Source organism: Silanimonas lenta DSM 16282, assembly GCF_000429065.1.
Taxonomy (GTDB): domain Bacteria; phylum Pseudomonadota; class Gammaproteobacteria; order Xanthomonadales; family Xanthomonadaceae; genus Silanimonas; species Silanimonas lenta.
The window spans coordinates 376,109-431,261 of record NZ_KE386844.1; the positions used below are offsets into that span (position 1 = coordinate 376,109).

A 55,153-nucleotide genomic window follows, 5' to 3' on the forward strand; every position below is an offset into this window, starting at 1 on the left:
GTGAACATCTCCACCTTCCTGGGGGCGCAGCGGGCGATCTCGATCGTCGATCTCGCCCTCACCAGCGTGAACTCGGCGCGGGCCGAGATGGGCGCGATCCAGAACCGCTTCCAGTCGGTGATCTCCAACCTGACCACGAGCTCGGAGAACCTTTCGGCCTCGCGCAGCCGCATCCGCGACGCCGACTATGCCCGTGAGACGGCCGAGCTGACCCGCACGCAGATCCTGCAGCAGGCGGGTACGGCCATGCTGGCCCAGGCCAACCAGATCCCGCAGAACGTGCTCACCCTCCTCCGCGGCTGAACGCAGGCGGCACTGGCGGCGGCAGCCGGCGCGGCGTACCTTCAGATCCGCCGGCTGCTGCCGTTATTCCTGCCGACGGAGGAGGTTTTCCATGGCATCCCTTTCCAGTCCCGGCATTGGCTCAGGCCTGAACGTGAGCCAGTTGGTGGCCCAGCTGGTGGCCGCCGAGCGCGCCCCCTCGGAGCGCCGGATCGCCCGCCAGGAAGCCGACGCCCGGGCCGATCTGTCGGCCTTCACCCAGGTGCGGAGCGTACTCTCGACCCTCCAGGGCGCCGCGGATGCCCTCGCCGGGGCGGGTGGCGCCGGGCGCCGCGCGGTCGTGCAGCAGGGCGCGGGCTTCACCGCCAGCGCCAGTGCCTCGGCAGCCCTCGGCCGTTACGCCGTCGAAGTCGTCTCCCTCGCGGCGGCGCAAAAGCAACAGAGTGCCGCTGTTTCCGCGACGGCCGATCTCGGCACGGGAACGCTCACCTTCACCGTCGATGGCGATTCCTACGAGGTGGTGCTTGGTCCCACCACCACCATCGCCCAGCTCCGCGATGCCATCAACACGGCCACCGCAGGTCGCGGGCTTTCCGCCACCGTGGTGCGTGGTGATGCCGGTGACGTGCTGGTCCTCAATTCGGCAGTCTCCGGCAGTGCCGGTGGCATCAGCGTGGCGGCAAGTGGAAGCATCGCCAGCTTCGCCTCGTCTTTTTCCGTTACCACGGCAGCGGCGGATGCGGTGGTGCGTGTCGATGGCGTGACCCGCACTTCCTCGTCCAATCAGCTCTCCGACCTCATTTCCGGGGTGACGCTGGAACTGACCAAGGCCGAGCCTGGTTCACCCTTCTTCCTTGATGTCACTGCGGATTCGACGGCGCTGCGCAGCTCGGTGCAGGCCTTCATCGGTGCCTACAACGCGGCCCTTTCGGTGCTGCGCAATGTCAGCGCCTTCAATCCCGAGACCCGGGTAGCCGCTCCCCTCGCCGGGGATGCCGCCATCCGCGGCATCCAGCAGTCGTTGCGTGGTGCTCTCGGTGATGCCGCGGCAGAACTCGGTGCGCTTGGCATTCGCAGCAGCAAGGACGGCAGCCTGAGTCTGGACGCAGCCAAGTTCGATGAGGCGCTTGCCGCCGATCCCTCTGCGGTCCGTCGCCTGTTCGACAAGACCGCGCCGCAGTCCCTGGGGGCGCGCCTTGCGGAGCGCCTCGGGGGAGCGGTGGCGCCGGGCGCCGGGCTCCTCGAGGGCCGGACCAGGGCCCTGAACGACCGGCTCAAGGCCCTGCAGGCCGACCGCGACCGCCTGGACGTGCGCATCCAGCGGATCGAGGAGGGCTATCGCCGGCAGTTCACCGCGCTCGATGGCCTGGTCGCGCAGCTGCAGTCCACCTCCACCTTTCTCGCGCAGGAGCTGGCCCGCCTGCCCGGTGCGTCCTCACGATGATGAATACCCGAAATCCTGCTGCCACCTACCGCTCGACGGCCGTCGAGACCAAAGTCCACGAGGCCGACCCGCACCGCCTCATCGAGCTCATGTTCGAAGGCGCCATTCAGCGCCTTCGGGCCGCCGAGGGGGGAATCGCCACCGGCGATCTCGCACGCAAGGCAAAGGCGGCGGCGGAGGCCGGTGCGATCATCGATTCGCTCTCTGGCTGCCTCGATTTCCAGCAGGGCGGCGAGATCGCCGAGCGGCTTGCGGCCCTCTATGACTACGCCTCGCGGCGGGTTGCCGCCGCCAATGCCGCGGACGATGCCGCCGGGTTTGCCGAGGTGGCCTCCCTGCTCGACGAGATCCATTCGGCATGGAAGGCGATCCGCCCGGCCTGAGTGCGGAGACGGGGGCATTCGCTTCGGCGATGGCCCTGCTCCGGGCTGCGGAGGAGGCCATTGGCCGTCTCGATCTTGCCTCGGCGGGCGAGTGTCTGCGCCGTTACGACGCCCTGCTTCGCTCGGCGCTGTCCCGGGTTCCGGCGGGGCTCTCCCGTTCGGAGGCCGAAGTGCTCCATCATTCCCAGACCACCCTGCTGGGCCGGTTGATGGAAGTGCAGCGGCGGGTGGAGCTCGAATCCAGTGTGGCGCGAAAGAGCGGGCAGGCCGCCCGCGCCTACCTCGGCAATGTCGATGGCTGAGCAGGGGGCCGTGCTGGCGCTGTTCGAAGGGCATGTTCATGCCGATGGCGAATGGCGTCTGGCTCTGAGCCCCGAGCCGCCGGATCCGGCGGCACTGGAGTTTGCCGAGCAGGCCCTGAGGGCCATCGCCATGGTCGAGGATCTGAAGCCGGATGCCATGGGTCTGGCGGCCGATCCGGCCCTGCGCCGCCTGGAGGCCAAGCTCGATCTCGCCCTCCTGCTGCTCACGCGCGCCGTTCTGCCCTCGGGTCCCGGCCAGCGTCGTCGGGCCCGGATCGGGGTTTCGGGGCTCTGGATCGAGGGGATTCCCGCCATGGCGGAGGCCGCGGCTCTGCACTGGCAGCCCTCGGAGGTGCTGCCGCTGGTAGTGCATCTGCCAGTCCGGTTCCTCGGACCGGAGGCCGGGGGAGGCTGCTGGGCTTTTCGGGGCCTGGCGCCGGGCCTTTCGGAGGCCCTCGAGCGACAGGTCTTCCGGCTGCACCGGCGGTCCCGGGCCTCGGGGCGGGAGTCCTGAGACGCCGGCCTTCCGTCGCCCCAGGCTGGCACGGCTCTTGCATCCCGCTTCGGCACCCCGAAAGGACGTGCCGCCATGAAGACCCGCCTCGCCGCCACCCAGACCCAGTCGCAGACCCTCAATGCCCAGGTGCTGCAGTCGATCCGCCTGCTCGGACTGACCGGGCTGGAGCTGGAGCAGGAACTGGCCGAGGCCCTGGCCCAGAACCCGATGCTGGAGCGCGAGGAAGACGAGCCTGCGGCAGGGGCGCCGGAGCCCGCGCCGCAGGACCGTGCCGCGCAGGAGGCGGCAGCCTTCGACGAGCTGCCCGAGTTCCCCCTGCATGCCAGCGCCGGCCGCGGCTTCGATCCCGACGAGGCCGAGGACCGCATGGCGCGGATCGCCGCCCCGCTCAGCAATGACCCGGCCCTGCGGGTGCTCGAGGGCCTGGCCATGGAGCTAAAGCCTCAGGACCTCGCCATCGCCGCCGCCTGGCTCGAGCGCACGGCCGATTCCGGCTACCTTGTGGGGGATCGCGAGGCCCTGGATGCCGAGATCAGCGCCGCCTTTGCCCTGCGTCCGGGCCGTGCCGAGGCCATCCGCCAGCGCCTGCTGCACGGCAGCCCGGCCGGGCTTGCCGCCATCGACCTGCGCGAATGCCTGATGGCGCAGCTGCACGACCTGCCGGCCGGCGAGCCCGGCGTGGCGCTGGCCCGCGACATGATCGACCGCAGCCTCGGGCTGCTCGCCGAACGCGACTGGCCGGCCCTCTCGCAGCGCCACGATGCCCCGCTGGAGGCCCTGCGCGCCGCGGCGCGGCTGATCCAGTCGCTCAACCCCCGGCCTGGCGAACCCCTGCTCGCCGAGGAACCGGTGCACGTGCTGCCCGACGTGGTGGCCTGGAAGGCCGACGGCCGCTGGCAGGTGGCGCTGAACCCGCAGGCCGCCCCGCGGGTGCGGGTGGCGAGCGAGTACGAAAGCGCGCTGGCCGAGGCCGGCGACCATCCGAGCGTGCAGCACCTGAAGGCCCTGATGAACGAGGCGCGCTGGCTGGCCCGCGGCATCGCCCAGCGCCACGACACCCTACTCAAGGTGGCGCGCGCCGTGGTGGCGCGCCAGCAGGCCTTCCTCGAACGCGGCGAGGAGGCCATGCTGCCGCTCACCCTCAAGGACATCGCCGCGGAGGTGGGCGTGCACGAGAGCACCGTCTCGCGCATCACCAGCGGCAAGTACCTGCAGACCCCGCGCGGCCTGTTCGAGCTGAAGCGCTTCTTCGGCGTGAAGCTGGAGGGCAGTGCCATCGCCGGGGTGGCGGTGAAGGCCCTGGTGAAGAAGCTGATCGGGGCCGAGCGCCCGGAGGCGCCGCTCTCCGACGAGGTGCTGGTGGCCCTGCTGGCCCGCCGCGGCGTGCAGGTGGCCCGGCGCACCGTCGCCAAGTATCGTGAGCAGCTGAACCTCCCGCCGGCGCGGCAGCGGGGCCAGGCGGCCCGCGCGGCCTGAGCCGGCTCCGCCCCACCAGAGTCCGTCCATGCGTCCTGTCCGCCTGCTGCTCGTCGACGATCACGAGGCCTTCCTCAAGGCCGCCGAGCGCCATCTGCGGCGCATCGGCCACGTCGAGCTGGTGGGCCGTGGCCACGACGGCCTCGAGGCCGTGTCCCTGGCCGATGCCCTGAAGCCGGACGTGGTGGTGCTCGACCTCGCCATGCCGGGGATGGGCGGCCTGCAGGCCACCCGCCTGATCAAGGCCCAGGACGAGCCGCCCTTCGTCGTGGTGGCCTCGCACTTCGACGATGCGGAGCACCGCGAGCATGCCCGGCGGGCCGGGGCCGATGCCTTCATCAGCAAGCTCAACTACATCGCCGAGCTGCTGCCCTTGCTGGACGAACGGGCGCGGCAGGCCCGGGGCGGCGCATGAGCGAGTCGCGCATCCTCGTCGTCGAATCGGACGACGCCCGCGCCGAGCGCCTGGTGGCGCTGCTCGATTTCCTCGATTTCACGCCGAAGCGGGTGGGCGCCGTCGACGAGCTGGACCTCGCCCGTGCCAGGCCGCGCGACTGGCTGGCGATCGTGGTCGGCGGGGTGGAGGACCTCGGCGACTTCCGCCGCTTCGGCGCCTGGCTCTCGCGCTTCCCGCTGCATCCGCCGCTGCTGGTGCTGCCGGCCCTGCATGGCCTGGCCGGCGAGCTCGGCGTGCACCCGGAGCAGGTCTGGCCGCTCGACTGGCCACTGCGCCACCCGCAGCTCGAGGGCCATCTGCGCCGCGCCAGCCTGCAGGCCATCCGCGGCGACGGTTCCGGCAGCGCCCAGGCCGGGCCGGAAGGCGCCAGCGAGGCCGTGCGGCGCCTGCGGCGGATGATCGAGCAGGTGGCGCCCTTCGACACCACGGTGCTGATCCTCGGCGAGAGCGGTACCGGCAAGGAGGTGGCGGCCCGCGCCCTGCATGCCGCCTCGGCGCGTTCCAAGGGGCCCTTCGTGGCGCTCAACTGCGGCGCGGTGCCGGGCGAGCTCCTGGAGAGCGAGCTGTTCGGCCACGAGAAGGGGGCCTTCACCGGCGCGCTCACTGCCCGCAAGGGCCGCTTCGAGATGGCCGAGGGCGGCACCCTGCTGCTCGACGAGATCGGCGACATGCCGCTGCCGATGCAGGTGAAACTGCTGCGCGTGCTGCAGGAGCGCTGCTTCGAGCGCGTGGGCGGCACCCAGACCATCCGCTGCAATGTGCGGGTGGTGGCCGCCACCCACCGCAACCTCGAGGAGCAGATCGCCCGCGGCGGCTTCCGCGAGGATCTCTACTACCGGCTCAACGTCTTTCCGATCGAGATGCCGGCCCTGCGCGAGCGCATCGAGGACCTGCCGGCCCTGGTCGAGTCGATCGCCTCCCGCCTCGCCAGCGATGGCCGTGGCGAGGTGCGCTTCGCCGCCGATGCCCTGGCGGCCCTGGCGGCCTATCCCTGGCCCGGCAACGTGCGCGAGCTGCACAACCTGGTGGAGCGCCTCGCCGTGCTGCATCCCGGGGCCACGGTGCGGGCCGCCGACCTGCCGCAGCGCTACCGCGTGGCCTGGGAGGCCGGCGCGGCGGGGCCGGGCGCCAGCCCGGCGCCGGCTGCGGCAGGGACGCCGGCCCCGGCGCCCGTGGCGGCCCCGCCGGCGCTGGACGAGGCCGCGGAGCGGGCCGCCGAGCGCGCGGCGCTGTTCGGCGCGCCGGCCCTGCCGGCGCTCGACGAGCTGCCCGAGGAGGGCCTCGATCTCAAGGAACACATCGCCGCCATCGAGGAGAAGCTGCTGCGCCAGGCGCTGGAGCGGGCCGGCGGCGTGGTGGCGCATGCCGCCACCCTGCTGCGGCTGCGCCGCACCACCCTGGTCGAGAAGCTGCGCAAGTACGGCATCGAGCGCGAGGCCGGCGAGGCCTGACGGCGCCCGGCGGGGCGGATTTCAGCCCTTGGGCTTGCGCAGCACCAGTAGCACCACGCCCACGCCGATGCCGGCGAAGGCGGCCCATTTCGGCACGGCCACGTTCTCCTTCTCCTTCACCGCCAGCTCGATCGGCCCGAGCTTCACGTCCTTGCTGTCCTTGGTGTAGCTGAAGCCGCCTTCGGCCAGGGCCCAGGTGCTGGCGATGATGAGGAGCACGGCGATGATGCGCAGGGCGAGCATGGGGGCCTCGTCGGGCGATGGGGGTGGCCGCAGGATGCGCATCCCCGGCCGGTATCGCAAGCGCCGCGGCCGGCCTCAGCCCGCCCGGCCGAAGATCTGCTCTGCGCGGTTGAACAGGATCCAGCTGGTGGCGATGTACTTGTCGCCGCCCACCGGCCGGTTGCCGCGGTGGGTGTGGGTGAAGGCGGTGGGGGCGATCAGCACGCTGCCGGTCTTCGGCACCACGCGGCGGCGCTGGTAGAGGAACTCGGTCTCGCCCTCGTCGAAGTCCTCGTTGAGGTAGACCGTCCACAGCAGGGTGCGGTGCAGGGTCTCGGCATTGGCATCGCGCGGGTAGAGCTCGCAGTGCCAGTAGGGGTAGCCGCCCTCGCCGGCGGTGTAGCGCTGCAGGTTGATGCTGCCGGGGCGCAGCAGCTGCTGCACCAGGGCCACGAGGCCGGCATCGTCCATGGCCGCGAGGTCCCCGGCGCCGAGCCGGCGCGGGGCGCCGCCATCGGCCGGGCGGAATTCCAGCATCAGCGGTGCCACGAGGGCATAGGGATAAGTGCGCAGGTAGGCCAGCAGGGCCTTGAGCACCGCGCCCATCAAAGGGCCGCTGACATCGCTCCATTCCGGCCGGCTGCTGATGTCGAGATCGCGGCTTTTCTTGAGCTCGGGGTACACCCCGCCGCCCACCCGCCCCTCGACATGGGCCGAGGCGTCGAAGCGCCGGCACACCGCCGCGCACCAGTCCGGGTCGAGCAGGCCCTCGTAGACCTCGATGAAGTCCGGCATCGCCTCGCTCTCCGCCCCGGCCATGGTTCAGCCCTCGCGCATGTAGCGTTCGAACACCGCCACTTCGTTCTTCGAGCCGAGCACCACCGGCACCCGCTGGTGCAGGCCGGCAGGCTGCACCTCGAGCATGCGCTGGTGGCCGGTGCTGGCCGCGCCGCCGGCCTGCTCGACGAGGAAGGCCATCGGGTTGGCCTCGTACATCAGGCGCAGGCGGCCACCCTTGTCGCGGCACTTCGCATCCACGGGATAGAGGAAGATGCCGCCGCGGCTCATGATGCGGTGCACATCGGCCACCATGCTGGCGATCCAGCGGGTGTTGAAGTCCTTGCCGCGCGGGCCGGTCCTGCCGGCGACGAGGTCGTCGACATAGCGCTTCACCGGGGCGTCCCAGTGCCGCGCGTTGCTGGCATTGATGGCGTATTCCTGGGTGTCCTCGGGGATGCGCACGCCGCGCTGGGTGAGGATGAAGCTGCCGGTCTCGCGGTCCAGGGTGAACACATGGGTGCCGTGGCCCACGGTCAGCACCAGCACGGTGCTGGGGCCGTAGACGGTGTAGCCGGCGGCCACCTGCGCCGTGCCCGGCTGCAGGAAGTGCGCGGTCTTCGGCTCGGTCACGCCGTCCGGGCAGCGCAGCACCGAGAAGATGGTGCCGACACTCACGTTCACGTCGATGTTCGAGCTGCCGTCGAGCGGATCGAACAGCAGCAGGAAGTTGCCCTTCGGATAGACATCGGGGATCGGATGCGGCTCGTCCATCTCCTCCGAGGCGATGCCGGCGAGATGGCCGCCCCAGGCATTGGCCTCCAGCAGGATCTCGTTGGAGAGCACGTCGAGCTTCTTCTGCGCCTCGCCCTGCACGTTCGAGGCGCCGGCATCGCCGAGCACGCCGCCGAGCGCGCCCTTACTGATGGCATAGCTGATGCCCTTGCAGGCCCGCGCCACCACTTCGATCAGCAGGCGCAGTTCGGCATTGATCTGCCCGGCGCGTTCGGCCTCGATCAGGAAGCGGGTGAGCGGGGTGCGGGTGGACATCGGGCAGGCTCCGGGGCGGGGAGGGCGCATTCTAGCGGGGCCGCCCTGCACGGGCGGCGGGATGCCAGAATCGCCGCATGCTGGACGAAGCGACCATCACCGGTTACCTGAGCGCCCTGGGTCTTGGCCTGCTGATCGGCGTGGTGCGCGAGCGCCAGCGCGACCACCATGGCCATGCCCCGGCCGGCATGCGCACCCACACCCTCGCCGCACTGGGGGGCGCCGTGGCCTGGAGCCTCGGCATGCCGGTGCTGCTGGTGCTGCTGGCGGCGGTGGGCCTGCTCACCTATGGCAGCTACCGGCTCAACGATGCCTCCGACCCCGGCCAGACCGGCGAGATGGCCCTGCTGGTGACGGTGCTGCTCGGCGCCCTGGCGCTCGGCTCGCCGGGCCTCGCCGCGGCGCTGGCGGTGCTGGTGGCCATGCTGCTGCGCGCCCGCGTGGCCCTGCACCGGCTCGGCCGCGAGCTGATCAGCGAGGCCGAGATGCGCGATGGCCTGCTGCTGCTGGCCGCCGCCCTGCTGGTGCTGCCCCTGCTGCCGAACGAGGCCATCGGCCCCGGCGGGGCGCTGAACCCGCAGAAGCTGTGGCGCCTCGTGGTGCTGGTGATGGCGGTGAGCGCCCTCGGCCATGTCGCCCTGCGGGTGGTGGGGGCGGCGCGCGGCCTGGCCCTGGCCGGCTTCTTCGCCGGTTTCGTCTCTTCCACCGCCGCCATCGCCGGTTTCGGCCAGCGCCTGCGCGAGGCGCCGGGTCTGCTGCGGCCCAGCGTGGCCGCCGCCATGTTCGCCGCGCTGGCCTCCCTGCTGCTGATGTTCCCGGTGCTGGCCACGGTCTCGGCCAGCCTGCTGAAGGCCGCGATGCCGATGCTGGTGGCCTTCGCCCTGGTGCTGGCGGCCGGTGGCTCGCTCGGCCTTCGTGGCGGCCGCGGCGAGGAGCCGGCCCCCACCCAGGCCTCGCGCATGTTCCGCTTCAGCCACGCGCTCTATTTCGCCGCCTTCATGGCCGGGGTGCTGCTGCTCTCGGCCGTGCTGGGCGCCCGCTTCGGCGAGGCCGGGGCGCTCGCCACCGCCTTCTTCGCCGCCATCGCCGAAGTGCATGCCGCCGCGGCCTCGGTGGGCCAGCTGGTGGCCCAGGGCCTGCTCGAGGTGCCGCAGGGCCAGCGCGCCCTGCTCGCCGTGCTGGCGGCCAGCGTGATCGCCCGCGGCATCGTGGCCTGGGTCACCGGCGGCCCGGCCTATGGCGGGCGGGTGGCGCTGGGCCTCGCCATCGCCTGGACGGCCGCCCTGCTGGCGACCGTGGCCTGGCCCTGGCCGGGCTGATCAGGCCCGCTTGAGCACCCGCAGCACCACGATCAGCAGGACGGCGCCGAGGGTGGCCACGAGGAGGCTGCCGAGCAGGCCGCCCCAGGCGATGCCGAGCTTGCCGAACAGGTAGCCGCCGATCAGGGCGCCCAGCACGCCGACCACGATGTCGCCGACGAGGCCGAAGCCGCCGCCACGCACGATCAGGCCGGCCAGCCAGCCGGCAATCAGTCCCACGAGGATGAACCAGACGAATTCCATCGGTGCGCCTCCTTCTTCAGCGGGCCTGGGCGAAGTCCCCGGCCAGGGCTTTATACAGGGCGGCGAGCGCGGTGGCACGGGCGGTCTGGGCCTGCACCGCGGCATCCTCGAGATCGATGCGGGCCTGCTCGGCCTGCAGCAGGGTGAGCGCGTCGTCGGCCCCGGCCTCGAAGCGCAGGCGGGCGAGCCGTGAGGCCTCGCGGGCGGCGGCGGCGGCGTTTTCGAGCTCGGTGGCGGCGCGGTTGCTGGCGCGGTAGCCGGCCAGCGCGTTCTCGGTCTCCTCCAGCGCCTGCAGCACGGTTTCCCGGTACTGCGCCTCGGCGCCGGCGGCCCTGGCCTCGGCGGCCTTCACCGACTGCCGCACGCGGCCGAGGTCGAGGAAGCGCCAGGTGAGGGTGGGGCCCCATTCCCAGCGCTCCGCGCCGGACTCGCCGAGCAGGCCGAGCTGCTGGCCGGTCCAGCCGAAGGCACCGTTCAGGACGAGGCGCGGGAAGAACTGCGCCATCGCCTCGCCCACGTCGTTGCGGGCGGCGGCGAGCCGGCGTTCGGCGGCGGCGATGTCGGGCCGGCGCTTCAGCCAGTCCTCCGGCGTGCCCACGGTCTCGAGCCGCGGCAGCTCCGGGGCGCCGCGCGGTTCGCCGAGGCGGGCGCGCAGGGCCTCCACCGGCAGGGCGGTGAGCACGGCGAGGCGCTGCTCCTGCGCCACCCGCTCCGCCTCGCGCTGCGGCAGGGCGGCAGCCAGGGCATCGCGCTGGCTTTGGGCGCGCGCCGCCTCGAGGCCGTTCACCCGCCCGTGCTCGAACAGCAGGGCGATCAGGCGCGCCGCCTCGTCGGCCGCGGCGAGGTTGTCCTGCGCCAGCGCCAGGCGCCGCTGCGCGCCACGCAGGGCGAAATAGGCCTGCGCGGTCTCGGCCACCATGCGCAGACGCATGCCGGAAAGCTCCGCGGCGCTGGCCTCGGCGCGGGCGCGGCTGGCGCGGCTGGGGTTGCGCAGGCCGCCGAAGAGGTCGATCTCCCAGCTCGCGTCGAAGCCGGCGCGGTAGGTCTCGATGGTGCCGAGGCCGGGGGGCACGAAGGGATCGGCCCCGCTGGCGCGGCTGCGGCTGCCGGTGGCCCCGGCGGTGACGGTGGGGAACAGCGAGAAGGTGGCGAGCCCGGTGAGGGCGCGGGCCTCGGCCAGCCGTGCCTCGGCCTGGGCGATGCCGGTGTTGGCCTCCAGGGTGCGGGCCACGAGGAAGGACAGCGCCGGGTCGTCGAAGGCCTCCCACAGCGCGGTGCCGGGCAGGGGCGCGGCGGCGGCCGTCCCGGCCCCGGCGGGCGCCTGGTCGAAGCGCTCGGGCAGGGCCACCTCGGGCCGCACATGGCGCGGCCCCACAGTGCAGCCGGCGAGCAGCGCGGCGGCGGTGGCGAGGGCGAGGGCCTTAGGCATGGGCGGTCTCTCCGTTGGCGGCGGCGCGGCGGGCATTCCGGCGCTCCACCAGGCGGCGGATCACGACGTAGAACACCGGGGTGAAGAACAGGCCGAAGAAGGTGACGCCGAGCATGCCGAAGAACACCGTCACGCCCATCACGTGGCGCACCTCGGCGCCGGCGCCGCTGGCGAAGACCAGCGGCAGCACGCCGGCGCAGAAGGCGAAGCTGGTCATCAGGATCGGCCGCAGGCGCAGGCGGCAGGCCTCGATGGCGGCCTCGACGATGCCGCGGCCCTGGGCCTCGAGGTCACGGGCGAACTCCACGATCAGGATGGCGTTCTTGCAGGCCAGCCCCATCAGCACCACGAGGCCGATCTGGGTGAACACGTTCATGTCGATGATGGTGGGCGGGGCCGCGGTCATCGGGTTGATCCAGCCCAGCAGCATCTGGGCCATGAACCACAGGCCGTTGACCTGGTTCAGCAGCCAGATCGCGCCCAGCGCCGAGAGCAGGCACAGCGGCACGATCAGGATCACCGCCAGCGGCAGGCTCCAGCTCTCGTACAGGGCCGCCAGCACCAGGTAGACCAGCAGCACGCACAGCGGCAGCACCAGGAACTGCGCCATGCCCTGGTTCACCTGCTGGAAGGTGAGGCCGGTGAACTCCAGCGCCATGCCGCGCGGCAGCACCTGCGCCGCCGCGTCGCGGGCGATCTCGACCGCGCGGGCCGCGCTCACCGAGCTGCTGCGCGGCGCTGCCTGCAGGTCGGCGGCCGGGTGGCCGTTGTAGCGCACCACCGGGTCGGGGCCGAAGCTGGGCACCAGCTCCACCACGCTGCCGAGCGGCAGCAGCTCGCCCTGTCCGTTGCGCACCTGCAGCCGCGCCACGTCACCGATGTCGTCGCGGAACGGGGCATCGGCCTGGGCGTACACCGAGTAGGTGCGGCCGAACAGGTTGAAGTCGTTGACGTAGGCGCTGCCGAGGTAGACCTGCAGGGTGTCGAACACGTCGGTGAGGCGTACGCCGCTTTCCTTCACCTTGTCGCGGTCCACCACCGCGTCGAGCTGCGGCACGTTGGCCTGGAAGGAACTGTAGGCACTGCCCGGGCCGAAGCCGTCCTGCTGGCTGATCGCCGCGGCCAGGGCCTGGGTCTGCGCACCGAGCTCGCCGTAGCCGGCGCGGCGGCGGTCCTGCACATAGGCCTCGACGCCGGCGGCATTGCCGTAGCCGAACACCGGCGGCGGCATGAAGGCGAAGGCCAGGCCGTCCTGGATGCTGCCGAAGGCCGCCGAGAGCTCGTTGGCGATGGCGGCGGCGGGCTTGGGCAGTTCCTGCTGGGGTTCAAGACCGATGAACATCACGCCCACGTTCGGGGTGGAGACGAAATGAAAGGCGTTGAGGCCGGGGAACTGCACCACGTCGGCCACGCCTTCGGTGGCCAGCGCGATCTCGCCCATGCGCTTCATCGCCGCCTCGGTGCGCTCCAGCGAGGCGCCCGCGGGCAGCTGCACGCCGGCGAACAGGTACTGCTTGTCCTGGGTGGGGATGAAGCCGGCCGGCACCTGGGTGAAGCCGAGCACGGTCAGGCCGAGCAGCACCGCGTACAGGGCGAGCAGGCGCGGGGCGCGGGCGATGGTGCCGCCGATGCGGCCCGAGTAGCGCTCGCCGCCGCGCCTGAACACGCCGTTGAACCAGGCGAAGAAGCGGCCGAACACGCGGTCGATGAAGCGCGCCAGCGCGTCCTTCTTCGCCCCGTGCGGCTGCAGTAGCAGGGCCGCCATGGCCGGGCTCAGGGTGAGCGAGTTGAAGGCCGAGATCAGCACCGAGACGGCGATGGTGACGGCGAACTGGCGGTAGAACTGGCCGGTCACGCCGTCGATGAAGGCGATCGGCACGAACACCGCCGCCAGCACCAGCGAGATCGCCACGATCGGCCCGGAGACCTCGCTCATGGCCTTGTGCGCCGCCTCGCGCGGCGGCAGCCCTTCCTCGATGTGGCGCTCGACGTTCTCCACCACCACGATGGCGTCGTCGACCACGATGCCGATGGCCAGCACCAGGCCGAACAGGGTGAGCACGTTGATCGAGTAGCCGAGCAGGTAGAGCACGGCGAAGGTGCCGACGATCGAGACCGGCACGGCCAGCAGGGGGATGATCGAGGCGCGCCAGGTCTGCAGGAACACCACCACCACCAGCACCACCAGCAGCACCGCCTCGAGCAGGGTGGACACCACCGAGTCGATCGACTTGCGCACGAACACCGTGGGGTCGTAGGCCACTTCCCAGGCCACGCCCTCGGGGAAGGTCCTGGCCAGCTCCTCCATCTTCGCCCGCACCGCGTCGGACAGGGCGATGGAGTTGGCGCCCGGGGCCTCGAAGATCACCACCGCGGCGGCGTCCTCGTTGTTGAGCAGCGAGTTGAGCGCATAGGTGCTGGCGCCGAGCTCCACCCGCGCCACGTCGCGCAGGCGGGTGAGCGCGCCGTTCCCGTCCGACTTCAGCACGATGGCGCCGAACTCCTCCGGGGTCTCGAGGCGGCCGCGGGCGTTCACCAGCAGCTGCACCGAGGCGCCGTCGGGCTGCGGCGAGGCGCCGATGGCGCCGGCCGAGACCTGCACGTTCTGTTCGCGGATGGCGCCCACGATGTCGAGCGCGGTCAGGCCGCGGGCGGCGGCGCGGTCGGGATCGATCCACACCCGCATGGCGTAGAGGCCGGCGCCGAAGCTCTGCGCCTGGCCCACGCCCTCGAGGCGGGCCAGCTCGTCGCGCACCTGCAGGGCGGCGAAGTTCGACAGGTACAGGCCGTCGTAGCGGCCGTCCGGCGAGGTGAGGTGCACCACCATGGTGATGTTCGGCGAGCTCTTCGCCGTGGTCACGCCGAGCTGGCGCACCGCCTCGGGCAGGCGCGGCAGGGCCTGGTTCACCCGGTTCTGCACCTGCATGGCGGCGGTGTCGATGTCGGTGCCCAGCTTGAAGGTCACCGTGATCTGCACGGTGCCGTCGGAGGACGAGGCCGACTTCATGTAAATCATGTTCTCGACGCCGTTGATCGCCTCCTCCAGCGGGGCGGCCACGGTGTCGGCGATGGTCTTCGGGTTGGCGCCGGGGTAGACCGCCGTCACCTGGATGGTGGGCGGCGAGACTTCCGGGTACTCGGTGACCGGCAGGTTCGGCAGGGCCAGCAGGCCGGCCACGAACACCACGATCGAGAGGACGGCGGCGAGGATCGGGCGGTCGATGAAGGCCCGGGAGAGATCGGCGTGCGCCATGGTTCAGGCCTCGTCGTCGCTGCTGACCGTGGCGCCCCTGGCATCGGCCGGGCCGGGGGCCTCGACCACGGTGTTGGGGGCCTCCATCGGCACCTCCACCGGCTGCAGCGGGGCGCCGGGGAAGAAGATCCGGCTCATGCCGTTCACCACCACGCGGTCGCCGGCCTCGAGGCCGTCCTCCACCACCACGAGGCCGTCCACCGTCGGGCCGAGCCGGACATCCCGGCGCTGCGCGCCGATGTAGGGCGCGCCGCCACCGGGCGGCTGCATCTCGGCGGCCACGTAGACGTAGCGGCGGTCCTGGTCGGTGAGCACGGCCTGCGGATGCACCCGCAGGGCCTCGCGCTGGCCGGCGCCGAGCAGCTGCACGCGGGCGAACAGGCCCGGGGTGAACACGCCCTCCGGGTTCGGCAGCTCGGCGCGGGCGAAGATGGTGCCGGTGGCCGGGTCGACCGCGTTGTCGACGAAGACCATGCGTCCGGTGTGCGGGAAGCCCTGCTCGTTGGCGAGGCCCACGCGCACCGGGTTCTCGGCCTCGCGCGAGCTGGGCCGGCTGCCGGCCCGGGCCATGGCCTGGTAGCGCAGGTAGGCGCGCTCGTCGCCGCGGAAGCTCACGTACACCGGGTCGAGCGAGACCACGGTGGTGAGCACCGGCTCGCCCGCGCCCACCAGGTTGCCCACCCGCAGCCGGGCGGCGCCGACGCGGCCGGCGATCGGGGCGGTGACGCGGGTGAAGCCGAGGTTGAGTTCGGCCTGCTCGAGCCGGGCGCGGGCCGCCAGCACGTCGGCCTCGGCCTGCTGGCGCTCGTTGCGGCGCGCCTCCAGTTCGCCGGTACTCACCGCCTTGGCGGCCGCCAGCGCCTCGCTGCGCTTCAGCTCAGTCTCGGCGAGGGCGCGGCGGGCCTCGGCGCGGGCGAGGTCGGCGCGGGCGCTGGAGACGGCGGCGCGGTACTCGCGGTCGTCGATGGTGAACAGCAGCTCGCCCTTGCGGACGAGGCCGCCCTCCTCGAAGTGCACGCCGGTGAGGTAGCCGGCCACCCGCGGCCGCACCTCGACGCTCTCCACGGCCTCGATGCGGCCGGTGAACTCGTCCCATTCGGCGATCGGCTGGGGGGTGACGGTGGCCACGTTCACCGTGGCCGGGGGCATCGGCATCTCGCCGCCGCCGCCGCAGGCGGCGAGCAGCAGGGCGAGGCCGGAGGCGAGCAGGGCGGGGGCGGCGCGGCGGCCGCGAGGGCTGAGGGAGCGCATGGGCGGGTGGCGGGGAAGGCGGGATGGGAATGAGGGGAGAGCCGGGCTTCAGTCGCCCGCCGTGGCGGGCGGGGCGGGGCCGGCGGCGGGGTCGAGGGCGCGCAGCCGGCGTTCGAGCAGGGCGGCAAGGCGGGGCCGGGCCGACTCCGGCAGCGGGCTGATGCCGAACAGCCGGGTCCAGAACAGGCCGTCGGCGGCCAGCAGCAGCAGGTAGCGTTCGAGATCGGCCTCGTCCCAGCGCCAGTCGGCGAACTCCTCGCGCACGTGCTCGCGCAGCGGCTGCAGCAGTTCGGGCTCGGTCATGGCGGCGCTGAGCAGGCCGCTCACGTAGCGGCGCTGGTTCTCGTCGCCATCGGCCAGCGAGCAGCGCATGTGTCCCAGCAGGCGCGCCAGCTTCGGGCAGGCAAGATCGCAGTCGGCCGCCAGCGTGCTGGCGGTGTCGTCCCACTGCGCCACGTCGGCTTCGATCAGGGCCTTGAGCAGGGCTTCCTTGGTGGGGAAGTGGTAGGTGATGCCGCCGCGGGTGACCCCGCTTTCCTCGGCCAGGGTCTCGAAGGTGAGGTGGCCGGCGCCGCGCGTCTCGACGATGCGGCGGGCCGCGTCGAGCACCTTCTGCCGGGCTTTGGGAGGGCGGGTCATGGGGGTGGAACTATACAGGATGTCCTGTATAGAAACAGGGCGGATTGCCGGCAAATACGGAACGCAGTGTTGCGCTGGATCGCGGATGGCCTGCGTGGCGGGCGTAGGCGCAGGGAACGAGGCGCGGGCCGGGGGCGGCCCGCCGGGGACCTTTCAGAGCGACTGGATCTCGAAGCGGGCCCGGTGCCGCCAGCAGCCGTCCTCGCGGCGGGCGGTGTACTGCCCGCCGGCGGCCGTCACCCGGTCGCGGATGGCCTCGATCGGGCCATTCGCCGCGGGGCCGGCCGGGGCCTCGATGTCGAGCGCCAGTTCCACGGCATAGCGGCCCGCCAGCGGCCGCGTTTCCAGCCGCAGCCGGAAATCCCGCCCGCCGGCGGCCAGCCCCTGCTGCAGGCCGGCCTGGGCGATGCGGTAGAGCAGGGCCTTCCAGCGTGCCGGCAGGGTCTGGGCCGCCGGGTCCACCCCGGCCTGCCAGCGGGCCCCCGCTTCCTGCGCCCACTCCCAGAGCGGGCCGTGGGCCAGCAGTTCGGCCAGTGGCCGCTGGTCGATGGCCGGTGGCTGCAGCCGCCGCAGCACCCGCTCGAGGCCGTCCTGCACCTGCCAGCACTGGTCGCGCAGGCTGTCGAGCTGGCTGGCGGCGGCGCCCAGCATCAGCGCCGCCGAGCCGAGCACGGCGCTGCGGGCATGCAGCTCGGCCGCCACCTCGGGGCCGGTGAGGCCATAGGCGATGGCAAGCCCGAGGCCCGCCAGTGCAGTGGCCGCGCCCACCCATCCGTGGCGGAAGGCCACCAGCATCAGCGGCACGAAGGCCAGCAGCTGCAGGCTGGGCAGCAGGGCCGGCTGGGCCTGTCCCAGCCGCAGCAGGGCGATTGCCAGCAGCAGGCCGAGCAGCAGCTCGAGCAGGCGCTGGCGGCGCGCCAGCTCGCCAAGGCGTCCGGCGCGCAGGGCGCTGGCGAAGGGCACCAGCACCATCAGGGCGAAGTAGTCGCCGAGTGCGAAGTCGAGCAGGCGGCGGGCCCCCAGCGCCGAGCCGAGCACGGTGGAGCCGGCATTCAGCACCAGCACCGGCGAGACGAGGAGGCTGGAGAGCAGGCAGGCGCCGAGCAGCAGGCCCATCCGGGCCGGGGCATCGGGCTCGGCCAGCCGGGTCCACCAGCGCGCCAGGGCCACCACCGCCATGTAGCCGAGGATGGGAAGGAAGGCGAGGGCCCAGGGCCCGATGCCGGCCAGGGGAGCGCCGTGATAGAGGTGCCGGGCCACCAGGGCGCCGCTGGCATCGGCCAGCAGCAGGGCCGGCCACCAGCGCACCGGCAGCCACCACACCAGCAGGAAGCGCGCCACCACCGGCCAGAAGGCGAGGGGCGTGGACAGGGCCTCGAGCAGCAGCCAGAGCGGGGGATAGGCCAGCAGCAGGGCGAGAAGCCCCAGACGCCGGGCTGCCGGCGAGGCCGGCCTCATCCGGCCTCCCGGAGGCCGCGCGGGCGCGGCGCTTCGCCTGCGGGCGGCGCGCCGATATACTTCGCCGTCCATCCGGCTTCCATGCCCGTGCAGGTATTCCCGTGCGACATCACGATCTCGTCTTCCTGAAGCGTTTCTCGCTGGTCATCGCAGCGCTGTTCGGCGTCATGGTGGTGCTGATCCTGCTCGGGCTGTTCCTCAACAGCCGCAAGCCCATCGAGCCGAACCCGATCGCCGAGGCGCGCACGGCCGAGCGTATCCGACCGCTGGGCGCCGTGTATGCCGGCGAGACCGGCGCCGCCGCCGCCGCCGCGGCGGCCGCCGCTGCCGCGCAGGCCGCTGCCGCCGGCGGGGCGCCCTACGGCGGCACCCTGGATGGCGCGGTGATCTACCAGAACCTCTGCTCGGCCTGCCATGCCACCGGCGCCGGCGGCGCCCCGGCGCCCACCGCCGCGGCCTGGGCGCCGCGCATCGCCAAGGGCCTCGAGACCCTGATGAAGCACGCCATCGAAGGCTACCAGGGCGAGTCCGGCATCATGCCGGCGCGCGGCGGCAATGCCCGTCTCACCGACGAGCAGGTCCGCGCCAGCGTCGAGTACATGGTCAAGAAGTACCAGTAAGCTCGGCTCCGCCCGATGCCCTTGCGATGCCGCCTCCGGGCGGCATCGCCGTTTCTGCCTGCCGGAGTACCGCCCATGCCCGTCCCCGTTTCCCCCTTGCCGCGTCGCCGGCCCGCCCTGCTGCCGCTCGCCGTCGCGCTCGCGCTTTCGCTCGCCGCCTGCGCCCCGCGCGAGCCGGCGGTGGACGTCGAGGGCATCGCCGCCGTGCAGGGTAGCGGCGAGCGCAGCGCCTTCGAGGGCCGGCGGGCGCGCATCGAGGGTGTGGTGACCCTGCGCTTCGAGGACGGCAATGGCGGCGTGTTCGTGCAGAGCCTCGTGCCCGATGCCGACCCGGAGACCGCGGAGGGCCTGTTCCTGCTGCCGGCCCCCGGCCAGCCGGAACTGCGGGTGGGCCAGCACCTCCGCGCCACCGGCACCGTGGCCGAGGCCGGCCCGGGCGAGGCCAGCCTGACCACCCTGGCCGATGCCGAGGTGCGGGTGCTGGGCGAGGCGCCGCTGCCGGCGCCGGTGGTGCTCGATGCGCCGCCGCCGCGCTGGGAGGCGCTGGAGGGCATGCGCGTGCGCATCGAGGCGCCGCTCACCGTCACCGGCAACGAGGCGCTCGCCCAGTACGGCGAGCTGCGCCTCGCTTTCGGCGGCCGGCTGATGACCCCCACCGAAGTGGTGCCCCCGGGCGTGCCGGCGCTGGCCCGGCAGGGCGAGAACCAGGCGCGGATGATCCGCCTCGACGATGCCCGCGCGGCGCAGAACCCCGATCCCATCGCCTGGCTGCCGGAGCCGCTCTCGCCTGCCGCGCCGCTGCGCGCCGGCAGCGTGCTGCACGGCGTGGCCGGGGTGGTGGACCAGCGCTTCGGCGCCTACCGCGTGCAGGCCGAGGCCGAGGTGGAGCGCATCGAGCAGGCGCCGCGCCCGGCGGCACCGCAGGTGGCGGGCAGCCTGCGCATCGCCGGGATGAACCTGCTCAACCTGTTCAATGGCGATGGCATGGGCGGCGGCTTCCCGACCGCGCGCGGGGCTGCCAGCGCCGAGGACTACCAGCGCCAGCGCGCCAAGCTGGTGGCGGTGGTGCAGGGCCTCGACCCGGACATCATCGCCGCGCAGGAAATGGAGAACGACGGCTTCGGGCCGGAGAGTTCGGCACGCCAGTTCGCCGCCGCCCTCGAGGCCGCCCAGCCGGGGGCGCGCTGGCAGGTGGTGGCCCCGGAGGTGGCGCCCGGCAGCGACCAGATCGCCGTGGCCCTCCTCTACCGCGCCGACCGCGTGCAGGCCGTCGGCCGCCCGGCGCTGAAGCTCGACGGCCCCTTCCAGCAGGGCAGCCGCCCGCCGCTGGCGCAGAGCTTCCGCCAGGGCCGCGGCCCGGTGTTCACCGTGGTCAGCCTGCACTTCAAGAGCAAGGGCGGCTGTGGCGAGGCTCAGGGCGCCGACGCCAACCAGGGCGATGGCCAGGCCTGCTTCAATGCCCAGCGCGTGGAGAGCGCGCGGGTGCTGGCCGACTGGATCGCCAGCGACCCCACGGCGAGCGGCAGCGACCGCGTGGCCCTGGTGGGCGACTTCAACGCCTACGGCATGGAGGACCCGATCCGCCTGCTGCGCGAGCGCGGCTTCATCGATCCGTGGCAGGGCGAGGAGAGCCACAGCTTCGTCTTCGACGGCCAGGCCGGCCGCCTCGACCACGCCCTGCTCAGCCCCTCGCTGCACGCCGCCCTGCGCGGCAAGGCGAAGTGGGCGGTGAACAGCGACGAGTCTGTGGCCTTCGCCTACGACGGCGCCCTCGGCCGCGCCGAGGAAACGCCCACGCCCTGGCGCAGCTCCGACCACGATCCCCTGCTGCTCGGTTTCGATCTCGAGGCGGCCCGCTGAGCGCGGCTGCTAGACTCCGCCGCGCATGAGCGCCGCGCCCGACTTCCCCACCGCCTCCGGCCCGATCGAGCTGGCCGGGCCCGCCGGCCGCATCGAGGCCTACTGCGAGCTGCCGCGGCCCGAGGATGCCCGCCGCGCGGTGGCGGTGGTCTGCCACCCGCACCCGCCGGATGGCGGCACCATGGACAACAAGGTGGTCACCACGATCACCCGTGCGCTTTCCGAGCTCGGCATCGCCAGCCTGCGCTTCAACTTCCGCGGCGTCGGCGCTTCGGAGGGCGAGTACGACGCCGGCCGCGGCGAGACCCTCGATCTGCTGGCGGTGGCGCAGTGGGCCATCGCCCGCTGCCCCGGCGATGCCTTCTGGCTCGGCGGCTTCTCCTTCGGCGCCTGGGTGGCGCTGCGCGCCGCGCGCCAGTTGCCGGTCAAGCAGATGGTCTGCATCGCCCCGCCGGTGGGCTTCCGCGATTTCACCGGGGTGCCGCCGCCTCCGTGCCCCTGGCTGGTGGTGCAGGGCGAGGCCGACGACGTGGTCGACCCGCAGGCGGTGTTCGACTGGGTGGCCGCCGCCGAGAACCCGCCCACCCTGGTGCGCATGCAGGAGGCCGGGCACTTCTTCCACCGCCGCCTCGTCGATCTTCGCGGCGCGATCCGCAACGGCGTGGCGAAGCCCCTGCCGCCGCTGCGCCGGCAGGCCTGATCCGCCCATGCCGGGCCGCCCCTCGAAGCGCTACCTCGATGGCGTGGCGGAAGGCCGCTGGCAGCAGGATGCCGGCCAGCTCGCCGCGCTCGTCGAGCTCGACCGCATTGCGCTCGCCCTGCTGGAGCGCCGCCGCGCCGGCCCGCTGAAGCGCCTGGGCTTCCGCCTCGCCGGCCATGCCGGGGTGCGCGGGCTCTACCTCTGGGGCGGGGTGGGGCGCGGCAAGACCCTGCTCTGCGATCTTCTGCTGGAGGCCTGTGCCGAGCTGCAGCCCACGCGCCTGCACTACCACCGCTTCATGCAGGAGGTGCATGCGCGGATGAAGGCGCTTTCCGACACTGCCGACACCCTGAGCGTGGTGGCGGCGCAGTTCGCCAAGGCCTCGCCGCTCTTGGTGCTGGACGAGTTCTTCGTCAACGACATCGCCGATGCGATGATCCTCTCGCGCCTGCTCGAGCAGCTCTTCGAGCGCGGCGTCACCCTCGTCACCACCTCCAATGTCCCGCCCTCGGGCCTGTATGCCAACGGCCTGCAGCGCTCGCGCTTCCTGCCGGCGATCGCGCTGCTCGAGCGCGACTGCGTGGTGCACCGGCTGGCCAGCGACACCGACTTCCGCCTGCGCGAGCTCACCGCCGCCGCCACCTGGCATGTGCCGATCGACGCCGCCGGCGAGGCGGCGATGGCCGAGCGCTTCCGGGTGCTGAATGGCCTCGGCCACTGCGTGGAAGGGCCGCTGGTGGTGAATGGCCGGGAGATCCCGGCCCGGGCGCTCGGCGAAGGCGTGGCCTGGTTCGACTTCGAGGCCCTGTGCGAGGGCCCGCGCTCGGCCGCCGATTACATCGAGATCGCCCGCGAGCACCACACCCTGCTGCTGAGCCGGGTGCCGGTGTTCCGCGACGAGGCCCTGGATCCGGCGCGGCGCTTCATCCATCTCGTCGACGAACTCTACGACCGCAACGTGAACCTGCTCGCCACCGCGGCGGCCGAGCCGCGCGGGCTCTACCGCGGCCACAGGCTGGTGGTGGAATTCGACCGCTGCATCTCGCGGCTCACCGAGATGCGCAGCCAGGAATACCTCGCGCGGGCGCACCGCCCATGAACGCCGCACCGCGCCCGGGCCACGCGCGCGCCGGGGCGGCCCTGCCCTGGCTGGCTGCGGCCCTGGCGATGGGCGGCTACTTCCTGCTGTTCAGCCCGGGGCACTACAGCTTCGATGCCGCCTACCAGTGGTGGATGGCCCGCCATGGCGAGTTCCACAGCACCCATCCGGTGGCCATGACCTGGCTGTGGCGCGGCAGTGCCGCGCTGTTGCCCGACCCGCAGGGTTTCTTCGCCCTGCAGCTCGCCTTCGTCGGCGCCGGGCTGGCCCTGGTGGCCAGCGCCCTGCCGTGGTCGCGCGGGGTGCAGGCCCTGGTGGTGCTGGGCCTTGCGGCCTGGCCGGCCATCGGCGGCCTGCTGCCGCAGGTGTGGAAGGACGTGTGGCTGCTCGGGGCGCTGCTGCTCGCCTGCGGCGCCCTGCTGCGGGGCGAGCGTGCGCCGCATGCCGGCTGGCGGGCCCTGGCCCTGCTGATGCTGGCCTTCGCCACCGCCCTGCGCTTCAACGCCCTCACCGGGGTGTTGCCGCTGCTCGCCTGGCTGCTGGTGCAGCAGCGGCGGGCCGCGGCCGCGGCAGCCGGCGGGCCGGTGCCGGCCTGGCGCTGGCTCTGGCCGCTGCCGCTCATGCTGCTCTTGGCCTGGCTGCCCGGGGCGCTCACGCCGCAGCGCGCGGTGCCGGCCTGGCCCTATGTGGCGCTCTGGGACCTGGTCGCCGTGGGCCTCGAGACCGGGCGCCTCGACATCCCTCCCAGCCTGCTCGCCGAGGGCGCCACGCCTGCGGCCTTCGCTCCGCACTTCCGCGCCGACAGCAATACCAGCACCCTGGCCTCGGGCCTCACCCGCTATTCCGAGGCGCGGCTGCTGGAACCGGGCGAGGCCTCTGCCCTGCTGCGGGCCTGGCTTTCCCTGCCGCTGCGCGAACCCGGGGCCTGGGCGCGCCACCGCCTGCGGCTTGCCGGCCACCTGCTGGGCGGCAGCGCCAGCCCGCGCGACCCGCGGCTGATGCTGATGCCCGGCATCGTGCCCCTGCGCGACAACCCGGCGATCGAGCCGAACCCCTCGCCCTGGGCCGGGCGTCTGCAGGCCTTCTGGGAGCGCAGCACCGCCACGCCGGTGTTCGAGGGCCGCTGGTACCTGCTGCTGGCGCTCGCGGTGGCGGGCCTTGCCGCGTGGCGGCGCCAGGGGCCCGCCCTGGCCGTCGCCGCCTCGGCGCTGGCGCTGGCCCTGCCCCTGCTGCTGGTGGCTCCCAGCGCCGAGTTCCGTTTCCTGCTCTGGCCGGTGGCCGCGGCCCTGCTCTCGGCCCTGCTGCTGGCGGCGGGGCGCTATCCTTCGCGGCGATGAATACTCCCGAAGCCTCGATGCTCGGCAAGGACGTGGCCTACCCCACGGCCTACGACCCCGGCCTGCTCTTTCCCATCCCGCGCCGCGAGGCGCGCGCCCGGCTCGGTCTCGGCGAGGCCCTGCCCTTCGTCGGCGTGGATGTCTGGAATGCCTACGAACTGTCCTGGCTGGATTCCCGCGGCAAGCCGCAGGTGGCCCTGGCCGAGCTGCGGGTGCCGGCCGCCTCGCCGAACCTCGTCGAATCGAAGAGCCTCAAGCTCTACCTGAATGCCTTTGCCCAGGAGCGCCTCGCCAATGCCGAGGCCCTGCGTGCCACCCTGGTGGCCGATCTCTCGGCGGCGGCGGGCGCGCCGGTTTCGGTGAGCCTGATCGCCCCCACCTCGCCGCAGGCCTTTCCGGTGAGCGTGCTGCCCGGCGAACTGATCGACAGCCTGCCCATCGCCATCGAGCACTACGGCCCGCCCGACCCCGGCCTGCTGGTGGCCGATGCCGCCGAGTGGGGGGAGGAGACCCTGGTCTCGCACCTGTTCCGCTCCAACTGCCCGGTCACCGGCCAGCCGGACTGGGCCAGCCTGCAGATCGCCTATGCCGGCCCGCGCCTCGACCGCGCCGGCCTCCTGCGCTACCTGGTGAGCTTCCGCACCCACAGCGATTTTCATGAGGCCTGCGTGGAGCGGATCTTCCTCGACCTGCTCGCCCGCTGCGCCCCGGCGAAGCTGGCGGTGTATGCCCGCTTCACCCGCCGTGGCGGGCTCGACATCAACCCCTTCCGGGCCTTGCCCGGCGCGGCGATGCCGGACAATCTGCGGCTGTCGCGGCAGTAGCCCCGGAGCCCGCCATGCCCCGCCCCCGTTTCCTGCGCCCGCTGCCCCTGATCGCCGGCCTCGTCCTGCTTGCCGCCTGCGGCAGGGGTCCGGCGGAAGAGGCGGCGCCCGCCGCCCCGGCCCTGCCCGCGCCCGCGACGGAGGCGGCTGCGCCGAGTCCGGTGCCGGCCCTGCCGCGCGGCACGCTGGAGGCCGTGGCCCTGGAACTGGGCGCCGGCCTGGATGCCGATGGCCGCGTGGCCCAGGTGGCCGAGCGCTTCCGCCCGCGCGATACCGTGCATGCCAGCCTCGTCACCGTGGGCGAGGCGCCGGCCGCCATGCTCTCGGTGCAGTGGCGCAGCGCCGAGGGCCGGGTGCTGGCGGCAGACGAGCGCGCCATCCAGCCCACGGGCCCGGCGGTGCACACCTTCAGCCGGCAGGTGGCGGGCGGCTGGCCGCCCGGGCGCTACGAGGTGGAGGTCAGGCTCAACGGCGAGAGCGCGGGCGTGCGCGCCTTCGAGGTGCGGTGAAGCGCCTCCTGCCCCTGTTCGGCCTCGCGGCCGCGCTGCCCCTGTTCCTGCTGGCGGCGGCGCATTATCCGGGCGGGAACGACCGTGACCCCGCGGCAGTGGGCTTCCGCTTCACCGAGAACTACGTCAGCGCCCTGTTCCAGCCGCTGGCCATCAACGGCATGGAGAACGCGGCGCGGCCCTACGCGGTGCCGGCCATCCTGCTGCTCGGGGTATCGATGGCCTACATGTTCTGGGCGGTCTCGCGCACCACCGAGGCGCGGGGCACGCGCAAGACCATCGAGATCTTCGGCATCGGCACGGCGGTGTACACCGTGCTCGGGGTGAACACGCCGATGCACGACCTGCTGGTGGTGATCGCCGCGGTGTTCTACGCCATCGCCGCGCTGGCCATGCTGCGCCTGCTGCACGGGGCGCAGCGCGGGTGGGCCGTGGCCCTGGGGGTGCTGAGCCTGGGCTGCCTCGCGGCGCTGGCGGCGATGCGGCATGCGGGCTTTTATCCGGCACTGGCGCCGATCACCGAGTGGACGCTGTTCGTCCTGGCGGCACTGTGGCTGGCCGGCGTGTACTGCGCGCGCACCGCTCCCGCCGTGCCGGCTTCCGCCGCCAAGGATCCCGGCGCGCCGCGCTAGTCGCGGCGCTCGATGCCGAGGAACAGGCTGCGCCCGGCGCCGGGGAAGGCGCGTTCCTCGCCGAAGGCGAAGTCGAGGCGCTCGGCATAGTGCCGGTCGGTGAGGTTCAGCAGCCGCAGCGAGAGGCTCCAGCCTTCGTCGAGGGCGAGGCGCGAGCGCAGGTGCCAGAGCACGTGGCCGCCGTAGCGCCGGGTGTTGGCGGCGTCCAGCGGGTAGCCGCCCTGCCACTGGCCTTCCAGCTCCAGGTCGAGGCGCTCGTGCACGCGGCGGCCGAGACGCAGCCCGCCCAGCCATTCCGGGGCGGTGTCGATGCGCGCGCCGCGCCGCACCTGCTCGCCGCCCGGCAGCAGGCCGTCGAAGGCATAACGCTGGTCGCTCCAGGCGAGGTTCGCCTCCAGCGAGAACGCGCCGGGCAGGGGCAGGCGCAGCTCGAATTCGATGCCCAGGTGCTCGGTGGCGGCCCCGGGCACCGAGAGCCCGGCGGCATCGCGCAGGATCACGTCGCGCTTGCGCATGGCGTAGGCATCGAGGGCCAGCGCGAGGCCCTCGCGCCCGTAGCGCAGTCCGGCCTCGAGGCTGTGCGCGGTTTCCGGGGCGAAGGCCTCCACCGTCTGCCCGCGCTGCAGGCGGTAGAGCTCGGTGGCCTGCGGGAAGCGGAAAGCCCGGGCGGCGCGGGCGCTGAAGGCCCAGTGCGCATCCAGCGGCTGGCGCCAGCCGAGCTGGAAGGCGGCGGCCTGGAAGCGGTCGCGGCGGTCCTCGGGCCGCAGGTAGAGGCAGCCGCCGAAGCCGCAGGCGCTGCCGTCCTCGCGGAGGTTGCCGGCCGGGAGGCGGGTGTCGTAGCGGTAGCGCAGGGTCTCGCCGCGGGCGCCGAGCAGCAGGGTGCCGGGCCCGAGCGGCTGCAGCCATTCGCCGAACAGGGCGAGCTGGGCGATGTCGACGCGGTAGTCGTAGTGCCGGCCGGCCGGGCGCTGGGCGTTCTGCGCCGGGGTGCCGCTGCTGAGCGGGCGGGCCTGGGTCTGGCGCAGCCAGCCCTCGGCCCCCTCGAGGTCGAGGCCGAGGCGCAGCGCCTCGTGCTCGAACAGGCTCTGCAGGCCGAGGCTGCGGCTGCCGTTCTCCTCCAGCGGCTGGCCGAGGTTGAAGTGCTGCAGGAAGGTCTGGGACTCGCCGCGGGCATAGGGCCGGACGAGCAGCCAGCCGGCGCCCAGCGGGCGCTCGTGGTGCAGCAGCAGGCGGGCGGCCTCGGCCTCGCGGAAGGCTTCCGGGTTCTCGTTGGCGAAGCGGCGGTGGTCGCGCCAGGCGCCCTCGCCGCGCACGAAGCCGGCGGTGTCCTGGTCCAGGCGGTGCAGGGCGAGGGCGAGGCGGGGGCTGCCGGCCTCGCCGCGGGGCCGCCACTGCAGGCTGGCCTGCTCCAGCCGGTAGCCCTCGTCGGCACGGAAGCTGCCGGCGCGGGTGGCGTGGCCATCGAGGCGCAGCCGGCCGGCCGCGTCCTCCAGCGAGAGCAGGCCGCGGCGCAGGCCGTGTCGCCCGGCCTCGAGTCCGAAGGCGGTGCCGCTGCCGAAGGCGGGCGGCGCCACCGCCACCACGCCGTGCAGGGCATTGCTGCCGTGCACCGCGCTGCCGGGCCCGCGCAGCAGCTCGACCCGGCCGGCCTGGCGCAGGTTCACCTCCGAGAGCTGGTTGACGTTGCACAGGCCGGCGGGGCGGATCGGCACGCCGTCGTCCAGCACCAGGAAACTGCCGCAGGCGCCCGGCCCGGTGAGCACCGGCGAGCGCAGGGCCAACAGCTGCTCCTGCCCGCTGCCGCGGCTGGCCCAGGCGCCGGGCAGGCGGGCCAGGAGCTCGGCGGCATGGCTGGCGCCGGTCCGCGCCACGGCTTCGCCGTCCAGCCGGGCCACGGCCTCGGGTCGCCGGGCGGGGTCGCCGGGCAGGCGGCTGCTCACGGTGATGGCATCGAGCCGCCGGGCTTCGCCGGCGCCGGGAGCGGTCTGGGAGGCGGCGGCCAGCGGTGCTGCGAGGCACAGGCAGGGCAGCAGCAGGAAGCGGAAGGCAGGAGGCACGGAAGCGGGCGGGTGGCTGGCAGGAAGACCGGGAATGTAAAAGCCTGCGCCAGCCGCGGGGCGTGAGCCGTGAATCCCGGAAACGCCCGCCTACACTCCCGGGCTGGTCTTCCTCCCGGCCCGATGCCGTGTCCTTCCGCCTGCCTGCCTTCGCGGCGCTGCTGGGCGCCCTCGCCCTCGGTCTTTCCCTGCTGCCGGCCCCTGCCCGGGCCGGGGCGGGAGAGGCGGGCCTGCGCGTGGACGGGCGCGAGCGGATCGAACTGCGCGAGGCCCTGCGCTGGTGCCGGGGCCAGCCCTTCGATGCCCGGCCGCCGGCCGTCTGCGCCCAGGGCTGGCACGGCCCGGGAGAGCTCAATGCCGGCTACGACGCCCGCCCGCTGTGGATTGCCGTGCCGCTCGCCAATCCGGGCCCGCCCCGGCGGCGCTGGCTGGAGATCGGCTATCCCTCGCTGGACCGGGTAACGGTATTCGCCCCGGCCGTCGGTGCGGAGCCCGGCGAGAGGCTGGCCACCCTGGGCGATCTCGAGCCCTTCGATGCCCGGCCGCTGCCGCATCGCAGCCTGGTGGTGCCGCTCACCGTGCCGACCGGCGAGAGCCGGCTGTGGCTACGGGTAGAGAGCGCAGGCACGCTCACCGTGCCGCTCACGCTCTGGCAGCCCGCGGCCTTCCTGCGCCACGGCCAGGCCCTGTATGCCCTGCTCGCCGCCTATTTCGGCCTGGTCGGCGGGCTGGCGCTGTTCTACTTCCTCTTGGGCCTTGGCCTGCGCGACGGCGATTTCCTCGTCTATGCCCTCCATGCCCTGAGCCTCGCCCTTGGGCTGGCGGCGCAGAGCGGCTTCGGCAGCGAGTTCCTCTGGCCCAGCCAGCCCTGGCTCTCCAACCTGCTGCTGCCGGTGGGCATGCAGGCCGCCACCGGCCTTGGGGCCTGGTTCGTGCTGCGCTTCCTCGGCCTTCACCGCCGGCCCGGTCTGCACCGTGTTGCCCTGCGTGCGCTGGTGTTCGCCTGTTTCGGCCTTGGCATTCCCGCCCTGCTGCTCGGCCTGCCCGGAGCCTGGCCCTTCGTCTCGGTGACGGCCCTGCTGTTCGCCCTCATCGGGCTTTCGGCCGGAATCGCCGCGGTGCGTCGCGGCGTGCCGGCGGCCTGGCCCTTCCTGCTCGCCTTTTTCATGCTGCTGCTTGGCGCCCTGCTCACCGGGCTGCGCAACCTCGGCCTCGTGCCCACCAACGGGCTCACCGCCAATGCCCTGCAGATCGGCTCGGCCCTGGAACTGCTGCTGCTGGCGGTGGCGCTGGCGGCGCGCTTCGTCGCCCTGCGGCGGGCCCACGCCGAGGGCCAGGCACAGCTCCTGGCCCTGCAGCAGCGTGCCCTGGCCGACGCCGAGGCCGCCGAGGCGGCGCTGGAGGCGCGGGTGGCGGAGCGCACCGCCGAACTCGCGGCGGCCAATGAACGGCTGCGCGAGCGCGAGGCCCAGCTCAAGGCCATGGCCCAGCGCGATGCCCTGACCGGGGTGGCCAATCGTCTGGCCCTGCGGCCGGCACTCGAGGCCCTGCTCGCCGACTGGCGCCGCGGCGGCCCGGGCTTTGCCGTGCTGCTGCTCGACCTCGACGGCTTCAAGCCGGTGAACGACCGCCACGGCCATGCCGTGGGCGACCGGGTGCTGGTCGAGATCGCCGCCCGGCTTTCCGGCGCGGTGCGCAGCGGCGATGTCGTGGCCCGCCACGGCGGCGACGAGTTCGTGCTGGTGCTGGCCGGCACGGTGGAGCCCGCCGAGCTCGAGGCCCGGGTGCAGGAGATCGCCCGCCGCGTGGAGGCGCCGATCCCGCTGGAGGGCGAGGTGGCGGTGGTGCGGGCCAGCATCGGCATCGCCCAGCCGGCGCACAGCGCCGACACCGTCGATGCCCTGCTGCGGCGTGCCGACCTCGCCATGTATGCCGCCAAGGCGGGCGGCAGCGGCCGCTGGAGCCATGCCCCGGCGCTGGCCGGCTGAACGCGGCGTTGGATCAGCGCATTCCCTCGGCCACCTCCACCCAGAGCAGGCCGCGCAGCGTGCCGCCCCCGTGCTGCACCGCCGGCGGCCATTGCGAGGGTGGGCCGGCCGGTGGCCGCGCCTGCCGGCGGCTAGGCCATGGCCGCGGTGCTGGCGAGTGCCGTCAGCAGGAACAAGGCCCGGTACTTCATCGCCCGGCCTCCACCGGCAGCCCGGCCGCGGCCCAGGCCATCATGCCGCCCTCCACGTTCACCGCCCGCTCGCCCAGGGCGCTGCGCAGGGCGCCGCAGGCCGCGCCGCTGCGCATGCCGCTGCGGCAGATGAAGAGCACCGGGCCTTCGCCCGCCAGCGGCACGCCGCGCGCCTCGAGGGCGGACAGGCCGCCGGCCTGGACCTCGCCGAGCGGCACATGGAAGGCGCCCGGGGCATGGCCGGCGGCCCATTCGCCGTTCTCGCGCACATCGACGAGCGGCACGCCGCCGCGCTGCAGTTCATGCGCGGTGGCGGCCGAGACCGAGGCGCCGCCGGCGCCGAACAGGGATTTGATCAAGCCGAGCATGGGCATTTCCTCCGCGCGCTTCAGGCCTGTTCCACCGGCCGCCCGGCGGCCGTCCAGCCCATCCAGCCGCCGGCCAGCGACAGCGGCTGGGCGAAGCCGAGCGTGCGCAGGGCGTCCGCCGCGAGGGCGCTACGGCCGCCGCTACGGCACATCAGCACCACCGGGGCCTCGCGGTGCGAGAGCGCCGGGTCTTTCACGCAGTTCACCGCCGGGTGGCCGTCCACCTCGAACTCCAGCACGCCGCGCGGGATGTTCACCGCCCCCGGCACATGCCCCTGGGCGAACTCGGCCGGTTCGCGCACGTCGATCAGCGGCACGCCCCGGGCCCGCAGGGCCTCCAGCTCGGCGTGGTCGATCTCGCGGATGCGCTGCTTGGCCTCCGCCACCAGGTCTTGCACGGTCTTCATGGGAGTCTCCTTCACGGGTTCAGCCGGGCAGCAGGCCCGGCAGGGTTCGGGCCACGATGAACAGGCCCATGAGCACGAGGAACACGGCGAACAGCCGCCGCAGCAGGGCCTGCGGCAGGCGGTGGGCCAGCTGCTGGCCGGCCAGGCTGCCGGCCGCGCCCACCGCGGTGAACAGGGCGATCAGCCGGTAGTCGAGGGCGAGGCCGGCGCTGCCCAGCACGCCGAGGTAGGCGGCAAAGCCGCTGAAGGATTTGAGCGCGATGATCCACAGGCTGGTGCCGATGGCGCGGTGCATCGACAGCCCGCCGAGCAGCACCAGGGCCGGCAGGATGAGGAAGCCGCCGCCCACGCCGACGAGGCCGGTGAGCGCGCCCACGCCGAGGCCGTCGAGCACGATCAGGGCGCGCGAGCGCGGCCGGCCTTCCGCGCGCAGCGCCGGCGCCGGGCGCAGCATCATCACTGCCGCCAGCAGCATCACCAGGGCGAACAGGAAAAGCTGCACCGCGCCCGGCACCCACTTCGAGAGCGCGGCGCCGAGGCTGGTGCCGAGCATGCCGGGCAGGCCGAACCAGATCACGCTGCGCCAGTCCACCGAGCGCCGCAGGGTCCAGGGCAGGGCGCCGGCCAGGGCCACGCCGCCGACGATGGCCAGCGAGCCGGCGATGGCGAGTTTCTCCGGCTGGCCCACGAGGTAGACCAGCACCGGCACGGTGAGGATCGAGCCGCCCGAGCCGAGCAGGCCGAGCGAGAGGCCGATCAGGATCGCGCCGAGCAGGGCGAGGGGCATCATCGCCGCCACTGGGCCCGGAGGGCAGGCAGACTGGGCATGCGCCCACAATACATTAGATTGTGCTAATGTACAAACCCACCGCCACGGAGACCCAAGCCATGCCGCACGATCCCGTCTTCGATCCGCCCCGCGGCCCGCGCCCGCAGGTCAGCGCCTTCTTCGACGAGGACAGCCACACCCTCAGCTATGTGGTGCGTGAGCCCGAAGGCCCGGCCTGCGCCATCCTCGACCCAGTGCTGGACTTCGACTACGCCTCGGGCCGCACCAGTCACCGTTCCGCCGAGGCCATCGCCCGCCATGTCGAGGCCGAGGGCCTACGGGTGGAGTGGATCATCGAGACCCATGTGCATGCCGACCACCTCACCGCCGCGCCCTGGCTGAAGACGCGGCTGGGCGGGAAGATCGCCATTGGTGAGCACATCGGCCTCGTGCAGGCCACCTTCGGCCGGATCTTCAATGAAGGGCCGGAGTTCGCCACCGACGGCAGCCAGTTCGACCACCTGTTCCGCGACGGCGAGCGCTATCGCATCGGCGCGCTGGAGGCCCTGGCCCTGCATACGCCCGGCCACACCCCGGCCTGCATGACCCATGTGATCGGCGATGCCGCCTTCGTCGGCGACACCCTGTTCATGCCGGATGCCGGCTCGGCGCGCGCCGACTTCCCCGGCGGCGATGCCCGCACCCTGTTCCGTTCGATGCGGCGGGTGCTCTCGCTGCCCCCCGAGACCCGGCTGTTCATGTGCCACGACTATGCCCCGGGCGGGCGCGAGATCCGCTGGGAGACGACGGTGGCCGAGCAGCGTGCCTCGAACATCCATGTGCGCGATGGCATGGACGAGGAGGGCTTCGTCCGGCTGCGCGAGGCCAGAGATGCCACCCTTTCCATGCCGCGGCTGATCGTGCCCTCGCTGCAGGTCAACATGAAGGCGGGGGCCCTGCCGCCGCCGGAAACCAACGGGGTGCGTTACCTCAAGGTGCCCCTCGATCGCCTGTAGGGCTGGTGCCCAGCAGGCGGGCGGTCCAGCGCCGCGCCACCGGGGCGAAGAAGAAGGCCGCGGGAATGGCGATCGGCCAGGCCAGCAGGAAGGCGTGCAGCCAGCGGCCCGGGAAGCCGGCATCGAGGCCGGTGTTGATGGCGGTGAGCACGCCGCTCATCAGGAAGGCCATCAGCAGGGCCATCACCACCGAGAACACCAGGCGGAACTTCAGCGAATCCATGAAAGGGCCTCAGGCGCGCTTGCGGGCCCGCGCCTTCGGCGTCGGCGGGGTGGGGCAGTAGAGCTCGTGCAGGGTGCCGAGCAGCACCCGTGCCGGGCCATCGACCAGTGAGTAGTAGATGGTCTGGGCCTCGCGGCGCGTCTCCACCAGCCCCTGCTCACGTAGCACCGCGAGATGCTGCGACAACGCCGACTGCGAGAGCGGCACCTGCTGGTTGATCTCACCCACCGAGCGCTCGCCCTCCACCAGCAGGCAGAGAATGCGCAGGCGTTGCGGGTTGCCCAAGGTCTTCAGCAGTTCGGCGGCCACTTCGGCCTGTGCCGCCATGGCGGCGGCCATCGAGGAGGCGTCGGGAGAGGGGTTTGCCATCGGCACATTGTAGGGCGCGGCGCCGGTCAGCCGGCACAGCGTGGGGGAAGGCGGGGGCGGGCGGCGGGCCATGGAAGCTCCCGGGGGCAGGTTGGCCGCCTGGGTGGACGGCCCGGGCTTGACTTTACATTAGAAAACCCTAAATTAGCAAGCACATCATCTTTATGAGTGGCGTGCAGCATGGCGACCATCGTCGTCCTCGGGGCGGGCCTCGGCGGAATGAGTGCGGCCTACGAGATCCGCGCGGCCATCGGCCGCGACCATCGCGTCATCGTCGTGGGCGAGAGCCCGCGTTTCAGCTTCACCCCTTCGAATCCGTGGGTGGCGGTGGGCTGGCGTACGCCGGCCGACATCGAGATCGAGGTGGCCGGCCCGCTGGGCAAGCAGGGCATTGAATACGACGGTACCGGCGCCGAGCGGGTCGAACCGGCGGAGAACCGCCTGCGCCTGCGCGATGGCCGAAGCCTCGCCTATGACCACCTGGTGATCTGCACCGGCCCGCGCCTCGCCTTCGATGAAGTGCCCGGTCTCGGCCCGGAAGGCGGGCACAGCCATTCCATCTGCACGACGCCGCATGCCGTGAAAGCCTGGGAGGCCTATCAGGCCTTCCTCCGCGACCCCGGCCCGATCGTGATCGGTGCCGCTCCGGGTGTGAGCTGTTTTGGCCCGGCCTATGAGTTCGCGATGATCCTCGATGCCGACCTGCGTAAGCGCAAGCTGCGCGACCGCGTGCCGATCACCTATGTCACGCCCGAGCCCTATGTCGGCCACATGGGTCTCGGCGGGGTGGGGGATTCCAAGGGTCTGCTGGAGAGCGAGCTGCGCCAGCGCCACATCAAGTGGATCACCAATGCCAGGATCACCGAGCTCTCGCCCGGCCTCGTCAAGGCCACCGAGTACGACGAGCGCGGCAATGGGGCGCGCGAGCACGAGCTCGCCCACCGCTTCGCCATGGTGATGCCACCCTTCACCGGGGTGGATGCGGTGCGCGGCGTGGAGGGGCTGGTGAACCCGCGGGGCTTCGTGCTGATCGACAAGCACCAGCGCCATCCCACCTTCCCCAACGTCTGGTCGGCCGGCGTGTGCGTGGCCATCCCGCCGGTGGAGCCCACCGTGGTGCCCACCGGCGCGCCCAAGACCGGCTTCATGATCGAATCGATGGTCACCGCCATCGCCCACAACCTCGCTGCCGTGCTGAAGGGCGAGGCGCCGGCCGAAGTGCCGACCTGGAACGCCATCTGCCTTGCCGACATGGGCGACACCGGCGCCGCCTTCGTGGCCCTGCCGCAGTTCCCGCCGCGCAACGTCACCTGGGCCAAGGTGGGCAAGTGGGTGCATCTCGCCAAGGTGGCCTTCGAGAAGTACTTCCTCGCCAAGATGAAGTCGGGCAACACCGAGCCGATCTACGAGAAGTACGTGCTGAAGGCGCTCGGCATCGAGCGCCTGAAGTAAACCGCGCCGCTTCCTTCCTCCGTTCCGCCATCCTCCAAGGAGCCCTGCCATGAACCTCGACCGTGCCGTCCTCGCCTTCGCCGGCGTGATGACCCTGCTCTCGGTGGTCCTCACCCATTTCGTCTCGCCCTGGTTCCTGCTGTTCACCGCCTTCATCGGCCTCAACATGCTGCAGGCGGCCTTCACCGGCTTCTGCCCGGCGGCGCTGGTGTTCAAGAAGCTCGGGATCAGTTCCGGCTGCGCCTTCCGTTGATGCTCCCCTCCTGCTGAGACCCGCCATGCCCCGCCTCGTCCCCTCCGCCCTCGTCCTCGCCATCGCCCTCGGGCTCGCCGCCTGTTCCGGCGATGCCGCGCCGGAGGCCGCGCCGCGTGCCGCCGACCTCGAGACGCTCACGCTCGCCCCGGCCGCCGCCGCCCGCGAACGCAGCTGGGACGGCGTGGTGCAGGCGGTGAACCGCGCCACCCTCACCGCGCAGACCGCCGGCCGGGTGGTGGAGCTGCCCTTCGACGTCAACGACTACGTGCGCGCCGGCGAGGTGGTGGTGCGCTTCACCGATGTCGAGCAGCGCAGCGGCCGGGCCCAGGCCGAGGCCAGCCTGCGGGCGGCGCAGGCCCAGGCCGCCGAGGCCGAGACCGAGCACCGGCGCATCGCCGATCTTGCCGCGCGCCAGCTGGTGGCGCGCTCGCAGCTCGACCAGGCCACGGCGCGCCGCGATGCCGCCCGCGCCGCCCTGGCCGCCGCCGAGGCGGCGCTGCGCCAGGCCGGCGAGCAGGTGGACTACACCGTGGTGCGCGCGCCCTACTCGGGGCTGCTCACCGAGCGCCACGTCGAGGTGGGCGAGGCGGTGCGCCCGGGCCAGCCCCTGGTCTCGGGCCTCTCGCTCGGCCAGCTGCGGGTCGAGGTGCAGGTGCCGCAGGCCGACATCGCCGCCATCCGCGAGCACAAGGCGGCGGTGGTGCAGCTGCCGGACGGTCGCGACGTGCCGGCGCGCGAGGTCATCGTCTTCCCCACCGCCAACCCGCAGACCCACACTTTCACCGTGCGCGTGGAACTGCCGGAGATGGAAACCGGACTGCAGCCGGGCAATACGGTGAAGGTGCGCTTCAAGCTCGGCGAGGCCGAGCGCCTGCTGGTGCCGGTGCGCGCCCTGGTGCGGCGCAGCGAGATCGCCGCGGTCTACGTGGTCTCGCCAGAAGGCCGGGTGGCCCTGCGGCAGATCCGTCCCGGCCATGTCTTCGGTGAGCAGGTGGAGGTACTGGCCGGCCTGAGCCCGGGCGAGGCCGTGGCCCTCGACCCGGTGGCCGCGCTCGCCGCCCAGCGTGCCGCCCGGGAGGCCGGCCATGAGTGAGCCCCGCGCGGCCGGCGGCGCCGGCCTCGGTATTTCCGGCCGGCTCGCCCGTGCCTTCCAGGAGAACCCGCTCACCCCGGTGCTGGCGCTGGCGGCCCTGATCCTTGGTCTCGTGGCGGTGCTGATCACCCCGCGCGAGGAAGAGCCGCAGATCGACGTCACCATGGCCAATGTCTTCGTGCCCTTCCCGGGCTCGGCGGCCGAGGACGTGGAATCGCTGGTCAGCGTGCCCCTGCAGCAGAAGCTGGCCGAGGTCGAGGGCGTCAAGCACGTCTATGCCATGAGCCGTCCCGGCCTCGCCGTGGTGACGGTGGAGTTCGATGTCGGCATCCCGCGCCGCGACGCCCTGGTGCGCCTGCACAACCAGGTCTTCGCCCATGCCGACTTCGTGCCGCCGGGGCTCGGCGTCGGCCCGCCGCTGGTGCGGCCGATGGGCATCGACGACGTGCCGGTGATGGCGGTGACGCTGTGGACCGAGGACCCCGAGCGCGGCGCCACCGAGCTCGGCGCCGTGGCCCGCACCCTCGAGACCGAACTCAAGCGCGTGCCCGGCACCCGCGATGTCTACACCCTCGGCGCCCCGGACCGCGCCGTGGTGGTAGAGCTCGACGCCACCCGGTTGGCCGCGCATGGCATGACGGTGAGCGAGCTTTCGCAGTCCTTGGCCGCCGCCAATGTGGTGCTGCAGGCCGGCGAGCGTGTGGACACCGAAGGCCGCCAGCGGCCGGTCACCGCTGGCACCTTCCTCGCCAATGCCGAGGACGTGGCCGAGCTGGTGATCGGGCTGGCCAATGGCGAGCCCCTGCGCCTCGCCGACGTGGCGCGCATCCGCGAGGCCGCCGACCTGCCCACCGAGTACGTCTGGCACGCCCTCGGCGCCGGCGCGGCACGGGTGGGCGAGACAGGCCCGCTCGATCTGGCCCCGGCGGTGACCCTGGCCATCGCCAAGAAGCCGGGCGCCAATGCCTCCGACATCACCGCCGCCATCCGCGAGCGGCTGGCCACCCTCGAAGGCGCGCTGATCCCGGAGGGCGTGAACGTCACCGTCACCCGCGACTACGGCTTCACCGCCAACGAAAAGGCGATGACGCTGATCAAGAAACTGGTGTTCGCCACCATGGCCGTGGTGCTGCTGGTGCTGGTGGCGCTGGGCTGGCGCGAGGCGCTGGTGGTGGGCGCGGCGGTGATCCTGACGCTCGCCGTCACTCTGTTCGCCAGTTGGGCGATGGGCTTCACCATCAACCGCGTCTCGTTGTTCGCCCTGATCTTCGCCATCGGCATCCTCGTCGACGACGCCATCGTGGTGGTGGAGAACATCCACCGCCACATGACCCTCGGCGGCAAGACCCTGCGCGAGGCCCTGCCGGCGGCGGTGGACGAGATCGGCGGCCCGACCATCCTCGCCACCTTCACGGTGATCGCCGCCCTGCTGCCGATGGCCTTCGTCACCGGCCTGATGGGGCCATACATGCGGCCGATCCCGATCAATGCCTCGGTGGGCATGCTGCTCTCGCTGCTGATCGCGCTCACCGTCACGCCCTGGCTCGCGGTGAAGCTGCTCTCGCGGCACTACGCCCGCCTCGGCGAGGGCGGCGGCCACGGCCATGGCGGCATCGCCGCCCGCCTGCATGGCCTGTTCGACCGGCTGATGCGGCCTTTCCTCGACCCGGCCCGCGGCGGCCGGCGCCGGCAGTGGCTGTTCCTCGGCATCGGCGGCGCGGTGGCACTCTCGCTCGGCCTGGTGCTGGTGCAGTGGGTGGTGCTGAAGATGCTGCCCTTCGACAACAAGTCGGAGGTGCAGGTGGTGGTGGACCTGCCCGAGGGCAGCCCGCTGGAGCGCACCAATGCCCTGCTGCTGGAACTGGCCGCGGTGGTGCGCGAGCGCCCCGAGGTGGCCGACGTGCAGGGCTATGCCGGCACCTCGGCGCCGGTGAACTTCAATGGCCTCGTGCGCCAGTACTACCTGCGCCGCGGCGCCAACCTCGGCGACCTGCAGGTCAACCTCGTCGACAAGCACGCCCGCGACCGCAAGAGCCACGACATCGCCCGCGAGCTGCGTCCGCTGCTGCAGCCCATCGCCGAGCGCTACGGCGCGGCGCTGAAGGTGGTGGAAGTGCCGCCCGGCCCGCCGGTGCTGGCGCCGCTGGTGGCCGAGGTCTACGGCCCGGATGCCGAGGCCGTGCGCCGCATCGCCCGCGGCCTCGAGCGCCTTGCCCGTGACACCGAGGGCCTGGTGGACATCGACACCAGCCTCGAGGCCGAGGGCGCGCTGCGCGAGACCGTGGTGGTGGACCGCGTCCGTGCTGCCCGCCTCGGTGTCAGCCAGCAGGCCATCGCCCAGACCCTGGCGCTGGCGGTGGGCGGCAGCGATGCCACCTACCTGCGCGATGGTGCCGCCAAGCAGGCGGTGCCGGTGCGCCTGCGCCTGCCGGCCGGCGACCAGGCGCGGATCGAGGAACTGCTGGCGCTCAAGGTGCGGGCGCAGGACGGCCGCCTGATCCCGCTGGTGGAGCTGGTGGAGGTGCGCCGCGAGCCCTGGGAGCCGGTGCTGATGCAGAAGGACCTGCTGCCGGTGGTCTATGTGATGGCCGACGAGGCCGGCCGGCTCGACTCGCCGCTCTATGGCATGTTCTCGCTGGTGGGCCGGGTGGACGAGCTCGACGCCGGGGTGCCGGTGACCCAGCGCTTCTTCAGCGCGCCGGACGATCCGCTCGCCTTCACCATCAAGTGGGATGGCGAATGGCAGGTGACCTGGCAGACCTTCCGCGACATGGGCCTTGCCTATGCCGCCGGCCTGGTGCTGATCTACCTGCTGATCGTGGCGCAGTTCCGCAGCTACGTGGTGCCGCTCGTCATCATGGCGCCGATCCCGCTCACCGTGATCGGCGTGATGCCCGGCCATGCCCTGCTCGGCGCGCAGTTCACCGCCACCAGCATGATCGGCATGATCGCGCTGGCCGGCATCATCGTCCGCAACTCCATCCTGCTCGTGGACTTCATCAACCACGAGATCGCCAATGGCCGCGACCTCGCCGATGCGGTGGTCGAGGCCTGCGCGGTGCGTGCGCAGCCGATCGGCCTCACGGCGCTGGCGGCCATGCTGGGGGCGCTGTTCATCCTCGACGACCCGATCTTCAATGGTCTGGCCATCAGCCTGATCTTCGGCATCGCCGTCTCCACCCTGCTCACCCTGGTGGTGATCCCGCTGCTCTACTTCGCCTGGCTGCGCTGGCGCGGCCAGGCGGGGGTGGCGGCCTGAGCGCCCGGGGCCGGGCCCGGCTGCCTGGCCCCGGTGCCCGCCACGGGCCGGTCTTGCCCGGCCCGGCCTTGCCGTAAGCTCCCTGCTCATCGCATAGGGAGTCCGTGCATGGCCCACAAGAAGCTGAGCGACGTGCTGCGCGCCCATCCGGCGCAGTTCGAGCTCCGGGAATCCGCCCTTCCGGGCACCGGCGCCAAGGTGATCCATGCCCGGCTGCGCAACGGCTGAGTGCCTGCCATGAACTGCATCGAAGGGCCCTTCCACGTCCGCATGCTGCCCGAGGCGCTGGCGCATCTCGACGCCCCGCTCGGGATGTCGCGCTTCCGCCTCGACAAGCGCTACGAGGGCGTGCTCGATGCCGTGGGCCGGGGCGAGATGCTGGCGCTGCGCACCGCGGTGGAAGGCTCGGCGGGCTATGTGGCGCTGGAATACGTGGAAGGCACCCTGGCCGGCCGCCGCGGCAGCTTCGTGCTGCAGCACAGCGGGGTGATGGAGCGCGGCATGAAGCGCCTGTTCCTCGAGGTGGTGCCCGATTCCGGCACCGGCGAGCTCGCGGGCCTCTCAGGCCGCATGGGCATCGATATCGCCGGCGGCGAGCATTTCTACCGCTTCGAGTATTCCCTGCCGGGGGCGGAATGAGCCGTGCCGCCGTGCCTGCCCGGTGCCCGGCTCGCCTCGCCCTTGCCCTGTCGCTGGGAGCCACCGTGCTGGCCGGGCCTCCGGCGGGTGCCGCGGATTCCCGGCCATCCACCGTGGCCGATCCGCGGCGATTCGAGACCTTTGAACTCGTCCTGCCCCGCCTGGAGGCCACGCGCACGGTGCGGGTCTACCTGCCACCCGGCTATGCCGGCTGCCGGGGCTGCCGCTATCCCGTGCTGTACTTCCTCGATGGCCAGAACCTCTTCGATGCCGCCACCAGCTTCGCCGGCGAATGGCAGGCCGACGAGACCCTGGATGCCCTGTACCGCGCCCATGGGCTGGCCTTCATCGCGGTGGCCATCGACCACGGCGGCGGAGCGCGGGTGCAGGAGCTTTCGGTGTGGGAGAACCCGCGGTTCGCCCCGGCGCGGGGCGAGGCCTTCCTCGACGATCTCGTGGCCGTGGTGAAGCCGGCCATCGAGGCACGCTACCGCACCCGCCGTGATGCAGCCTCCACCACCATCGCCGGCAGCTCGATGGGCGCCCTGATGGCGCAGGCGGCGCTGTTGCGGCATCCCGAATCCTTTGGCCGGGGCCTTCTGTTCTCGCCGAGCTGGTGGTTCTCGCCGGCCATCGCCACGGAGGCGGCGCAGCGCGCCCTGCAGCCGGGGCAGCGTACCTACGTGATGGTGGGCACGGCGGAGGGCGGCACGGTGCAGGCGGATGCCCGGGCCATGGTGGAGCGCTGGCGCGCCCGGCTTCCCGAAGGCGCGGCGATCGAGTTCGTGGAGCAGCCGGGAGCCGGCCATACGGAGGCCAGCTGGGCGGCAGCCCTGCCGGCGGCGCTGTGCTGGCTGCAGGCCGGAGCCTGTACGGACGGCCAGGGCGGCTAGAATCCCGCCCCGCCATGAATCCCTACCGCAGCACCTTTCCGCACGCGCTGGTCGATATCGGCGCCAACCTCACCCACGAGAGCTTCCGCCACGACTTCGATGCCATGCTGGAGCGCGCCCGCGAGGCCGGCGTTCGGCAGCTGGTGGTCACCGGCGCCTCGCGCACGGGCTCGCGCGAGGCGCTGGCGCTGGCCCGCGCCCACCCGGGCCGGCTGTTCGCCACCGCCGGCGTGCATCCGCACCATGCCCTCGAGCTGACCGACGAGGCGGTGGCCGAGCTGCGCGCCCTGCTCGCCGAGCCCGAGGTGGTGGCGGTGGGCGAATGCGGCCTCGATTACTTCCGCGATTTCTCGCCGCGCCATGCCCAGCGCCGGGCCTTCGAGCGCCAGCTGGAGCTGGCGGTGGAATGCCAAAAGCCGCTGTTCCTGCACCAGCGCGACGCCCATGACGATTTCCTCGCCATCCTCAGGCCCTTCCTGCCGAAGTGCGGGCCGGCGGTGGTGCACTGCTTCACCGGCGACGAGCGCGCGCTGATGGAGTCGCTGGAGGCCGGCTGCTTCATTGGCATCACCGGCTGGCTTTGCGACGAGCGCCGCGGCCAGCACCTGCGCGAGCTGGTGAAACGCATCCCGGCCGAACGCCTGATGGTGGAGACCGACTGCCCCTACCTGCTGCCGCGCACGCTGAAGCCCACGCCGAAGGACCGCCGCAACGAGCCGGCCTTCCTGCCGCACATCGTGCAGGAACTGGCCCGCGACCGCGGCGAGGACGTGGCGGTGACGGCAGCCACCACCACCGCCACCGCGCGCGCTTTCTTCCGTCTGCCGGAGGCCTAGCTGCGCAGGCCCACGCCGCGCTGCAGCAGCCACAGGCCGAACCAGCCCAGGGCCAGCACGAAGCCCAGCATCACCGCATAGGCGCTCCACAGCGGCACGTCGCTCACCCCGAGCAGGCCGTAGCGGAAGCCGTTCACCATGTAGAAGATCGGGTTGGCGTGGGTGGCGGCGCTGGCCCAGCCGGGCAGCAGGCTGGCCGAATAGAACACGCCGCCGAGGTAGGTGAGCGGGGTGAGCACGAAGGTGGGGATGATGGCGATGTCGTCGAACTTCTTGGCGTAGACGGCGTTCACGAAGCCGGCCAGCGAGAAGATCACCGCGCCGAGGAACACCGTGCTCAGCGTCACCGCCCAGTCGTGCACCCGCACATGGGTGAACAGCATGGCCACCACCAGCACGATGGCGCCCACCATGAAGCCGCGCAGCACCGCGCCGCCCACATAGCCGGCCAGGATCACCCAGTTCGGCAGCGGCGCCACCAGCAGCTCCTCGATGTGGCGGCCGAACTTGGCGCCGAAGAAGCTGGAGCTGATGTTGCCGTAGGCGTTCTGGATCACCGACATCATCACCAGCCCGGGGACGATGAAGTCGAGGTAGGAAAAGCCGCCCATGTCGCCGATCCTGCTGCCGATGAGCTTGCCGAAGATCAGGAAATAGAGCGTCATGGTGATCGCCGGCGGCACCAGGGTCTGCCCCCAGATGCGCAGGATGCGCGTGAGCTCGCGGCGGATGATGGTGCGGAAGGCGGTCCAGTTCGGGTTGGCCGCGGCCATCGCGGTGTCGGTCGCGTTCATGCCGCCACCGCCTTGTCGCCGGTGAGGCGCACGAACAGTTCCTCCAGCCGGTTCACCTGGTTACGCATCGAGCGCACGGTGATGCCGGCCTCCTGGAAGGCGGCGAATACGCGGTTGAGATCCATGTTGCGCGGCATTTCGACGCTGAGGGTGTGCTCGTTCTCGGCCTGCAGCTTCACGCCCTCGATGGCCGGCAGCGGGGCCGGCAGGCAGCCTTCGATGTCGAACACGAAGCCCTCCACGTCGAGCTTGGCGAGCAGGGCGCGCATCGGGCCCTGCTCGACGATGCGGCCCTTGTCGATGATGGCGAGGTTGCGGCAGAGGTTCTCCGCCTCCTCGAGGTAGTGCGTGGTGAGGATGATGGTGGTGCCCTGGGCATTGATCTCGCGCAGCAGCTTCCACATGCCGCGGCGGATCTCGATGTCGACGCCGGCGGTGGGCTCGTCGAGGATCAGCAGGCGCGGCTGGGTCATCATCGCCCGGGCGATCATCAGCCGGCGCTTCATGCCGCCGGAGAGCGTGCGGCTCATCACCTGCGCCTTCTCCCAGAGCTGCGCCAGCTTCAGCTGCTCCTCGGCGCGACGTTCGGCCTCCGCCCGCGGCACGCCGTAGAAGCCGGCGTAGTTCACCAGGATGTCGAAGGGCTTCTCGAACATGTTGAAGTTGATCTCCTGCGGCACCAGGCCGAGCAGGCGCATCGCCGCCTCGCGGTTCGCGAAGCGGTCGATGCCGAAGATCGAGACGCTGCCGCTGGTGGCGTTCACCAGCGAGCTGACGATGCCGATGAGCGTGCTCTTGCCGGCGCCGTTGGGGCCGAGCAGGGCGAAGAAATCGCCGGGCTGCACGCGGAGCGAGACGCCCTTCAGGGCCTCGGTCTTGTTGTCGTAGGTCTTGCGGAGATCGCGGATCTCCAGCGCCGGTGGCGCGGTGTCACGGTGCTCGGCCATGGGCCCGGGGCGCGGTTGGCAGGAAGGAAGCGGCAAGTATAGGCGCCGTGCCGCGGGGGCAGGCGCCGGCACGGCCGGGGCCGCCGCCGCGCTTCAGCGACCCGCCGCCTCGGCCGCCAGCAGGGCGGCCTTGCGCTCCTGGCCCCAGCGGTAGCCGCCGAGGCCGCCGTCGCCGCGCAGCACGCGGTGGCAGGGCACCAGCACCGCCACCGGGTTGGCCCCGCAGGCCGAGCCGACCGCGCGGCTGGCCCTGGCAGCACCGATGCCGGCGGCCACCTCGGCGTAGGAGCGCGTCTCGCCCAGCGGAATGCCCTGCAGGAAGCGCCAGACCCGCTGCTGGAAGGCGGTGCCGCGCAGGTCGAGCGGGATGGCGGGCAGGGGGCGCAGGCTCCCGAGGTGGGCGTCGAGCGCCGCGATCCAGGCATCCAGCGCGGCGACCGCGCCGGCAGTGGCCGCATCGCCGCCATCGCGCCGGTCGGCCGGGCTGCGGAGCCGCTGGGCTTTCGGGAACTCGCAGGACAGCTGCGCGCTGGCCGCGGCCTCGCCGTCCACGAACTGGGCGAAGCACACCCCGCGCGCGGTGGCCGCCATGGCCAGCGGGCCCAGCCGGGTCTCGCGCAGCGCCCAGTAGATGCACTCGCCCGGCGCGCCCTCGCGATAGGCCGAGGGCGTCATGCCCAATGCGCGTTGGGCTTCGCCGTACACCCGGCTGGGCGAGCCGAAGCCGGCCTCGAGGATGGCGTCGGTGACGCGGCTGCCGGACTTCAGCGCGGCCTTCAGGCGGCCGAGCCGGGCGGCGTCCTGCAGGGCCTTGGGCGACAGGCCGACCAGCCGGGTGAAGCGCCGCTGGAAGGCCGAAGGGGACAGCCCCACCTCGGCGGCGAGGTCGGCCAGCGGCCAGGCCTCGTCGGCGCGGGCGGCGATGCGGCGGGCGAGTTCGATCAGGACCTCGGGGCTGGCGGCAGGCATGGCGGGGCGGGAACCGGGGCGAAGGCGGATCCGATCATCGCCGCCGGGCGGCCGTCCCGCACTCCGGTTCTTGCAGGGCCTTCGCCTGCCGTGGAGGCCGCCGGGCGATAATTCCGCCCCTGTTCCCGTCCGGATGGCGTCCTTGATCCCGCATTTCCCCCTGAAGCTGGTGGCCAAGCGCATGCTGGCCCCGGCGGTGGCCCACCTGAGCTTCCTGCGCGCCGATGGGCAGGCCCTCGACTACCTGCCGGGCCAGTTCATCCAGGTGCACCTCACCGGCCGCGACGGCCAGCCCACCAAGCGCAGCTATTCGCTCGCCACCATCCACGACCATGCCCTGGGGCCCGGCGAGGCGGTGGACATCGCCGTGTCCTTCGTGCCCGGCGGCACCGCCACCGCCCTGTTCGAGGCCCTGCAGCCGGGCGACGAGATCGAGGCCAGCGGGCCCTTCGGCCGCTTCTGCCTGATGCCGGGCGACGCCAACCGGCGCTATCTGCTGATCGCCACCGGCACCGGCGTCACGCCCTACCGCTCGATGCTGCCCCTGCTGGAGCAGGCGATCCGCGAGCGCGGCATCGAGGTGGTGCTGCTGTTCGGCGCCCGCAGCGAGCAGGAACTGATCTATGCCGAGGACTTCCGCGCCGTGGCGGCGCGCCATCCCGGCCGCTTCCGCTTCATGCCCTGCTACTCGCGCGAGTTCAACGAGGCGGCCGGCCCCGATGCCCGCCGCGGCTACGTCACCGAGCATCTCGCCGCGCTCGCGCCGCAGCCCGAGGGCGACATCGCCTATCTTTGCGGCAACCCCAACATGGTCGATGCCGCCTTCGCCGCCCTGAAGGCCGCCGGCCTGCCGGCGCCGCACATCCGCCGCGAGAAGTACGTCAGCGGCAAGTAGCCTCCCGCCCGGCCCGATTCCGCCCAGGAGCCCCCGATGCCCCGCCGCCCTTTCCTTGCCCTCGCGCTGGCCCTGCCCCTCGCCGCGGGCCATGCCGAGGCCCGCCGCCTCGGCAGCCTCGAGTTCACGCCCTGCACCCTGCCGGGCAGCGGTGCGGTCGCCGCGGTCGAGGCGCAATGCAGCACGCTTTCGGTGCCCGAGGATCGCGCCGCCCCCGAGGGCCGCACGATCGAACTCGCCATCGCCTGGGTGCCGGCCAGCACCGAGGCCGAGCCCGACCCGGTGTTCTTCCTCGCCGGCGGGCCCGGGCAGGGCGCGCGCGCGTCCTATCCTTCGGTGGCGCCGGCCTTCGCCGACGTGCTGCGCAGCCGCCATGTGATCCTCGTCGACCAGCGCGGCACCGGAGGCTCGAACCCGCTGGCCTGCCGCGATGCCGAGGGCCGCAACCGCTTCGGCCCGGAGGAAGACCTGCGCCCGGAGGCCGCCCGCGCCTTCGCCGAGGCCTGCCTTGCCAGCCTCTCGGCGCGGGCCGATGTGCGCCACTACACCACCACCGATGCCGTGGCCGATCTCGAGGCGGTGCGCCAGGCCCTGGGCGCGGAGCGCATCAACCTGTACGGCGGCAGCTACGGCACCCGCGTGGCCCAGCAGTACGCCAAAACCCATCCGAAACAGACCCGCACGGTGGTGCTCGACAGCGTGGTGCCGAACCGCCTGGTGCTGGGCAACGAGCATGCGAAGAACCTGCAGGCGGCGCTCGCGGCCCAGTTCGCCCGCTGCGAGGCCGATGCCGCCTGCGCCGGCCGCCTGCCCGAGCCGATGGCCACGCTGGCGCGGGTGCAGGCGGACCTCGCCCGTCCCGGCCGCACGCCGGTGGCCTTCCGCCACCCCACCACCGGCGAGCGCCGCGAGGCGGTGCCGGCGCCGGGGCATCTCGCCCTGCTGCTGCGCATGTACAGCTATTCGCCGCTCACCGCCACGCTGCTGCCGGTGCTGCTGGCGCAGGCCGATGCCGGCGACTATGCCCCGCTCCTGGCGCAGGCCACACTGCTCGAGGAGAGCCTCGGCGAGCAGATCATGCACGGCATGCAGCTCTCGGTGAGCTGCAGCGAGGATGGCGACGGCCTGGCCGCCGACCCGGCCGATGCCGGCACCGTGCTCGGCACCGGCTTCATCGAGTTCATGCGCGCGCAGTGCGAGGCCTGGCCGCGCGGCCAGCGTCCGGACGACTTCCGCGCCCCGCTCACCGGCGGGCTGCCGGTGCTGGCGATCAGCGGCGAGTTCGACCCGGTCACGCCGCCGCGCTACGGCGAGGAGGTCATCGCCGGCCTGCCGAATGGCCGGCACCTGGTACTGAAGGGCCAGGGTCATACCCCGATCGGCGTGGGCTGCATGCCCAAGCTGTTCGCCCAGTTCCTCGAGACCGCCGACGCCAGGGGCCTGGACGCCCGCTGCCTCGAGCGCCTCGCCCCGCTTCCCCCCGGCACCGGCCTGCATGGCTGGGAGCCCTGAAGGACCCGGTCATGATCGAACTTTCCGACCTGCACAAGCAGTTCAAGACCAAGACCGGCGTGGTCAAGGCCGTGGATGGCGTGGGCTTCACCGCCCACGACGGCCGGATCACCGGCCTGCTCGGCCCCAATGGCGCCGGCAAGACCACCACCCTGCGCATGCTCTACACCCTGATGAAGCCGGACCGCGGCAGCGTGCGCGTCGATGGCCGCGATGCCTTCCGCGAGGCCGAGGCGGTGCGCCGCTCGCTCGGCGTGCTGCCGGACGCGCGCGGCGTGTACAAGCGCCTCACCGCGCGCGAGAACATCACCTACTTCGGCCGCCTGCACGGCCTGGACGAAGCGACGATCCGCAGGAATACCGATCGCCTCGTCGAGGCCCTGCAGATGGGCGACTTCATCGACCGCCGCACCGAGGGCTTCTCGCAGGGCCAGCGCACCAAGACCGCGATCGCCCGGGCGCTGGTGCACGACCCGAAGAACATCATCCTCGACGAGCCGACCAACGGCCTCGACGTGATGACCACCCGCGGCCTGCGCGAGTTCCTGCTGCAGCTGCGCCGCGAGGGCCGCTGCGTGATCCTCTCCAGCCACATCATGCAGGAGGTGGGGGCGCTCTGCGACCACATCGTGGTGATCGCCAGGGGCCGCGTCGCCGCGCAGGGTTCGCCCGACGAGCTGCGCGCCCAGACCGGCGAGGCCAACCTCGAGGACGCCTTCGTCAAGGCCATCGGCTCGGAGGAGGGCCTGCAGGCATGAAGACCCTGATCACCGTGATGCTCAAGGAGCTGGTCGAGATCTTCCGCGACCGCAAGATCATCATCAACGGCCTGCTCGTCTCGCCGCTGCTGTTCCCGGTGCTGATCCTCGGCATCGGCGCCCTGGCCGAGAATCGCGCCCGCACCCAGCTCGAGTCCGAGCTGAAGCTGCCGGTGGTGGGCGCCGAGCACGCCCCGAACCTGGTGGCCTTCCTCGCCACCCAGAACATCAGCGCCGAGCCGGCCCCCGAGGACCCCGAGGCGCTGATCCGCAACCAGGACAAGGACGTGATCCTGCGCATCGACGCTGGCTATGCCGAGGCCTGGCGCGAGAGCCGCGCGGCCACGGTAGAGATCCTCCACGACAGCTCGCGGCAGGACTCGCAGATCCCGGTGCGGCGGGTCGAGCGGGCGTTGCAGGCCTACGCGCGGCAGGCCGGGGCGGTGCGCCTGCTGGCGCGCGGCATCGATCCTGCGCTCGGCAATGCGGTGGCCATCACCTACCGAGATCTTGCTACGCCCGAGGCCAAGCGCGGCATGCTGCTCGCCTTCCTGCCCTACCTGCTGATCCTCACCGCCTTCCTCGGCGGCGCCTACCTGGTGATGGATGCCACGGCGGGCGAGCGCGAGCGCCAGTCGCTCGAACCGCTGCTCGCCACCCCGGCGGGGCGCGGCGCGATCATGAGTGGCAAGATCGCCGCGGCCTGCGTCTTCGGCATGATCGGCCTCTTGCTCACCCTGCTCAGCTTCAAGCTCAGCTTCGCCTTCGTCGACAGCGGCCCGTTCAGGGGCGTCGATGTCTCGCTGCTGGCGGTGGCGAAGCTGCTGCTGATCCTGCTGCCCATGGTGCTGATCGGCACCACCCTGCTGACGCTGATCTCGGCCTCGGTGAAGACGCTGAAGGAAGCGCAGAGCTACATGGCCTTCCTGATGCTGCTGCCGATCCTGCCCACCATCATCCTGATGGTGAACCCGGTGAAGAACGCCGCCTGGATGTTCGCCACGCCCTTCCTCGCGCAGAACCAGCTCATCCTGATGGTGCTGCGCGCCGAGGCGATCACGCCGCTGCAGTGGGCGATCTACATCGGCGCCGGCTTCGGGCTCGGCGCCCTGCTCTGGTTCGCGGCCTCGCGGCTCTACCACCGCGAGGCGCTGGCGATCTCGGCCTGAGGCGGGGCCCGGAAACGCATCGCCCGGCCGGAGCCGGGCGATGCCAGGGGAAGGCGGCGCGCGGCCGCCCGGCTTACATGCGGAAATCGAAGGTGCGGGTCAGGGTGACCGGCTCGCCCGGGGCCTCGAAGCGCCAGGTGGCCACGGTTTCCTCCACGCTGCGCTCGAACAGGCCGCGCGGGCGGGCGCGCAGCACCTCGATGTTGGTGACGCTGCCATCGGCGGCCACGGTGAACTGCACGGTGACGCTGCCGGAAGCGCGGCTGCGGGCCGCCTCGCGCGGGTAGGGCGGCTGCGGGGTGCTGATCGGCCGCAGGCTGGCGGCGGTGGGCCGGGGGGCGGCAGCGGCCGGCGGCGGCGTGGCTGGCTGGGCCACCGGAGCCGGGGCGGGCGGCGGGCTGGCCGGCTGGGCCACCGTCGGGGCCGGCGGCGGCGTGGCCGGTGCCGGAGCGACCGGTTCCGGAGCCGGGGCGGGGGTGGCCGGCGCGGCGGCGGCCTCGCGGGCCCGCTGCTCGGCCGCGAGACGCTCGCGTTCGGCGCGCTCGGCCTCGAGGCGGGCGCGCTCGGCCTGGGCCGTGCGGCCGCTGTCGATGGCCTCGCGGATGCGGCCCAGCGAGGGCGCTTCCGGGTCGGTGCGGCTCATGAGCTCGAGCAGACGCTCGGCCTCGGCGAAATTGCCGCTGTTGATCGCCTGTTCCGAGGCGATCAGGGCATAGGGCATCAGGTCGATCAGCGCCGACTCGGCCGAGACATCGGGCTTGGCCGATTTCTTGCGCAGGGCGAGGTAGTACTCCATCGCATTGTCGCCGGCCGGGGCGTAGAGCCGCTGCTCGCGCAGGGCGGTATTGCCGCGCTCGCGCAATTCGGCCTCGGAGAGGGCGGCGAGGGCATCGGCCGTGGCCTGGGCCGCCGAGGCCGCCTGGGCGGCCTCGTCCACGGCCGGGGCCGGCGCGGCCGGTGCGGCGGCGGGAGCGGGAGCGGCCTGTTCTTCGCCCTTGGAGCAGGCAGCAAGGCCGAGGGCGAGGGCGAGGGCGGCGGCCAGTGCCGCCTGCGGGGGTCGGATCGGCGAAACGGACACGGTGCAGGTTCCCGGCGAGGCTGAGGCTGCCGAGCCTCCGGCCTCCGTGACGCCGCTGTCAATACATCGGCGTGACTTCCGACACATTCCGACGTGCTTTGACGATTGACAGGGCCGGGCGGGTCCGGCCTGCCCGGCTTCTCAGTCGGGCCGGCGGAAGGTCAGCACCACCCGCGCGGTGCTCCGGCCCTCGGCCGGGGCATAGCGCCAGCGCCGGGCGGCCAGCACCGCCTCGCGGTCGAATACCCCGGGGGGCTCGGCGCGCAGCACGTCCACCCCCTCCACGCTGCCATCGGCAGCGATGGTGAGCAGCAGTTCCACCTCGCCCTCGAGCCGGCGGCGCTGGGCCGCTTCAGGGAAGCGCGGCGGCACCCGGCTGAGCAGGGCGCGCGGTGCCGCCGCCGCGCTGCCGGGGGCCGGGGCAGGCGGCGGGCTGGCCGGGGCCTCGCGGCTGGCCGTGCCGGGGGCCGGTGTGGCCGGAAGGGCGGCGGGAGCCGGGGCGGGCAGGCCGGAAGCGGCGGCCGGGGCGCGCGCCGGCGCGCTGGCGGGGGGCGGTGCCGGCGCCGGCGCGGTCGCCGCCGGGACCGGAGCCGTGGCGACCGTCTCGGTTGGCCGGGGCTGCCGGGCAGCGGCCTCGGCGGCCCGGCGCTCGGCCTCGGCACGTTCGGCGGCCAGGCGCTCTGCTTCACTCCGGGCCTGCGCCAGCGCCTCGCGCAGCCGCGGCAGGGCCGGGGCCTCGGCATCCATGCGCTGCAGCAGGCCGAGCAGGCGTTCGGCCTCGTCGAAGGCGCCAGCGGCCATCGCCTGCTCGCTGCCGATCACCACGTAGGGGGCGAGGTCGACCAGGGCGGTCTCCACCGCCGGCTCGGTGCCCAGGCGCTCGCGCAGTTCCAGGTAGTCCTCCACGGCATTGTCGCCGGCGGGCGCGTACAGGCGGTTGGCGGCCAGCGAGGCGGCGGCCCGGGCCTTGAGCGCCGCGGTATCGAGCTGGCGGGCCGCCGGCGCGGCGGCGGGGGCGGCTTCGGTGGGCGGCGCTGGCGCCGCCGCCGGCACGGGGGGCGGGGCTTCGCCGCCGCAGGCGCTGAGCAGGAGGGCGGTGACGAGCAGCGCGGGGCGCGGCAGGCGGGCGGGGTGAAGGAGCGCGGGCATGGCGGCGGGCCGTCGAGCGGGGCGCGCATTCTCGGAGGCTTCGATGACAGATCAAGCCTGCCGCCGGGCGTACGGACGGCAGGCGGGCGGTTCTGCCGGAGTGCGTCACACTATGGCGGTGACTGCCACCTTCCCCATCACGCCGCTGCTGCCGGCGATCCTCGACCAGCTCGCCATCCATTCCCGCCTGGTACTGGAGGCCCCGCCCGGGGCCGGCAAGACCACCCAGGTGCCGCTCGCCCTGCTCGCCGCGCCATGGCGCCAGGACGGCCGGATCCTGATGCTGGAGCCGCGCCGGGTGGCGGCCCGGGCTGCCGCCGCCTTCATGGCCCGGCAGCTCGGCGAGCCGGTGGGCCAGACCGTGGGCTACCGCATCCGCTTCGAGGCCAGGGTGTCGGCGGCCACCCGCATCGAGGTGGTCACCGAGGGCATCCTCACCCGGCTGCTCCAGGACGATCCGCTGCTGGAAGGCGTGGCGGCGATCCTGTTCGACGAGTTCCATGAGCGCCACCTGGCGGCCGACCTCGGCCTTGCCCTCGCGCTCGACGTGCAAGAGCAGCTGCGCCCGGACCTGCGCCTCGTGGTGATGTCGGCCACCCTGGACGGCGAGTCGCTGGCGCGCTTTCTCGACGCCCCGCGGCTCAGCGCCGAGGGCCGGGCCTTCCCGGTGACGGTGCGGTACTTCCCGGCCCGCCGCGAGGAGCCCTGGACGGCGCAACTGCGCCGCTGCCTCGAGCAGGCCCTGGCGGCGCATCCCGGTGATGTGCTGGTGTTCCTGCCCGGCCAGCGCGAGATCGCCGAGGCCATGCGGGCGCTGGAGCCGGCGGTCCCTGGCGAGGTGCGCCTGCTGCCCCTGCACGGCGAGCTTCCGGTCGAGGCCCAGGCCGCGGCCCTCGCCCCCGACCCCGAGGGCCGGCGCCGCGTGGTGCTGGCCACCAATGTGGCGGAATCCAGTGTCACCCTGCCTGGGGTGCGGGTGGTGATCGATACCGGCCTGGCCCGCGAGCCGCGCTTCGATCCCAGCTCCGGCTTCTCCCGCCTCGATATGGTGGCGATCTCGCAGGCCAGCGCCGACCAGCGCGCCGGTCGCGCCGGCCGGGTGGCCGAGGGCTGGTGCTACCGGCTGTGGCCGGAATCGCAGCGGCTGGAGCCGAACCGGCGCGCCGAGATCGGCCAGGTGGAGCTTTCCGGTCTGGCCCTGGAGCTGGCTGCCTGGGGCGGGGCCGAGCTGCGCTTCGTCGATCCTCCACCGCGCGGCGCCCTGGCGGCCGGCATCGACCTGCTGAAGTCCCTTGGCGCCCTCGATGCCGATGGCCGCATCACCGGGTTTGGCCGGCGGGTGCTGGCGCTCGGCACGCACCCGCGGCTCGCGGCCATGCTGCTGGCACCGACGGAGGCCACCGAGACGGCGCTGGCCTGTGATCTTGCAGCGCTGATCGAGGCCCGCGACCCGCTCAAGGGCCCGCGTCGCGACGATCTGGCGGCCCGCTGGCAGGCGCTGGCCGCCTTCCGCGCCGGGCGCACTCCGCCCGAGGCCTCGCGCTCGGCGCTGGCCGCCATCGACCAGCAGGCCAGGCAGTGGCGCCGCCGCCTGCGCTGCGAGGCCATGCCGCCCGCAGAAGCACCGAACCATCTCCTGGGCGATCTGCTGCTGCATGCCTTCCCCGACCGCATCGGCCTGCAGCACCCCGGCGATCCGCGCCGTTACCTCCTGAGCAATGGCCGCAGCGCCCGGCTGTTCGACGATTCCGCGCTGTACGGCGAGCCCTGGATCGTGGCCAGCGAGCTGCGCTTCGAGGCCCGCGACGGCCTGGTCCTGCGCGCGGCGCCGCTGGACGAGGCCCGCCTGCGGCGCGAGTTTCCCGGGCGCTTCGTCGAGGAGGACAGCGTGCGCTGGGATCCCGGCACCCGCGCCCTGGTATCGCGCCGCGAGCGCCGCTTCGACCGCATCGTGCTCGAAAGCAGGCCCGCTGGCCGGCCGGACCCCGCCCGCGCCGCGCAGGCCCTCACCGAGGCGGTGCGCGAGCTCGGGCTCAGGGTACTGCCGTGGACGGAGGAACTGCGGCAGTGGCGGGAGCGCCTGCGCTGCCTGCGCGACTGGCTGCCGGAACTGGGCTGGCCGGACGTGAGCGACGAGGCCCTGCTCGCCACGCTCGACGACTGGCTGACGCCCGCCTTCAGCGGCAAGACGCGGCTCGATGCGCTGTCCGAGGAGGAATTGGGCGAGGCGCTGAAGTCCTGTCTCGACGGGCCGCTGAAACCGAAGCTGGACCTGCTGGCACCCCGCCGCATCACCGTGCCCTCGGGCATGGAGCGGCCGATCAGCTATGCCGCGGGGGAATCGCCGGTGCTGGCCTGCAAGCTGCAGGAACTGTTCGGCCTGGCCGATACCCCGCGCATCGCCGGAGGCCGGGTGCCGCTCACCCTGCACCTGCTCTCGCCGGCCGGCGCGCCGCTGGCGATCACCCAGGACCTACGGAGCTTCTGGAACAAGGTCTACCCGGACGTGAAGAAAGACATGAAGGGCCGCTACCCGCGGCATCCCTGGCCCGACGATCCCTGGACGGCCACCGCCACCCACCGCGCCAAGCCGCGCGGCAGCTGAGTCCTTGCCCGCGTGCGCCCCGACCTCCTCACCGCGACTCTGGCCGCCGCTCCGGTGCCGCGCTGGCCCGCCGTCGATCCCCTGGCCGATGCCGTGAATCCCGCACTGGGGCTGCTGCTGTTCTGGCTGGCGCTTGCGGCGTGGCGGGCCGGACGGCGTCGCGAGGCGGTGGGGCTGCCGCTCACCCTCGTCGTGATGCTGTGTGCCGCCTATGCCCTCGCATATTTCGACCGGGCGCTGGGGATCTTCGGGCTGTTCGGCCTCGACTTCAGCACCCACGGCGCCGTACGGTCCACGACTTGCTGGCCACGGCGGCGGTCGTCGGCCTGCCCCTCACCTTGCTGGCCACGGGCCTGCGCCCCGTGGCCGGTCGACGCGCCGGTTCAGCGCCGCCGGGGCACAATGCCGGCTCCTGAGTCCCTGCCTGCCGCGCCCCCGCGGTCCCTGCCATGAGCACGCCCTTCCACGTCTTCGAGGTGATCGTCGTCGGCGGTGGCCATGCCGGTACCGAGGCCGCGCTGGCGGCCGCCCGCAGCGGCGCCCGCACCCTGCTGCTCACGCACAACATCGAGACGATCGGCCAGATGAGCTGCAACCCGGCCATCGGCGGCATCGGCAAGGGGCATCTGGTCAAGGAGATCGACGCGCTGGGGGGGGCGATGGCCCGCGCCGCCGACCGTGCCGGCATCCAGTGGCGCACGCTCAATGCCAGCAAGGGGCCGGCGGTGCGTGCCACCCGCGCCCAGGCCGACCGCGGGCTCTACAAGGCCGCCATCCGCCGCATGGTCGAGACGCAGCCGAACCTTTGCGTCTTCCAGCAGGCGGTGGACGATCTGCTGCTCGCCGGCGAGGCCGTCGCCGGCGTGCGCACCCAGATGGGCCTCGAATTCCGCGCGCCGGCCGTGGTGCTCACCACCGGCACCTTCCTCGCCGGGCAGATCCACATCGGGCTTTCGAACTACGCCGGTGGCCGCGCCGGCGATCCGCCATCCACCGCGCTGGCGCGGCGCCTGCGCGAGGCCGCGCCGGGCGTGGGCCGGCTGAAAACCGGCACGCCGCCGCGCCTCGATGCCCGCAGCATCGATTTTTCCGGGCTCGAGGAGCAGCCGGGCGACACGCCGATCCCGACCTTCAGCTTCGATAACGACGCCTCGGTGCACCCGCGCCAGGTGAGCTGCTGGATCACCCACACCAACGAGCATACCCACGCCATCATCCGCGGCGGCCTCGACCGCTCGCCGATGTACACCGGCGTGATCGAGGGCGTGGGCCCGCGCTACTGCCCGAGCATCGAGGACAAGATCACCCGCTTCGCCGACCGCACTTCGCACCAGGTCTTCATCGAGCCCGAGGGCCTCGATACCTTCGAGGTCTACCCGAACGGCATCAGCACCTCGCTGCCCTTCGACGTGCAGCTCGCCCTCGTGCGTTCGATCCGGGGCTTCGAGAACGCGCATATCACCCGCCCGGGCTATGCCATCGAGTACGACTACTTCGACCCACGCGGCCTGAAGGCCTCGCTGGAGACGAAGGCGATCCGGGGGCTCTTCTTCGCCGGGCAGATCAACGGCACCACCGGCTACGAGGAGGCCGCCGCCCAGGGCCTGCTGGCCGGACTCAATGCCGCCCGCTTCGTGCAGCAGAAGCCGGCCTGGACGCCGCGCCGCGACGAGGCCTACCTCGGCGTGCTGGTCGACGACCTCGTCACCCACGGCACCACCGAGCCCTACCGCATGTTCACCTCGCGCGCCGAGTACCGGCTGCAGCTGCGCGAGGACAATGCCGACCTGCGGCTCACCCCGCTCGGCCGGGCCTTCGGCCTGGTCGATGACGCCCGCTGGGCGGCCTTCGAGGCCCGGCGCGCGGCCATCGAGGCCGAGACCGCGCGCCTGCGCGGCCTCTGGGCGGCGCCGGGCAATGCGCTCGG

52 protein-coding genes (1 of these 52 only partly in view) are annotated in these 55,153 nt (G+C 72.8%); 32 read left to right on the plus strand and 20 right to left on the minus strand.

Annotated elements, in window-relative coordinates; all coding sequences use genetic code 11:
• The 8 genes from G408_RS14315 to G408_RS0110405 all read left to right on the plus strand — a co-directional run.
• A partial coding sequence (locus G408_RS14315) for a flagellin (protein ID WP_037412932.1) occupies positions 1-303 on the plus strand: 303 nt, incomplete at its 5' end.
• 91 nt (positions 304-394) lie between these two features.
• Complete coding sequence (gene fliD, locus G408_RS0110375; RefSeq protein ID WP_028771030.1) at positions 395-1,726, plus strand: flagellar filament capping protein FliD; 1,332 nt, start codon at positions 395-397, stop codon at positions 1,724-1,726.
• On the plus strand, positions 1,726-2,109 hold the full coding sequence (gene fliS, locus G408_RS0110380; protein WP_245584299.1) for a flagellar export chaperone FliS: 384 nt from the start codon (positions 1,726-1,728) through the stop codon (positions 2,107-2,109). Before fliD ends, fliS begins: the two co-directional genes overlap by 1 nt.
• Before the next feature lie 29 nt (positions 2,110-2,138).
• Complete coding sequence (locus G408_RS0110385) at positions 2,139-2,411, plus strand: hypothetical protein (RefSeq protein ID WP_028771032.1); 273 nt, start codon at positions 2,139-2,141, stop codon at positions 2,409-2,411.
• Complete coding sequence (locus tag G408_RS14320) at positions 2,398-2,925, plus strand: PilZ domain-containing protein (RefSeq protein ID WP_084628210.1); 528 nt, start codon at positions 2,398-2,400, stop codon at positions 2,923-2,925. Before G408_RS0110385 ends, G408_RS14320 begins: the two co-directional genes overlap by 14 nt.
• A 75-nt stretch (positions 2,926-3,000) precedes the next feature.
• Positions 3,001-4,404: an RNA polymerase factor sigma-54 gene (gene rpoN, locus G408_RS0110395; protein WP_028771033.1), complete on the plus strand. Its 1,404-nt coding sequence runs from the start codon at positions 3,001-3,003 to the stop codon at positions 4,402-4,404.
• 28 nt (positions 4,405-4,432) lie between these two features.
• Positions 4,433-4,819 carry a response regulator gene (locus tag G408_RS0110400; RefSeq protein ID WP_028771034.1) on the plus strand — a complete coding sequence of 129 codons (387 nt, stop codon included), beginning with the start codon at positions 4,433-4,435 and terminating at the stop codon, positions 4,817-4,819.
• Complete coding sequence (locus tag G408_RS0110405; RefSeq protein WP_028771035.1) at positions 4,816-6,312, plus strand: sigma-54 dependent transcriptional regulator; 1,497 nt, start codon at positions 4,816-4,818, stop codon at positions 6,310-6,312. Before G408_RS0110400 ends, G408_RS0110405 begins: the two co-directional genes overlap by 4 nt.
• A gap of 21 nt (positions 6,313-6,333) precedes the next feature.
• Here the strand turns inward: G408_RS0110405 and G408_RS0110410 are convergent, their stop codons facing one another.
• The 3 genes from G408_RS0110410 to G408_RS0110420 all read right to left on the minus strand — a co-directional run bounded on the left by G408_RS0110410 (position 6,334) and on the right by G408_RS0110420 (position 8,361).
• Positions 6,334-6,555, minus strand: a complete 222-nt coding sequence (locus G408_RS0110410; RefSeq protein WP_028771036.1) for a hypothetical protein — start codon at positions 6,553-6,555, stop codon at positions 6,334-6,336.
• 75 nt (positions 6,556-6,630) lie between these two features.
• Positions 6,631-7,329 (minus strand): 2OG-Fe(II) oxygenase, encoded by a 699-nt coding sequence (locus G408_RS0110415; RefSeq protein WP_245584300.1) that lies wholly within the window; start codon positions 7,327-7,329, stop codon positions 6,631-6,633.
• A 27-nt stretch (positions 7,330-7,356) separates the two neighbouring features.
• The gene (locus G408_RS0110420; protein WP_028771038.1) at positions 7,357-8,361 is read right to left on the minus strand and encodes a class 1 fructose-bisphosphatase; all 1,005 of its coding nucleotides are present in this window, start codon (positions 8,359-8,361) and stop codon (positions 7,357-7,359) included.
• Between the two features lie 77 nt (positions 8,362-8,438).
• Here G408_RS0110420 and G408_RS0110425 point away from each other — a divergent pair, with 77 nt between their 5' ends.
• Positions 8,439-9,680, plus strand: coding sequence for an MgtC/SapB family protein (locus tag G408_RS0110425; protein ID WP_037412933.1), 1,242 nt, complete (start codon positions 8,439-8,441; stop codon positions 9,678-9,680).
• Here the strand turns inward: G408_RS0110425 and G408_RS0110430 are convergent, their stop codons facing one another.
• The 6 genes from G408_RS0110430 to G408_RS14330 form a co-directional block, all read right to left on the minus strand.
• Positions 9,681-9,923: a GlsB/YeaQ/YmgE family stress response membrane protein gene (locus tag G408_RS0110430; protein WP_028771040.1), complete on the minus strand. Its 243-nt coding sequence runs from the start codon at positions 9,921-9,923 to the stop codon at positions 9,681-9,683.
• Positions 9,924-9,939: 16 nt separating this feature from the next.
• The gene (locus G408_RS0110435; protein WP_028771041.1) at positions 9,940-11,352 is read right to left on the minus strand and encodes an efflux transporter outer membrane subunit; all 1,413 of its coding nucleotides are present in this window, start codon (positions 11,350-11,352) and stop codon (positions 9,940-9,942) included.
• On the minus strand, positions 11,345-14,605 hold the full coding sequence (locus G408_RS0110440; protein WP_028771042.1) for an efflux RND transporter permease subunit: 3,261 nt from the start codon (positions 14,603-14,605) through the stop codon (positions 11,345-11,347). Before G408_RS0110440 ends, G408_RS0110435 begins: the two co-directional genes overlap by 8 nt.
• Before the next feature lie 3 nt (positions 14,606-14,608).
• Positions 14,609-15,856: an efflux RND transporter periplasmic adaptor subunit gene (locus G408_RS14325; RefSeq protein ID WP_084628216.1), complete on the minus strand. Its 1,248-nt coding sequence runs from the start codon at positions 15,854-15,856 to the stop codon at positions 14,609-14,611.
• Positions 15,857-15,904: 48 nt separating this feature from the next.
• The gene (locus G408_RS0110450; protein WP_028771043.1) at positions 15,905-16,495 is read right to left on the minus strand and encodes a TetR/AcrR family transcriptional regulator; all 591 of its coding nucleotides are present in this window, start codon (positions 16,493-16,495) and stop codon (positions 15,905-15,907) included.
• 153 nt (positions 16,496-16,648) lie between these two features.
• Positions 16,649-17,953: a hypothetical protein gene (locus G408_RS14330; RefSeq protein ID WP_037412934.1), complete on the minus strand. Its 1,305-nt coding sequence runs from the start codon at positions 17,951-17,953 to the stop codon at positions 16,649-16,651.
• Positions 17,954-18,054: 101 nt separating this feature from the next.
• Here G408_RS14330 and G408_RS0110460 point away from each other — a divergent pair, with 101 nt between their 5' ends.
• From G408_RS0110460 to G408_RS14335, 8 genes are all read left to right on the plus strand, one after another.
• Entirely contained in the window at positions 18,055-18,573 is a 519-nt protein-coding gene (locus G408_RS0110460; protein ID WP_028771044.1) for a c-type cytochrome, read from the plus strand.
• Between the two features lie 75 nt (positions 18,574-18,648).
• The gene (locus tag G408_RS0110465) at positions 18,649-20,433 is read left to right on the plus strand and encodes an ExeM/NucH family extracellular endonuclease (RefSeq protein ID WP_028771045.1); all 1,785 of its coding nucleotides are present in this window, start codon (positions 18,649-18,651) and stop codon (positions 20,431-20,433) included.
• Between the two features lie 25 nt (positions 20,434-20,458).
• Positions 20,459-21,133 carry an alpha/beta hydrolase gene (locus tag G408_RS0110470; RefSeq protein WP_028771046.1) on the plus strand — a complete coding sequence of 225 codons (675 nt, stop codon included), beginning with the start codon at positions 20,459-20,461 and terminating at the stop codon, positions 21,131-21,133.
• A 7-nt stretch (positions 21,134-21,140) separates the two neighbouring features.
• Positions 21,141-22,232 (plus strand): cell division protein ZapE, encoded by a 1,092-nt coding sequence (zapE, locus tag G408_RS0110475; RefSeq protein WP_028771047.1) that lies wholly within the window; start codon positions 21,141-21,143, stop codon positions 22,230-22,232.
• Positions 22,229-23,569 (plus strand): hypothetical protein, encoded by a 1,341-nt coding sequence (locus tag G408_RS0110480; RefSeq protein WP_028771048.1) that lies wholly within the window; start codon positions 22,229-22,231, stop codon positions 23,567-23,569. Before zapE ends, G408_RS0110480 begins: the two co-directional genes overlap by 4 nt.
• Positions 23,566-24,393 (plus strand): NADPH-dependent 7-cyano-7-deazaguanine reductase QueF, encoded by an 828-nt coding sequence (queF, locus tag G408_RS0110485; protein WP_028771049.1) that lies wholly within the window; start codon positions 23,566-23,568, stop codon positions 24,391-24,393. The genes G408_RS0110480 and queF overlap by 4 nt, the downstream gene beginning before the upstream one ends.
• A 14-nt stretch (positions 24,394-24,407) precedes the next feature.
• Positions 24,408-24,902 (plus strand): hypothetical protein, encoded by a 495-nt coding sequence (locus G408_RS0110490; RefSeq protein WP_028771050.1) that lies wholly within the window; start codon positions 24,408-24,410, stop codon positions 24,900-24,902.
• On the plus strand, positions 24,899-25,534 hold the full coding sequence (locus G408_RS14335) for a hypothetical protein (RefSeq protein ID WP_051282892.1): 636 nt from the start codon (positions 24,899-24,901) through the stop codon (positions 25,532-25,534). The genes G408_RS0110490 and G408_RS14335 overlap by 4 nt, the downstream gene beginning before the upstream one ends.
• Here G408_RS14335 and G408_RS0110500 read toward each other — a convergent pair.
• Entirely contained in the window at positions 25,531-27,591 is a 2,061-nt protein-coding gene (locus G408_RS0110500) for a TonB-dependent receptor (protein WP_028771051.1), read from the minus strand. The two genes, G408_RS14335 and G408_RS0110500, sit on opposite strands and share 4 nt — an antisense overlap.
• A 128-nt stretch (positions 27,592-27,719) precedes the next feature.
• Here G408_RS0110500 and G408_RS14340 point away from each other — a divergent pair, with 128 nt between their 5' ends.
• Complete coding sequence (locus G408_RS14340) at positions 27,720-29,579, plus strand: diguanylate cyclase (protein WP_051282893.1); 1,860 nt, start codon at positions 27,720-27,722, stop codon at positions 29,577-29,579.
• 187 nt (positions 29,580-29,766) lie between these two features.
• Here G408_RS14340 and G408_RS0110510 read toward each other — a convergent pair whose 3' ends face one another.
• From G408_RS0110510 to G408_RS0110520, 3 genes are read right to left on the minus strand one after another with little or no spacing between them, the layout of a single operon-like run.
• Positions 29,767-30,138 carry a rhodanese-like domain-containing protein gene (locus G408_RS0110510; protein ID WP_051282894.1) on the minus strand — a complete coding sequence of 124 codons (372 nt, stop codon included), beginning with the start codon at positions 30,136-30,138 and terminating at the stop codon, positions 29,767-29,769.
• A 20-nt stretch (positions 30,139-30,158) separates the two neighbouring features.
• Entirely contained in the window at positions 30,159-30,545 is a 387-nt protein-coding gene (locus G408_RS0110515) for a rhodanese-like domain-containing protein (protein WP_028771053.1), read from the minus strand.
• Positions 30,546-30,564: 19 nt separating this feature from the next.
• Positions 30,565-31,332, minus strand: coding sequence for a sulfite exporter TauE/SafE family protein (locus G408_RS0110520; protein ID WP_028771054.1), 768 nt, complete (start codon positions 31,330-31,332; stop codon positions 30,565-30,567).
• A gap of 101 nt (positions 31,333-31,433) precedes the next feature.
• Between G408_RS0110520 and G408_RS14345 the strand changes: the two genes are divergently transcribed.
• A complete protein-coding gene (locus G408_RS14345; protein ID WP_051282918.1) occupies positions 31,434-32,330 on the plus strand; it encodes an MBL fold metallo-hydrolase in 897 nt (298 codons plus the stop codon).
• Here the strand turns inward: G408_RS14345 and G408_RS14350 are convergent.
• A complete protein-coding gene (locus tag G408_RS14350) occupies positions 32,305-32,553 on the minus strand; it encodes a DUF2798 domain-containing protein (protein WP_037412936.1) in 249 nt (82 codons plus the stop codon). The two genes, G408_RS14345 and G408_RS14350, sit on opposite strands and share 26 nt — an antisense overlap.
• A 9-nt stretch (positions 32,554-32,562) precedes the next feature.
• Positions 32,563-32,922: an ArsR/SmtB family transcription factor gene (locus G408_RS0110535; RefSeq protein ID WP_051282895.1), complete on the minus strand. Its 360-nt coding sequence runs from the start codon at positions 32,920-32,922 to the stop codon at positions 32,563-32,565.
• 180 nt (positions 32,923-33,102) lie between these two features.
• Between G408_RS0110535 and G408_RS0110540 the strand changes: the two genes are divergently transcribed.
• The 7 genes from G408_RS0110540 to G408_RS0110575 all read left to right on the plus strand — a co-directional run bounded on the left by G408_RS0110540 (position 33,103) and on the right by G408_RS0110575 (position 41,350).
• Positions 33,103-34,374 (plus strand): NAD(P)/FAD-dependent oxidoreductase, encoded by a 1,272-nt coding sequence (locus G408_RS0110540; RefSeq protein WP_028771056.1) that lies wholly within the window; start codon positions 33,103-33,105, stop codon positions 34,372-34,374.
• A gap of 49 nt (positions 34,375-34,423) precedes the next feature.
• Entirely contained in the window at positions 34,424-34,627 is a 204-nt protein-coding gene (locus G408_RS0110545; protein WP_028771057.1) for a YgaP family membrane protein, read from the plus strand.
• A gap of 25 nt (positions 34,628-34,652) precedes the next feature.
• On the plus strand, positions 34,653-35,723 hold the full coding sequence (locus G408_RS0110550) for an efflux RND transporter periplasmic adaptor subunit (RefSeq protein WP_037412938.1): 1,071 nt from the start codon (positions 34,653-34,655) through the stop codon (positions 35,721-35,723).
• Positions 35,716-38,982 (plus strand): efflux RND transporter permease subunit, encoded by a 3,267-nt coding sequence (locus tag G408_RS0110555; protein ID WP_028771059.1) that lies wholly within the window; start codon positions 35,716-35,718, stop codon positions 38,980-38,982. The genes G408_RS0110550 and G408_RS0110555 overlap by 8 nt, the downstream gene beginning before the upstream one ends.
• A gap of 237 nt (positions 38,983-39,219) precedes the next feature.
• Positions 39,220-39,621 carry a DUF3224 domain-containing protein gene (locus tag G408_RS0110565; RefSeq protein WP_028771060.1) on the plus strand — a complete coding sequence of 134 codons (402 nt, stop codon included), beginning with the start codon at positions 39,220-39,222 and terminating at the stop codon, positions 39,619-39,621.
• Between the two features lie 11 nt (positions 39,622-39,632).
• Positions 39,633-40,514 carry an alpha/beta hydrolase gene (locus G408_RS14355; RefSeq protein WP_169719229.1) on the plus strand — a complete coding sequence of 294 codons (882 nt, stop codon included), beginning with the start codon at positions 39,633-39,635 and terminating at the stop codon, positions 40,512-40,514.
• Between the two features lie 14 nt (positions 40,515-40,528).
• The gene (locus G408_RS0110575) at positions 40,529-41,350 is read left to right on the plus strand and encodes a TatD family hydrolase (RefSeq protein WP_028771061.1); all 822 of its coding nucleotides are present in this window, start codon (positions 40,529-40,531) and stop codon (positions 41,348-41,350) included.
• Here the strand turns inward: G408_RS0110575 and G408_RS0110580 are convergent.
• From G408_RS0110580 to G408_RS0110590, 3 genes are all read right to left on the minus strand, one after another.
• Positions 41,347-42,144: an ABC transporter permease gene (locus G408_RS0110580; RefSeq protein WP_028771062.1), complete on the minus strand. Its 798-nt coding sequence runs from the start codon at positions 42,142-42,144 to the stop codon at positions 41,347-41,349. The two genes, G408_RS0110575 and G408_RS0110580, sit on opposite strands and share 4 nt — an antisense overlap.
• A complete protein-coding gene (locus G408_RS0110585) occupies positions 42,141-43,091 on the minus strand; it encodes an ABC transporter ATP-binding protein (RefSeq protein ID WP_028771063.1) in 951 nt (316 codons plus the stop codon). The genes G408_RS0110580 and G408_RS0110585 overlap by 4 nt, the downstream gene beginning before the upstream one ends.
• 93 nt (positions 43,092-43,184) lie before the next feature.
• Positions 43,185-44,060 (minus strand): methylated-DNA--[protein]-cysteine S-methyltransferase, encoded by an 876-nt coding sequence (locus tag G408_RS0110590; RefSeq protein ID WP_051282897.1) that lies wholly within the window; start codon positions 44,058-44,060, stop codon positions 43,185-43,187.
• A 133-nt stretch (positions 44,061-44,193) separates the two neighbouring features.
• On the opposite strand from G408_RS0110590, the gene G408_RS0110595 reads away from it, so the two are divergent.
• Genes G408_RS0110595 through G408_RS0110610 form a run of 4 tightly spaced genes read left to right on the plus strand, consistent with a single transcriptional unit; the run spans position 44,194 to position 48,394 of the window.
• Positions 44,194-44,955 carry an FAD-binding oxidoreductase gene (locus G408_RS0110595; protein WP_028771064.1) on the plus strand — a complete coding sequence of 254 codons (762 nt, stop codon included), beginning with the start codon at positions 44,194-44,196 and terminating at the stop codon, positions 44,953-44,955.
• A 36-nt stretch (positions 44,956-44,991) separates the two neighbouring features.
• On the plus strand, positions 44,992-46,467 hold the full coding sequence (locus G408_RS0110600) for an alpha/beta hydrolase (protein ID WP_051282898.1): 1,476 nt from the start codon (positions 44,992-44,994) through the stop codon (positions 46,465-46,467).
• An 11-nt stretch (positions 46,468-46,478) separates the two neighbouring features.
• The gene (locus tag G408_RS0110605; RefSeq protein WP_028771066.1) at positions 46,479-47,225 is read left to right on the plus strand and encodes an ABC transporter ATP-binding protein; all 747 of its coding nucleotides are present in this window, start codon (positions 46,479-46,481) and stop codon (positions 47,223-47,225) included.
• Entirely contained in the window at positions 47,222-48,394 is a 1,173-nt protein-coding gene (locus tag G408_RS0110610) for an ABC transporter permease (RefSeq protein ID WP_028771067.1), read from the plus strand. Before G408_RS0110605 ends, G408_RS0110610 begins: the two co-directional genes overlap by 4 nt.
• A 73-nt stretch (positions 48,395-48,467) precedes the next feature.
• Here G408_RS0110610 and G408_RS0110615 read toward each other — a convergent pair whose 3' ends face one another.
• Positions 48,468-49,472 (minus strand): energy transducer TonB, encoded by a 1,005-nt coding sequence (locus G408_RS0110615; RefSeq protein ID WP_051282899.1) that lies wholly within the window; start codon positions 49,470-49,472, stop codon positions 48,468-48,470.
• A 141-nt stretch (positions 49,473-49,613) separates the two neighbouring features.
• The gene (locus tag G408_RS15700; RefSeq protein ID WP_051282900.1) at positions 49,614-50,621 is read right to left on the minus strand and encodes an energy transducer TonB; all 1,008 of its coding nucleotides are present in this window, start codon (positions 50,619-50,621) and stop codon (positions 49,614-49,616) included.
• A gap of 118 nt (positions 50,622-50,739) precedes the next feature.
• Between G408_RS15700 and hrpB the strand changes: the two genes are divergently transcribed.
• Entirely contained in the window at positions 50,740-53,226 is a 2,487-nt protein-coding gene (gene hrpB / locus G408_RS0110625; protein ID WP_245584301.1) for an ATP-dependent helicase HrpB, read from the plus strand.
• Between the two features lie 449 nt (positions 53,227-53,675).
• Positions 53,676-55,153: the 5' portion of a tRNA uridine-5-carboxymethylaminomethyl(34) synthesis enzyme MnmG gene (mnmG, locus tag G408_RS0110630; protein WP_028771070.1), read on the plus strand. It continues 406 nt past the right edge of the window; the window shows 1,478 of its 1,884 coding nt (coding positions 1-1,478); its start codon is at positions 53,676-53,678; the stop codon falls past the right edge of the window.

What these genes read in the sequence shown, in the direction of transcription:
- fliD (WP_028771030.1), top strand. Translation starts at nt 395, where the DNA reads ATGGCATCCCTTTCCAGTCCCGGCATTGGCTCAGGCCTGAACGTGAGC.
- fliS (WP_245584299.1), top strand. Translation starts at nt 1,726, where the DNA reads ATGAATACCCGAAATCCTGCTGCCACCTACCGCTCGACGGCCGTCGAG.
- G408_RS0110385 (WP_028771032.1), top strand. Translation starts at nt 2,139, where the DNA reads ATGGCCCTGCTCCGGGCTGCGGAGGAGGCCATTGGCCGTCTCGATCTT.
- G408_RS14320 (WP_084628210.1), top strand. Translation starts at nt 2,398, where the DNA reads ATGTCGATGGCTGAGCAGGGGGCCGTGCTGGCGCTGTTCGAAGGGCAT.
- rpoN (WP_028771033.1), top strand. Translation starts at nt 3,001, where the DNA reads ATGAAGACCCGCCTCGCCGCCACCCAGACCCAGTCGCAGACCCTCAAT.
- G408_RS0110400 (WP_028771034.1), top strand. Translation starts at nt 4,433, where the DNA reads ATGCGTCCTGTCCGCCTGCTGCTCGTCGACGATCACGAGGCCTTCCTC.
- G408_RS0110405 (WP_028771035.1), top strand. Translation starts at nt 4,816, where the DNA reads ATGAGCGAGTCGCGCATCCTCGTCGTCGAATCGGACGACGCCCGCGCC.
- G408_RS0110410 (WP_028771036.1), bottom strand. Translation starts at nt 6,555, where the DNA reads ATGCTCGCCCTGCGCATCATCGCCGTGCTCCTCATCATCGCCAGCACC.
- G408_RS0110415 (WP_245584300.1), bottom strand. Translation starts at nt 7,329, where the DNA reads ATGCCGGACTTCATCGAGGTCTACGAGGGCCTGCTCGACCCGGACTGG.
- G408_RS0110420 (WP_028771038.1), bottom strand. Translation starts at nt 8,361, where the DNA reads ATGTCCACCCGCACCCCGCTCACCCGCTTCCTGATCGAGGCCGAACGC.
- G408_RS0110425 (WP_037412933.1), top strand. Translation starts at nt 8,439, where the DNA reads ATGCTGGACGAAGCGACCATCACCGGTTACCTGAGCGCCCTGGGTCTT.
- G408_RS0110430 (WP_028771040.1), bottom strand. Translation starts at nt 9,923, where the DNA reads ATGGAATTCGTCTGGTTCATCCTCGTGGGACTGATTGCCGGCTGGCTG.
- G408_RS0110435 (WP_028771041.1), bottom strand. Translation starts at nt 11,352, where the DNA reads ATGCCTAAGGCCCTCGCCCTCGCCACCGCCGCCGCGCTGCTCGCCGGC.
- G408_RS0110440 (WP_028771042.1), bottom strand. Translation starts at nt 14,605, where the DNA reads ATGGCGCACGCCGATCTCTCCCGGGCCTTCATCGACCGCCCGATCCTC.
- G408_RS14325 (WP_084628216.1), bottom strand. Translation starts at nt 15,856, where the DNA reads ATGCGCTCCCTCAGCCCTCGCGGCCGCCGCGCCGCCCCCGCCCTGCTC.
- G408_RS0110450 (WP_028771043.1), bottom strand. Translation starts at nt 16,495, where the DNA reads ATGACCCGCCCTCCCAAAGCCCGGCAGAAGGTGCTCGACGCGGCCCGC.
- G408_RS14330 (WP_037412934.1), bottom strand. Translation starts at nt 17,953, where the DNA reads ATGAGGCCGGCCTCGCCGGCAGCCCGGCGTCTGGGGCTTCTCGCCCTG.
- G408_RS0110465 (WP_028771045.1), top strand. Translation starts at nt 18,649, where the DNA reads ATGCCCGTCCCCGTTTCCCCCTTGCCGCGTCGCCGGCCCGCCCTGCTG.
- G408_RS0110470 (WP_028771046.1), top strand. Translation starts at nt 20,459, where the DNA reads ATGAGCGCCGCGCCCGACTTCCCCACCGCCTCCGGCCCGATCGAGCTG.
- zapE (WP_028771047.1), top strand. Translation starts at nt 21,141, where the DNA reads ATGCCGGGCCGCCCCTCGAAGCGCTACCTCGATGGCGTGGCGGAAGGC.
- G408_RS0110480 (WP_028771048.1), top strand. Translation starts at nt 22,229, where the DNA reads ATGAACGCCGCACCGCGCCCGGGCCACGCGCGCGCCGGGGCGGCCCTG.
- queF (WP_028771049.1), top strand. Translation starts at nt 23,566, where the DNA reads ATGAATACTCCCGAAGCCTCGATGCTCGGCAAGGACGTGGCCTACCCC.
- G408_RS0110490 (WP_028771050.1), top strand. Translation starts at nt 24,408, where the DNA reads ATGCCCCGCCCCCGTTTCCTGCGCCCGCTGCCCCTGATCGCCGGCCTC.
- G408_RS0110510 (WP_051282894.1), bottom strand. Translation starts at nt 30,138, where the DNA reads ATGCTCGGCTTGATCAAATCCCTGTTCGGCGCCGGCGGCGCCTCGGTC.
- G408_RS0110515 (WP_028771053.1), bottom strand. Translation starts at nt 30,545, where the DNA reads ATGAAGACCGTGCAAGACCTGGTGGCGGAGGCCAAGCAGCGCATCCGC.
- G408_RS0110520 (WP_028771054.1), bottom strand. Translation starts at nt 31,332, where the DNA reads ATGCCCCTCGCCCTGCTCGGCGCGATCCTGATCGGCCTCTCGCTCGGC.
- G408_RS14345 (WP_051282918.1), top strand. Translation starts at nt 31,434, where the DNA reads ATGCCGCACGATCCCGTCTTCGATCCGCCCCGCGGCCCGCGCCCGCAG.
- G408_RS14350 (WP_037412936.1), bottom strand. Translation starts at nt 32,553, where the DNA reads ATGGATTCGCTGAAGTTCCGCCTGGTGTTCTCGGTGGTGATGGCCCTG.
- G408_RS0110535 (WP_051282895.1), bottom strand. Translation starts at nt 32,922, where the DNA reads ATGGCAAACCCCTCTCCCGACGCCTCCTCGATGGCCGCCGCCATGGCG.
- G408_RS0110540 (WP_028771056.1), top strand. Translation starts at nt 33,103, where the DNA reads ATGGCGACCATCGTCGTCCTCGGGGCGGGCCTCGGCGGAATGAGTGCG.
- G408_RS0110545 (WP_028771057.1), top strand. Translation starts at nt 34,424, where the DNA reads ATGAACCTCGACCGTGCCGTCCTCGCCTTCGCCGGCGTGATGACCCTG.
- G408_RS0110550 (WP_037412938.1), top strand. Translation starts at nt 34,653, where the DNA reads ATGCCCCGCCTCGTCCCCTCCGCCCTCGTCCTCGCCATCGCCCTCGGG.
- G408_RS0110555 (WP_028771059.1), top strand. Translation starts at nt 35,716, where the DNA reads ATGAGTGAGCCCCGCGCGGCCGGCGGCGCCGGCCTCGGTATTTCCGGC.
- G408_RS0110565 (WP_028771060.1), top strand. Translation starts at nt 39,220, where the DNA reads ATGAACTGCATCGAAGGGCCCTTCCACGTCCGCATGCTGCCCGAGGCG.
- G408_RS0110575 (WP_028771061.1), top strand. Translation starts at nt 40,529, where the DNA reads ATGAATCCCTACCGCAGCACCTTTCCGCACGCGCTGGTCGATATCGGC.
- G408_RS0110580 (WP_028771062.1), bottom strand. Translation starts at nt 42,144, where the DNA reads ATGAACGCGACCGACACCGCGATGGCCGCGGCCAACCCGAACTGGACC.
- G408_RS0110585 (WP_028771063.1), bottom strand. Translation starts at nt 43,091, where the DNA reads ATGGCCGAGCACCGTGACACCGCGCCACCGGCGCTGGAGATCCGCGAT.
- G408_RS0110590 (WP_051282897.1), bottom strand. Translation starts at nt 44,060, where the DNA reads ATGCCTGCCGCCAGCCCCGAGGTCCTGATCGAACTCGCCCGCCGCATC.
- G408_RS0110595 (WP_028771064.1), top strand. Translation starts at nt 44,194, where the DNA reads ATGGCGTCCTTGATCCCGCATTTCCCCCTGAAGCTGGTGGCCAAGCGC.
- G408_RS0110600 (WP_051282898.1), top strand. Translation starts at nt 44,992, where the DNA reads ATGCCCCGCCGCCCTTTCCTTGCCCTCGCGCTGGCCCTGCCCCTCGCC.
- G408_RS0110605 (WP_028771066.1), top strand. Translation starts at nt 46,479, where the DNA reads ATGATCGAACTTTCCGACCTGCACAAGCAGTTCAAGACCAAGACCGGC.
- G408_RS0110610 (WP_028771067.1), top strand. Translation starts at nt 47,222, where the DNA reads ATGAAGACCCTGATCACCGTGATGCTCAAGGAGCTGGTCGAGATCTTC.
- G408_RS15700 (WP_051282900.1), bottom strand. Translation starts at nt 50,621, where the DNA reads ATGCCCGCGCTCCTTCACCCCGCCCGCCTGCCGCGCCCCGCGCTGCTC.